General features: G+C 67.3%; 25 protein-coding genes (1 of these 25 running past the window's edge). 14 read left to right on the forward strand and 11 right to left on the reverse strand.

Annotated features, from left to right (window positions below; genetic code table 11):
• Positions 1–144: 144 nt before the first annotated feature.
• Positions 145–1,515, reverse strand: coding sequence for an amidase (locus tag VK98_RS15255; RefSeq protein ID WP_048414868.1), 1,371 nt, complete (start codon positions 1,513–1,515; stop codon positions 145–147).
• A 234-nt stretch (positions 1,516–1,749) separates the two neighbouring features.
• Positions 1,750–2,619, reverse strand: a complete 870-nt coding sequence (locus VK98_RS15265) for an MBL fold metallo-hydrolase (protein ID WP_048414870.1) — start codon at positions 2,617–2,619, stop codon at positions 1,750–1,752.
• A gap of 138 nt (positions 2,620–2,757) precedes the next feature.
• Between VK98_RS15265 and VK98_RS15270 the strand changes: the two genes are divergently transcribed.
• On the forward strand, positions 2,758–3,645 hold the full coding sequence (locus VK98_RS15270; RefSeq protein WP_048414871.1) for a LysR family transcriptional regulator: 888 nt from the start codon (positions 2,758–2,760) through the stop codon (positions 3,643–3,645).
• A gap of 10 nt (positions 3,646–3,655) precedes the next feature.
• Here VK98_RS15270 and VK98_RS15275 read toward each other — a convergent pair whose 3' ends face one another.
• The gene (locus tag VK98_RS15275) at positions 3,656–4,882 is read right to left on the reverse strand and encodes an NADH:flavin oxidoreductase/NADH oxidase family protein (RefSeq protein ID WP_048414872.1); all 1,227 of its coding nucleotides are present in this window, start codon (positions 4,880–4,882) and stop codon (positions 3,656–3,658) included.
• Positions 4,883–4,962: 80 nt separating this feature from the next.
• On the opposite strand from VK98_RS15275, the gene VK98_RS15280 reads away from it, so the two are divergent.
• Entirely contained in the window at positions 4,963–5,382 is a 420-nt protein-coding gene (locus tag VK98_RS15280; RefSeq protein WP_048414873.1) for a MerR family transcriptional regulator, read from the forward strand.
• Between the two features lie 175 nt (positions 5,383–5,557).
• Positions 5,558–6,247, forward strand: coding sequence for a type 1 glutamine amidotransferase domain-containing protein (locus VK98_RS15285; protein WP_048414874.1), 690 nt, complete (start codon positions 5,558–5,560; stop codon positions 6,245–6,247).
• Positions 6,248–6,274: 27 nt separating this feature from the next.
• Here VK98_RS15285 and VK98_RS15290 read toward each other — a convergent pair whose 3' ends face one another.
• The 7 genes from VK98_RS15290 to VK98_RS15320 form a co-directional block, all read right to left on the reverse strand.
• Positions 6,275–9,379, reverse strand: a complete 3,105-nt coding sequence (locus VK98_RS15290) for a non-ribosomal peptide synthetase (RefSeq protein WP_197083063.1) — start codon at positions 9,377–9,379, stop codon at positions 6,275–6,277.
• A gap of 79 nt (positions 9,380–9,458) precedes the next feature.
• The gene (locus VK98_RS15295; protein ID WP_048414876.1) at positions 9,459–12,173 is read right to left on the reverse strand and encodes a condensation domain-containing protein; all 2,715 of its coding nucleotides are present in this window, start codon (positions 12,171–12,173) and stop codon (positions 9,459–9,461) included.
• A gap of 272 nt (positions 12,174–12,445) precedes the next feature.
• Complete coding sequence (locus VK98_RS15300; RefSeq protein ID WP_048414877.1) at positions 12,446–14,050, reverse strand: MBL fold metallo-hydrolase; 1,605 nt, start codon at positions 14,048–14,050, stop codon at positions 12,446–12,448.
• Positions 14,047–20,670: a non-ribosomal peptide synthetase gene (locus VK98_RS15305; protein ID WP_053077412.1), complete on the reverse strand. Its 6,624-nt coding sequence runs from the start codon at positions 20,668–20,670 to the stop codon at positions 14,047–14,049. Before VK98_RS15305 ends, VK98_RS15300 begins: the two co-directional genes overlap by 4 nt.
• Positions 20,671–20,776: 106 nt before the next feature.
• The gene (locus tag VK98_RS15310; protein WP_053077413.1) at positions 20,777–30,334 is read right to left on the reverse strand and encodes a non-ribosomal peptide synthetase; all 9,558 of its coding nucleotides are present in this window, start codon (positions 30,332–30,334) and stop codon (positions 20,777–20,779) included.
• A 203-nt stretch (positions 30,335–30,537) separates the two neighbouring features.
• A complete protein-coding gene (locus VK98_RS15315) occupies positions 30,538–30,762 on the reverse strand; it encodes an MbtH family protein (RefSeq protein ID WP_048414878.1) in 225 nt (74 codons plus the stop codon).
• Between the two features lie 419 nt (positions 30,763–31,181).
• Positions 31,182–33,899: an MHYT domain-containing protein gene (locus tag VK98_RS15320; protein WP_053077414.1), complete on the reverse strand. Its 2,718-nt coding sequence runs from the start codon at positions 33,897–33,899 to the stop codon at positions 31,182–31,184.
• Between the two features lie 326 nt (positions 33,900–34,225).
• Here VK98_RS15320 and VK98_RS15325 point away from each other — a divergent pair, with 326 nt between their 5' ends.
• Genes VK98_RS15325 through VK98_RS15335 form a run of 3 tightly spaced genes read left to right on the forward strand, consistent with a single transcriptional unit; the run spans position 34,226 to position 48,289 of the window.
• Positions 34,226–41,398 (forward strand): hypothetical protein, encoded by a 7,173-nt coding sequence (locus VK98_RS15325; RefSeq protein ID WP_048414897.1) that lies wholly within the window; start codon positions 34,226–34,228, stop codon positions 41,396–41,398.
• 11 nt (positions 41,399–41,409) lie between these two features.
• Positions 41,410–45,180 carry a hypothetical protein gene (locus tag VK98_RS15330; RefSeq protein WP_053077415.1) on the forward strand — a complete coding sequence of 1,257 codons (3,771 nt, stop codon included), beginning with the start codon at positions 41,410–41,412 and terminating at the stop codon, positions 45,178–45,180.
• 10 nt (positions 45,181–45,190) lie between these two features.
• Positions 45,191–48,289 (forward strand): hypothetical protein, encoded by a 3,099-nt coding sequence (locus tag VK98_RS15335; protein WP_048414879.1) that lies wholly within the window; start codon positions 45,191–45,193, stop codon positions 48,287–48,289.
• Between the two features lie 39 nt (positions 48,290–48,328).
• Here the strand turns inward: VK98_RS15335 and VK98_RS15340 are convergent, their stop codons facing one another.
• The gene (locus VK98_RS15340; RefSeq protein ID WP_082159054.1) at positions 48,329–48,676 is read right to left on the reverse strand and encodes a carbohydrate porin; all 348 of its coding nucleotides are present in this window, start codon (positions 48,674–48,676) and stop codon (positions 48,329–48,331) included.
• Positions 48,677–49,059: 383 nt separating this feature from the next.
• Between VK98_RS15340 and VK98_RS15345 the strand changes: the two genes are divergently transcribed.
• The 8 genes from VK98_RS15345 to VK98_RS23795 form a co-directional block, all read left to right on the forward strand.
• Positions 49,060–52,413, forward strand: a complete 3,354-nt coding sequence (locus VK98_RS15345) for an EAL domain-containing protein (protein WP_231589295.1) — start codon at positions 49,060–49,062, stop codon at positions 52,411–52,413.
• A gap of 355 nt (positions 52,414–52,768) precedes the next feature.
• Complete coding sequence (locus VK98_RS23420; RefSeq protein WP_082159055.1) at positions 52,769–53,341, forward strand: PAAR domain-containing protein; 573 nt, start codon at positions 52,769–52,771, stop codon at positions 53,339–53,341.
• A gap of 3 nt (positions 53,342–53,344) precedes the next feature.
• Positions 53,345–54,193, forward strand: coding sequence for a hypothetical protein (locus tag VK98_RS23425; protein ID WP_197083064.1), 849 nt, complete (start codon positions 53,345–53,347; stop codon positions 54,191–54,193).
• The gene (locus VK98_RS23785) at positions 54,178–54,630 is read left to right on the forward strand and encodes a hypothetical protein (protein ID WP_156187892.1); all 453 of its coding nucleotides are present in this window, start codon (positions 54,178–54,180) and stop codon (positions 54,628–54,630) included. The genes VK98_RS23425 and VK98_RS23785 overlap by 16 nt, the downstream gene beginning before the upstream one ends.
• Before the next feature lie 136 nt (positions 54,631–54,766).
• On the forward strand, positions 54,767–55,231 hold the full coding sequence (locus VK98_RS15360) for a hypothetical protein (RefSeq protein ID WP_156187893.1): 465 nt from the start codon (positions 54,767–54,769) through the stop codon (positions 55,229–55,231).
• Positions 55,232–55,274: 43 nt separating this feature from the next.
• The gene (locus VK98_RS23790) at positions 55,275–55,646 is read left to right on the forward strand and encodes a hypothetical protein (RefSeq protein ID WP_197083065.1); all 372 of its coding nucleotides are present in this window, start codon (positions 55,275–55,277) and stop codon (positions 55,644–55,646) included.
• 79 nt (positions 55,647–55,725) lie between these two features.
• Positions 55,726–56,382, forward strand: a complete 657-nt coding sequence (locus tag VK98_RS15365; protein WP_156187895.1) for a hypothetical protein — start codon at positions 55,726–55,728, stop codon at positions 56,380–56,382.
• A 592-nt stretch (positions 56,383–56,974) separates the two neighbouring features.
• Positions 56,975–57,671, forward strand: the 5' portion of a protein-coding gene (locus VK98_RS23795; protein ID WP_156187896.1) for a peroxidase, FMP-type. Its footprint extends 545 nt past the window's final position; the window shows 697 of its 1,242 coding nt (coding positions 1–697); it begins with the start codon at positions 56,975–56,977; its stop codon lies off the right edge, out of view.

Consider the following 57,671-nt stretch of genomic DNA (forward strand, 5'->3'; position numbering starts at 1 on the left):
AGAGCCTGTTCAAAGTCTTGCGAGCAAGGGCGGGACAAGGCGAAAACTAGCGAAAAAGCGGAATGTACATGCGGTACATGAGCATTTTGAGCTGGTACTCACCGTGCAACGCTTCACGAAGCGCAGCGGACCTTGTACAGGTTCTTAAGCCCGCGGCCGGTCAAACCGGATTTGGCGGCTGCTTTCTATCAGCTGGCCGGCGTGCAACACCGTGCGCTCGTCGTAAGGCCGGCCTATCAGCTGCGCGCCAAACGGCAGCCCGGCCCGATCCAGCCCCACCGGCACCGTCAGCGCCGGCAGGCCCAGCACATTGGCGGGCGTGCTCAGGCGGATGTAGGCCGACGCCACGCTCTCCTCGCTTCCGTCCGGCCAGACGAAGCTGTCCTGCCCGTGCAGCGGCGCGGTGTGCGGCACCGTGGGGACCAGCAGCAGATCGATGTCGGCGAACATCCGCCGCCAGGCGGCCTGCAGCGCGACCCGGGCGCGCCGGGCCTGGGCGTAGTCGCTGTCCGGCACCAGCATGCAGGCTTCCAGCAGCGTGCGCACCTCCTCGCCGTACAGCTGCGGCGCGCGGAGCAGGTCGTCCCGGTGATAGGCGGCGGCCTCCGGCGCTATCAAGCCCCATTGGGTGGGCAGGATGAGATCGGCCAGCGGGATCTCGACTTCCACCAGCACCGCGCCGGCGGCGGCCAGCTCGGCCTGCTGCTCCCGCAGCGCGGCCAGGATCTCCGGCGCGACGCGCTCGTGGAAATAATTACCGGGCACGCCGACGCGCAGGCCGGCCACCCCCTGGTCCAGGCCCTGGCGGTAGCTCTCGGCCGGCGCGGCCGGCCGGGCGGCGATGGCGTCCAAGATCGCCGCGGCGTCCGCCACGGTGCGGGCGATGGGGCCGACATGGTCCAGCGAGCCGGACAGCGGCACCACGCCCTGGCGGGACACCAGATCGTAAGTGGGTTTGAGGCCCACCAGCCCGCACAGCGCCGCCGGCACCCGGATCGAGCCGCCGGTGTCGGTGCCCAGCGCCGCCAGCGCGCCGCCGTAGGCGACCGCGGCGGCGGAACCGCCGCTGGAGCCGCCCGGAGAGCGCTCCGGCGCCCAGGGATTGTTGCTTTGCGGCGTGGTCAGGCCAAACGCGAACTCATGGGTATGGGTTTTGCCGGTCAGTATCATGCCGGCCTGTCTGAGCCGGGCCGCCACCGCGCTGTCGGCGGCGGCGAGGTGATGCCGGCGCACCCGCGAACTGGCGGTGGTGGGCAGGCCGGCCGCGTCTATCAGGTCTTTCAGCGTGTAGGGGATGCCGTGCAAGACGCCGCGGTAGTCGCCGCGGCGTATTTCCGCCTCGGCCTGGCGCGCGTCGGCCATGGCCTGGTCCGCGGCGAGCGCGACATAGGCGGATATCCGGTCTTCCTGCTGCCGCGCCCGTTCCAGCACCGAGCGGGTCAGCTCCACCGGCGACAGTTGGCCGGCCTCAATCAGCCGGGCGGCGTCCAGGATGTTCAATTGATAAGCTTGCACGGCGTTTACCTCCAGTCCGGGTCGAAGTGTTGGGCAAGGCGGGCGTCGGCCAGGCAGGGCTGGTTCAGTCTAGCGGTTTCCGCGCGGATAGCGGCCAGGACGGCGGCAACCGCCGCCTGGCGTTCGGGGCCAAGGGTCAAGCCGGCGGCCCGGGCCAGGGCGGCGACTGTCCGAGGGGTAAGGGCCTGAGCGGTGAGAGCGGGAAGGGGCATGAGGGGCTCCTGGGCTTGGGAATCAAAGGAATTGCCAGTCGAAACCGCCGTCCCTGCGCGTCACCCGGCCGGCCGAGGTGTCGGAGAAGTGGGCGCTGAACACGGCGGCGCGGTTTTCCGCGGCGAAATCCAGCAGCCAGCGCCGCGACTCCCGCGCCGCGTCCTGCTCCCGACAGAACACCGAATTCCATTCCGGCCGGTACACCTGCATCGGCGTGTGCATCACATCGCCGCAGAACAGCGCCGTCTCGCCGCGCGAAGTCAGCGAAATCGACATATGGCCGGCGCAATGGCCGGGCGTGGGGTGGAAGCGGAAACCGTCCTGGTAGTCGCCGCCGTCCAGGCCGATGACAAGGGCCTGGCCGGCGGCGATCACCGGCGCCACGCTGTCGTCGAACACCATGCGCCGGCTGTCCGCCTCCGGCGTGGCGAAGAAGTCCAGATCGCCCTGCGGCAAGGCATAGCGGGCGCGGGGAAAGGTGGGCGTCCACCGGCCGTCGATCAGCCGCGTGTTCCAGCCCACGTGGTCCGCGTGCAAATGGGTCAGCAGCACGTGGTCGACGTCCGCCGGCTGGATGCCCAGCTCGGCCAGGCGCTGCAGAAAAGGGGTTTGCAGCCGGTGGAACAGCGGGTTGAACGCGCGCTCCTTGTCGTTGCCGATGCCGGTGTCGATCAGGAAGACCTGGCCGGCCCATTCCACCGCCCAGCTGTGCACGCTGAGGGTGAGGCTCTCGCCCGCGGCGTCCAGCAGGCCGCGCAAACCCGGTTGCCGCGTCAGCAAGGCGTCGTCCCAGTCGCGGTAGAGAAAGGAGGGCGCCAGGCCGCGCAACAGCGTGTCCGTCACGCGGGTGATCTTGGCGTCGCCAAGTTGATAAGTGTTGGTGGTGTTCATTTGGGTCTCTGCGGCTAGGGTGCGCGCCGGAGTCGCCGGCTGCCTGAGCGCCACTATCGCGGAAATCTGTCATGCTTTCCAATGCCGAATTATTAATTCGTGATAACTTTAAGGCATAGACAAGCCGAAAGACCCCGCATGGAATTGCGTCATCTCCGTTACTTCATCGCCGTGGCCGAGCACCAAAGCGTGCGCCTGGCCTCCGAACGCCTGCACATCACCCAGCCGGCGGTGTCGCGCCAGATCCAGGATCTGGAGCAAGAGTTGGGCCTGTCGCTGTTTGAGCGCTCGTCGCGCGGCCTCAGGCTGACCGCGGCCGGCGCAAGCTATCTGCGCGAAGTGCGCAAGGCGATGGCCGCGCTGGACGACGCGGCCGACGGCGCGCGGCGCGTGGCCGCCGGCCTTTTGGGCCGGCTGCGGCTGGGCTGCGTGGAGAACGCCGGCTGGGACGGACTGGTGCCCAAGGCGTTCAGCCGCTTTCAGGCGGACGCGCCGGAGGTGGCGCTGGAGCTGAGCGTGCTGAACACGCCGCAGCAGCTGAGCGCTTTGGCGGAGGGCGCGCTGGACGGCGGCTTCGTCTACCAATACGAGCCCTTGCCGGAAGGCGTCGCCGGCCTTCCTCTGCTGGAGCACGATGTGGTGCTGGCGCTGCCGCGCTGCTGGGACACCGGCCACGACGAGAGCCGCCCCGTCGCGCTGCGCAGCCTGGCGGACCGGCCCTTCGTGACCCTGCCGCGCGACGCCTATCCCGGCTATTACGACCGCCTGATCGGCGCCTGCCGACAACTGGGGGTGCAGCTCAAGGTGGCGCAGGAGGCCGGCACCGAGACGGCGATCTTGTCGCTGGTCTGCGCCGGCATCGGCGCCGCCATCGTCAACTCGGCCAATCTGGGGAGGCCGCCGGCCCAGGCGCGTTTCTTCCGGCTGCAGGATCTGTCCTTGCCGATGCCGCTGAGCTTCGTGAGCCGCCAGGACGCCGCCAATCCGGCGCTGACGCGCTTTCTGGCGGCGTTGCGGGACGTTTGAGGCGGCCGGTTCAGCGCTGCGCCGCCCAGCGCCGATAACGTCGGGCGCGGCAGGCGTCGGCCAGCTGCTGCTGGAGCAGCGCCCGCAGCGGCGACACTCGGGGATTGGTCGTTTTGCCCTGGCTGAGCTGGCGCAGCTGGAACTTCACCGCGGCCATATTGGCGAGCGACGCCAAGGGCTTGTTGCGCCAGCCGATGGGCGGCAGCGCCGGGGCGGTGTCCTTGCCCTGGCGCCAGTCGCTGGGCAGCGCGGGGGCGATGGCCAGCGCGGTGGCGATGCCCACCATGTCCACTCCGCCGGCCACCGCCTGCTCGGCCACCGGCCGGCGGCGGATGCCGCCGGTCACCATCACCGGCATGGCGGCCACGGTCCGGAGATCGCGGGCGAACTCCAGGAAATAGGCCTCGCGGGCCAGGGTGCGCCCGTCGCGGGCCTTGCCCTGCATCGCTGGCGCTTCGTAGCTGCCGCCGGACAGTTCGACCAAGTCCACCGCCAGCTCATTGAGCCAGACCACTACCCGGCGGGCGTCGTCGGCGCTGAAGCCGCCGCGCTGGAAGTCGGCGGAATTGAGCTTGACCGCCACGGCGAATCCCGGCGAGGTCTCCGCGCGCACCGCCTTGACGATCTCCAGCAGCAGCCGGGCCCGGTTTTCCAGCGGGCCGCCCCAGGCGTCCGTTCTGCGGTTGGACAGCGGGGACAGGAACTGACTCAGCAGATAACCGTGGGCCGCGTGGATCTCCACGCCGCTGAAGCCGGCCTGCTCGGCCAGGCGCGCGGTGCGGGCGAAACGCCGTATCACATCGGCGATCACCTCCGGCGTCATCGCCTGCGGCGGGTCGAAATGCTTGGACATCTTGCCCAGCGCCAGCGGCACCGCGGACGGCGCCCAGGTGGTCTGGCCCAGGCTGGCCGGCATCTGGCGGCCGGGATGGTTGATCTGCAGCCAGAACTGCGCGCCCCGGGAACGGCCGATCCGGGCCCAGCGCCGGAAGCGCTCCAGCTGGCGCTCGTCCTCCAGCACCACGCCGCCAGGTCCGGTCATCGCGCGGCCGTCCACCATCACGTTGCCGCTGATCAGCAGGCCGGCGCCGCCGTCCGCCCAGGCCTGGTAAAGCCGCATCAAGGCGTCGGACGGCGCCTGGTCCGCGTCCGCCATGTTTTCCTCCATCGCCGCCTTGGCGATGCGGTTGGGCAGGCTGGAGCCGTTGGGAAGGGTCAATGGGGTGAATAGCGTCATCAGCGAGCGCTCCGGTTTGATCTTGGCTCAAGCTTAGGTTTAAAGTTAACTTTAATGTCAAGCCACGATCGAGAGCGCGGATGAAAATTGGAGAATTGGCGAAGCGCTGCGGCATGACCGCCTCCCGCATTCGCTTTTACGAAGCCAGCGGCCTGATCCGCGCGGTGGCGCGCGGGGCCAACGGCTACCGCGATTACGGCCCGGAGACGCTGCGGCTGCTGGAAGTCATTTCCAGCGCCCAGAACGCCGGTTTTTCGCTGGACGAGATCCGCCGGCTGTTGCCGACGGCGCCCAACGCCTGGCGGCATGAGGAGCTGCTGGCCGGGCTGAAGCGGAAAGTGGACGAGATCGAACTGCTGCAACAGCGGCTGGAGCAGAACAAGGCCCAGCTGCGGCTGGTGATCGCCAGCATGGAAAACGGGCCGGAAGAGCTGGCTTGCGAGGAGCGCGCCCAATGGGTGTTGAACCGCCTGCGCGAAGACGACGACGCGGCGGGCTGAGCGCCGCGGACGGCTTCACGGCTTGGGCAAAAACGCCTTGACCCTCAACTTGACTTGAAACTTATGGTGAGACTGGGCCGCCGCCGGCAGCGGCCGAACCATGCCGGTTCACCCCCCCGCCGCGCGGCGTGAGCCGCTTCCGCGCCCTGCGGCGCTTCGACAAGGATAAGCCGTGATGAGCAAGCGCATTCTGCATGTGGTGAGCAATGTCGCGCACTACGCCGACCCGTCCGAAGCCACCGGTTTGTGGCTGTCGGAACTGAGCCATGCCTACGAGGTGTTCGCCGAGAAAGGCTGGGAGCAGCAATTGATCAGCCCGCTGGGCGGCGTTTCCCCATTGGAGCCGCGCTCGCTGAAATGGCCGAACGCCGACGCCTCCGCGCGGGCCTGGCTGGCCAGCGCCGACAAGCGGGCCTTGCTGGCGGAAACCGCCAGGCCGGACGAAGTCGACCCGACGAGCTTCGACGCGATCTACTTCACCGGCGGCCACGCGGTGATGTGGGATTTCCCCGACGACGCCGGACTGCAGCGGATCACCCGCGAGATCTACGAGCACGGCGGCGTGGTCTCCTCGGTGTGCCACGGCTATTGCGGCCTGCTGAACACCCGGCTGTCCGACGGCGCGCTGCTGGTGGCCGGACGCCGGCTCACCGGCTTTTCCTGGCGGGAGGAGGCGCTGGCCGGCGTGGCCGGCAAGGTGCCCTACAACGCCGAGGAGGAGATGAGGCGGCGCGGCGCGCTGTACGAGAAGGCCTGGCTGCCCTTCATCTCCAAAGTGGTGGTGGACGGCCGGCTGGTGACCGGGCAAAACCCGCAGTCGGCCAAGGCCACCGCCAGGCAAGTGGCCTCCTTGCTGTCGCGCTGAGGCCGGGAGCGCCGGCTAGGCGCTTCATCATGCGCCGATGTCGGCGAGCGCGCCGACGGCGAGGCCCAAAGCCTCCTCGAACGCCTGGAACAGCTCCTCCGCCGCGGCGTCGCCGCAATGGGCGGGATCGCCGCTCAGCCGGAATTCGGCGATTTCCGAGCCGTCGTCCAGATGGACGGCGATATTGACCGGGTAGTGGAATCTGTCCACGCCGTCCCAGTTGCGCAAGTCCGCGGCTTGCGCGTCCAGCGCCCGGAAGTTGGTGAAGTTGAAGGTGTGGGAAAACTCGCGGCCGGGGCTGCGCGCATCGAAAATCGCGCTGTGCGGGTAGAGCGCGTACTTCTCCTGTTGCAACAGGCGCTGGTGGATTTCGCCAGCCGTTTGCAGCGCGCATCCCGAGGCCTGAAACGACAAGGGTTGCAAGTTCCAGAACAGGCCCACCGCTTCCAGCGGATCGCTCAGTTCCGGCACCCTGCCGTTGACCACCACCCCCATCAATACCTGGGGGTCTTGGGTCGTTTGCGCGATCGCATGCCCGACGGCGGCCAAATACAAGGAGCGCGGCTGGATCCGCCGCTCACGCGCGCAGCGGCCTGCGCTGGCCACCAGCTGGGGGGCGATGCGCTTTTTGTGTTCCATCATCGCTGTCGGGGGCTCTCTCCATCGCTCAACCGTCTGTTTTCCGGCAAACGGAGCCTGCCGCCAGTATTCAATCGCCGCCGGGTCCCGGGCCATCTGTTGCTGGAGGGCCACGTATTCGGAAAACACGTCCGCGCAGGCCGGCGCCGCGACGGCGGCATGGCGTTGATAGCGCTGGAACGCCGCGTCGAAGAAGCGTTGCTGGCCCCAGCCGTCGTCGATGGCGTGGTGGATGCTGAGGAACACGACGCAGCGGCGGTCCGCGGTGTGGAAGAAGCGCAGCCGCACCATTTCGCCTGCCGCCTCGAAGGGGGTGAACGGCGCATGCAGGTCGGCGCGCGCGTAGTCGGCGATCAGCGCCTGCTGCCGCGGCGGGGCGTCGCGGCGGAGGTCGACGACGTCCAGGCGCACGCGCAGCGTTTCCGCGTCGACGCGGCGAATCGCATCGCCGTTGCGGACGAAGAGGGTGCGGAAGACGGGGTGCCGGGAAAACTCCAAGCGGAAAGCCTGCGTCAACCGCTCGATGTCGAGCGCCGCGTCTTCGCAGTCGAACCACTGTTGCACGTGATAGACGCCCAGGCCCGCCGGAGCCGCCTGGTACTGCTCCAGCATCAGGCCTTGCATATCGGACACAGCGTTTGCCCGTTTCGCCGGCGCCGGCGGCAAACCGGTTTCTCCCCGCTGGCTGCGGTCGTTCAGGTCGCGGACGTTAGGCGAGTGAAACACGTCCTCCACCGTTGCCGACCAGCCGGCGCGCTTCAGCGCCATGATCAGCTCCACCGCGCGGATCGAATCTCCGCCCAAGGCGAAGAAGTCGTCTTGCGGGCCAAGGCGGTCCACGCCGAGTATCCGGCTCCAGATCGCTGTCATGTCGGCTTCGTCGGCCGAGGCCGGCGCGTCCGGCGGGCGTTCGTCGCTCAGGGGGCGCGCCATGTGCGGCAGCTTGCTGCGATCGATCTTGCCGTGCGCGGTCAGCGGCAAGCTGTCGATGCAATGGAAATGGTGGGGCATCATGAAGCCCGGTATTTTTTCCGCCAGCGCCTGGCGCAGAGCCGGCAAGCTCATCGGCGCGGCGGCGAAGCGGAGATAGGCCGACATCAGGTCGCGGCCGTCCTCGGCCGCGGCCAGCACCACCGCGTTGGCGACGCCGTCCAGCTCGCACAGCGCGGATTCGATCTCGGCCAGCGAGACCCGGAAGCCGCGGATCTTCAGGTAGCCGCCCTTGCGCGACTCGTAAACCAGCTCGCCGTGCTGATCGATCTTCGCCAGATCCTTGGTCTTGTACATCCGCGCGCCTTCGTGGCCGGGGAAGGGGCAGGGGATGAAGGCCTCGGCGGTCAGGCCCGGCCGTCCCAGGTAGCCGCGCGCCAGCCCCGGGCCGGCGACGTAGAGCTCGCCGATTTCGCCGGCCGCCACCGGCCGCAAGGCGTCGTCGAGCAGGAACAGCGACAAGTCCGGCAAGGCCGCGCCGATGCCGGCTGACTTCCTGCGCTTGGACTCGTCGGCCTCGACCACATGCAAGGTGACGTGGACGGTGGTTTCGGTGATGCCGTACATATTGACCAGCACCGGGCCGTCGTCGCCCATGGTCTTGAACCAGGGCTTGAGCTGCGTCAGGTCCAGCCGCTCACCGCCAAACACCACGAAGGCCAGCGACGCCACGGCCTCGCGTTTTTCCGGATGTTCGTTCAGATACAGGGCGAGCTGATAGAAAAAGGACGGCGTTTGATTGAGCACCGTCACGCGGTGCCGCTGCAAATAAGCCAGCAGCGCCGAGGGATCTCGAATGGTGGCCAGCTCGGGGACCAGCAGCGTGCCGCCATGCAAGAGCGCGCCGAAAATTTCCCAAACCGAGAAATCGAAGGCGTAGGAGTGCAGCAGGGGCCAGACGTCCTCCGGTCCGAAGTCGTAGTAAGGCTGGGACTCGCTAAACAGACGCAGCACATTGCGGTGGGTGATCTGGCTGCCTTTGGGGCCGCCGGTGGAGCCCGAGGTATAGATGACATAGGCCAGGCCGTCTCGATTCGGCGAGTCGGCGGCGGCGGACATCGCGGCGGGGTCGCCGGACGTCGGCGCCAAGGCGTCAAGATCGAGCAGCGGGATGCCGTTGGCGGACGCCGCGCTTGCCGTCCGTTCCAGCGATTCCTGGTCCACGATGATCATCTTGGGCCGGGCGTCGCCGATGAGGTAGTTCAGCCGCTCGGCCGGATACTCCGGGTCCAGCGGCACATAGGCGCCGCCGGCCTTGAGGATGGCCAGCATGGCGACAATCAGATCGGACGATCTGCGTACGGACAAGCCCACCAGGGTTTCCGCGCCCACGCCCTGGGCGCGGAGCCGGCCGGCCAGGGCGTTCGCCCGTTGATCCAGTTGTCGGTAGCTGAGCGAAGCCGCCGCGCATCGCACGGCGACTCTATCGGGAAACATCTGGACCGAGCGGGAGAAGGCCTCGGCAAGCGTTCGGCAGGCGCCGAGTTCTGTTGGATGAGTCATTGGTTTTTCATGTCCTGTCGGCACAGGCTCTTCGAGCCTGTTCAAAGTCCGCTGCGCGTCGCGAGCGCTTGGCATCGGTTCAAGTCGCGTCCGCCGCGCAGCCGGCGTCCCCGGCGCTGGCCGGCTTCGGTTTCCTCAGCAGCTTGGGCGCGGCGCGCGGCACCTCCGCGGCTACCGGCGCGCCGGCCGCTTGCCGCAGCGGCGCATCGAAGCCCCGCACGCATTGGGACAGCAGGGCCGCTAGTTCCGCGCCCATGTCTGCAATCGACGCCGGATCGAACATATCGGTGGCGTACTCGATGCGGACGCAGCTGCGGGCCAGATTGAAGCCGAAGGCCAGATCGAACTTGGCGATGGGGTTGGTGCCCGGCAGCAAGGTCACGCTCAGGCCCCGTTCGGTCCAGCCCTTGAAGTCCTGATCCACGGTAACAACGACTTGGAAGATCGGGTGTTGGCCGGGAATGCGTTCCACGCCAAGGCGCTCGACGAGGGAGGAGAACGGCACCCGGTAGCCGGCGTAACTGGCCTGGGCGGTTTGGCGCGTTTTTTCGATGAGCTTGCGCGGGGTGTCGGCGGCCTCGATCCGCAGCGGCAAGGCCAGCAAATTGACGAAATTGCCTATCATTTCCTCGGTTGCGCCGTCGCCGCGCCCGCCATGGGGGAAGCCCATGCAGACGTCGGCCTGATGGCTACGCGCGGACAGATAGCCGGCGAGCAGGGCGGCGACGGCCATGAACGGCGAGGCGCCAAGCTGGGCGGCGCGCTGGATGTGTTCGCCCAGCAGCGCCTGGGGCAAGGCGCACTCCAGGAAGGCGCCGGCGTAGTCGCGCCGCATCGGACGCGGGCGGTCCGGTCTGAGATTGAGCGGGGTCGCGGTTCCGGTCAGGCGGCCGAGCCAGCGGTTCAGCTCAGTTTGATAATCGCGGCTGCGTTGCCAGGCCCGCTCTTCGGCGGCGGCTTCCCTCACTGTCGTCGCCGGGCCGGCCGCGGGTAAGGCGCCGTCCCGCAGCAGGGCGCGCAGATCGCGCAGCCATAGTTGGGCGGAATGGCCGTCAAACACCATGTGGTGAAACACCATCAACAAGGCCCAGTGCTCGCGGTCGCGGCGCACCAGGCAAAAGCGGCACAGCCGGCCGGCGGCGAGATCGAAGCTCGTTGAGCTGACATCCCGTTCCAGGCTGGCGAAGCCGGCGTCGCGGCTCTCCTGAGGCAGTTGGCTGAGGTCCGCTGTCTCGAGAACAAGGGTGGGCGGCGCGCCGATTTCCTGGCGCAGGCCGGACGGGGTTTCCACAAAGCGCGTGCATAAGGCTTGATGGCGGCTTAGCAACTGCTCCAGGGCCGCTTCCAGGCGGGCTGGGTCCAGCTGGCCGCGCATCTCCAGATGCAGCGGGACATTGTACAAGGCGCGGTCCGGGGCCAGTTTCTCGAAGAAGTACAGACTTTGCTGGTTGCTGGACAGTTGGCCGAGCCAGGCCTTGGCCTGGCTTAGGCCCGGCTCGGCGGCCTCGCCGCTGTCCCGCCATGGTCGGCTTAAGGTCAGGTCTAGCGGATCGGCCGCCGGCAATTCGTCAAGCCGGCGGGAAGGCTCGGCCAAGCATGGCGCGGCGAACTGGATCAGCCCGTGCAACAGCTGTTGGGCGCTGGCGGCGTCGAACACGGCGCTGGCGTACTCGAGCGCCAGCCACAGGCCGTCGTCGCGTTGGTCCAGGACAAAGCTCAAATCGCACTTCGCTGTTTCGGCATGCGCCGCGAGTTCGGCCAGCTGTAGTCCGGCGAGACGCCAGCGCGGTCTTTGCCGCACCCGCGCGGCGACTTGAAACCATGGCGTCGAGACGCCGGATGTTTCAAGCGCCATGTCCCTGTTCCCGAATCCTTGCATGGCCTGCGAGCGGACCTGGCCCAGCATCTCCCGCAGATTAGGCTTGGCGTCCAGCCTCAAGCGCAGCGGGAGCGGGTGTTCGAACAGGCCGATGATTTCATGGTCTTCCGCATGGCTCCGTCCCGGGACGAAGGCGTCGATCAGGGCCTCATCCCGGCCGCTTTGCGCGCCCAGGAAAAGACCGAGCAAGGACGAGAACACGGCCAACAAGGTCTCTCCCGTTTCCTGCTGGAGCCGGCGCAGCGCTTGTTCCAGCTCGGAAGGAAGCTTGAGCGCCAACTCGGCGCCGTCTGTCCGTATCTTGTCCGCGTTCGATGGCGGCCGTTGGTACGCGCCGGCGCGCGACGGCTCGCGCTGCCAATGAGCGAAATCCGCGTAATCGAGCGCATTCGGCGCGAGCTCGGCGTCGCCGCCGCTCAAGGCGGTGGCATAGGCCGTTTCGAGGTCCGCCGCCAGGATGCCGCTTGACCAGGCGTCGAAAACGGCCTGGTGGAACACCATGAGCAGACGCGCCTCCGTCTCCGCCTGCTGAAGGAGAACGAAGCGAAACAAGGGCCCGGTCGCCAGATCGAAGGGGCGGCGGACGATGTCCCGGACGGCCGCGTCCAGCTCGGCCTTGTTACCGCTGTCCGGCTCCAGGCGCGTCAGCTGGAGCAAGGGACCGGGCCAGGCATGCCGCGTCCAGCAACGCAGTTCGTCGCCGTCGCAGGCCAGCGTGCTGCGCAAGGCCTCATGTTTGGCCACGACCGCGGCCAGGGCCGTTTCCAATGCCGCGACATCCAGCGCGCCGCTGATCTGCAGCGCGATGGGAAACGAGCATGAGGGCGTGTCCGGCGTCAGTTGGTCAAGGCGGAACAGCCCTTGCTGCTGAAAGGACGCAAGCCAGCCGTAGCCGGCATCGAGTGAAAATTTCATAAGCGAATAACCTTGAAGCGGCGATGAGTCGACAAGAAAAAGCCTCCGCGCGGCTTGGGGCGCATCGGCTTCCCCGACGTCGGCGGAAACCGTGCGCGCCCGCTTGCCGGATGCCTTCCGTCATCCGGTCCGCCGCGCGGCGTGGCGATCATTCCGGCCTAGCGCAGCAGACATTGAACAGGCTCTTAGAGCGTGTTTACGATCTCGCGAGCTAAGGCGAGACAAGGCTTTAACGCCGTATCGCCGACGCACAGCAGATCGTAAACAGGTTCTTAGCAGCTGAAGCTGCTGCAGCCGTACAGCCGTTCCGCGCTCAGGCCCGCGGCGCGGCAGCGCTCGAGGAACTTGTTCGATTCGACGATCTGTTTGCTGTCGGCCGAATACTCCAGGCCGGTGACGAAGCGCATCCAGGGCTCTTGCCCCATCGCGTAGACGTAGATCTTCTTGCAGTCGAATTCCTCGACGATGCTCCAGGCGTGCTCGCAGTCGGAACCGGACAAGGTGCGGGATTCGTCGTCGCGCCGGCTGAGCGGGCTGCCGGTGTAGGGGCCGTACAGCCAGCTGAGCGGCGCGCCGTCGCATTCCATGCCGATGAACAGGGTGTCCGCCTTGCCCAGGCGCTCCACGATGCGGCGGTACAGCGCGCGGTCCTTGCAGTCCGAGTCCGCCAGGAACAGGAAGCGCCGGTTTTTCAGCCGCAGAAACATGCCGTGCTTGCTTTCAATGTCCAGGTCGGCGTGCTCGCCGTAAAACGGTAGGCTGACGATTTCGCCGTCGTCGAAGCGCACGCTTTCCATCGGCTCGAGTTCGGACACATTGCGGAAGCCGAGCGCGCGCAGCGTGAGTTTCATCGACGGATCGGCCAGGCTGCGGCTATTGTGGCGCGGAACCAGGATGCGGCCGATGCGGCCGCGCAGTTGCAGCAGCAATTCCGGGCTGAAATGGTCCTGGTGGTTGTGGGTGATGAACACGTAGTCGATATGGTCGGGCAGGTCGTCGAAAGTCAGCCGCTGCGGTTCGCCGTCCCGGTCCCAGGTGACGAAGGGATCGATCAGCACCGAGGTGGACGCCGTTTGCAGCAGGACGCAGGCATGGCCGAAATAACGGATGCGCACGTCGCCGCCGTGGTACTCCGGCTGCTCGCGCCGCGGCGCTTCGGCGTCGAAGAAGCCGCGGAAGCGGGCTTCCTGTTCCGCCGGCACCTTCAGCGCCTGCTTCAGTTCCGCGTAAGGGACGGCGCGTATCCGGCTGGCGGCGAGCGCTTCGTGATTGGGGTCGGCGAAGGGCAGCGGGAGCACCAGCCTGGCGTCTCCGTCCAGCCGGGGCGTGTTCAGGAAGAAATGGCGCTGTTCGTCGCGCTCGGTGCTGAAGGCCAGCGTCTGATGGTCCGCGCCCGCGGCGGCCGGGTAGCTCAGCAATTGGTCCAGCACGCGGAGGCCGGGATGGTGGTTGAGGTCGTAGCTGACTTCGACCAGGCCGGCCAGGGTGGGCGGCAATTCGGCGTAGACCGAGTCCAGGCTGTGGCCGTTGGCGGTTTGCTGCAGCTGGCGATTGAGCTTTTGCAGGTCTTCGGCGAAGCGGAGCAGCGGCTCCGCGTCCTTCAGCGTGTCTTGCAGCAGGCGGCGCACCGCGGGCAGGTCGCTGGCCGCCAGCTCCAGGAAGGGGCCGCCCAGCATCTGGGGGTTCTTGGACGCGGCGATGTGCACGCTGGGATTGGCGATGAAGGAACGCAGCAGCGGAATCTGGCGGAAGGCCAGATTGATCGCCTGCTGGACCGGCGACACCAGATGGCTCCAGGCGTACCAGCGGTGGAACAGGGGTTCCAGTTTGACGCCGCTTTTCAGATAGACGGCGTCGTCGGGACGAGGTGTGCTCATGCTTGCTCCAATGTCGGGGAAGAAGGGGTGGAAGGGGACGAAGCCGGCGCCGTCGCTTCGCTGAATCCTGCGCGCGACGAGGCGTAGGCCGCGTAGTCAGCGTATGGCCGCGGCAGCGGCGTCCAAGCGGGTTCGCCGCCGCCGGCGCGGGCGGCGTAGGCCTGGGCCAGTTCCTGCAGCAGCGGCGCGATCGGCGCGCCGGCATCGCTGTCGGCGGCCTGACGCAGCGCGGCGGGCAAGGCGGAGCCGCCGGCGGTTTCCAGCGCCGCGGCCGGCTCGGCCGGCGCGTTCAGCGCGGCGTGCCGGCGGCCCAGCTCGCGCAAGGCTTGCCGCAAGGCCGGCAAGTCCAGTTCCCCCTCGTAACGCAGCGAGACCGGCGCGCCGTCTTGGCGGCGGACGGCCAGCCGGAGTTGGCGCGGTTCATGCCGGCCAAGCGCCAACCGCCGCGCCAACTCGGCGACGCTGGGGGCGAGGAAGAGCTGTTCGATAGACAGCTTGACCCCCAGCTGGCCGCGGATGCGGGCGGCCAGCCGCATCGCCAGCAGCGAATCGCCGCCCAGCTCGAGGAAGCCGGCGTCCAGGTCCACCGCCGGCAGCCGCAGCGTCTCCGCGAACAGCTCGGCCAGCGCCTGCTCGGCCGGCGTGGCGGGCAAGCGCTGCGGCGCGGCCGAAAACGCCGGCGCCGGCAGCGCGCCGCGGTCCAGCTTGCCGTGGGTGTTCAGCGGCAGCGCGGGCAACACCATCACCGCGGCGGGCAACATGTAGTCGGGCAGGCTGGCGGCCAGCCCGGCGCGCAGCCGCGCGCCGTCCAGGCCGGCGCCCGCGCGCGGCACGGCGTAGGCGATCAGGCGCTTGCGGCCGTCGTCGTCGACAGGCAGAACCACGGCCTGGGCCACGCCGGCTTGCGCGAGCAGCGCGGCCTCGATCTCTCCGGGCTCGATGCGATAGCCGCGCAGCTTGATCTGCTGATCAAGGCGGCCGAGGAACTCCAGTTGGCCGTCGGCCAGGCGGCGCGCCTTGTCGCCGCTGCGGTAGAGCCGGCTGCCGGGCGCGCCGAAGGGGTTGGCGACGAAACGCTCGGCGCTGAGCGCGGGGCGGCCCAGATAGCCGCGCGCCAGGCCGGCGCCGGCCACGTAGAGCTCGCCGGCGATGCCGACGGGCACCGGCTGCAAGGCCTCGTCCAGCAGATAGACCTGGCTGTTGAGCACCGGCCGGCCGATGGGCGGCGAGCCGCCGGCCAGGCGGTCGCTCAAGGTGGCGCAGATGGTGGATTCGGTGGGGCCGTAGGCGTTGATCATCCGGCGGCCGGGCGCCCATTTGGCCACCACCTCGGCGGGGCAGGCGTCGGCGCCGACCAGCAGCGCGCCGGGCAGCAGATCCGGCGCCGGCTCCAGCAAGGCCAACAGCGCCGGCGGCAGCAGCGCGTGGCTGATGCGCGCGGCGCGCAGCGTGCCCAGCAGGCTGTCGGCGTCCAGCTGTCTGGCGTTGGCCGGCACCAGGCAGCCGCCGCCGGCGAAGGCCATCAGCATTTCCAGCACCGAGGCGTCGAAGCCCGGCGAGGAGAACTGCAGCACGCGTGCGGACGCGTCCAGCGCGCAGCGCTCCTTCAGGTCCTGCGCCAGGCTGGCCAGCCCGGCGTGGCTGACCGCGACGCCTTTTGGCCGGCCGGTGGAGCCGGAGGTGTAGATCACGTAGGCCAGATCGTCCGCCGTCAGCGGCCGCAGTCTTTCTTGCCGGCCGATGTCGCCGTCCGCGAAGCTATCGTCGGCCTCTGGCGCCAGCACCGGCCCGGCGGTTTGCGGCAGGCGGGCGGCGGAGCCGGCGTCGCTCAGCACCAGGGCGGGGCGGGCGTCGTCCAGCATCAGCGCCAGCCGCTCCGCCGGATAGTTCAGGTCCAGCGGCAGATAGGCGGCGCCGGCTTTCAGCACCGCCAGTTGCGCGACGAGCAGCGCCGCCGATTTGGGCAGCGCGACCGCCACCAGCCGGCCGGGGCCGACGCCGGCGGCGATCAGCCGCCGGCCCAGCCGGTTGGCGCGGCGGTTGAGTTCGGCGTAGCTCAAGGTTTCGCCGCCGCTGTCCAGCGCCGGCGCGTCCGGCGCGCGGCGGACCTGGCGCTCGAACAGCTCGCACAGCGGCAGCGGCGCGATGTCGCGGGCGCTGGCCCGGCCGTCCAGCAGCAGGCGGCGCTCGTCCTCGTCCAGCAGGTCTTGGCGGCGCACCGGGCCGTCGGGCTCTGCGGCCAGTTGCGCGAGCACGGCGGCGTAGCAGCCGGCGTAGCGCCGCAGCGCGTCGGCGTCGTGGGCGTCGCGGTGGGCGCTCAGGCTGCCGACGATGCGCGCGCCGTCGGGGCGGAAGTTGACTTGCAGCGCGAAGCTGTTGTCCATCGCGCTGTCTTGCTGGCGCCAGTCGGCCAGCGCTTCCAGCGCCTGAAAATGGGTGTAGTTGAAGATGGCTTCGCCGACGTCGCGCAGGCCGGCGTCGCGCAGCATGGTGGCCAGCGGATAGCGCCGGTGCGGCAGCAGCGCCCGTTCCGCGTCTATCACGCGGCCTATCAACCGGGTCCAGGATTCGCGCCGGATCTCCATGCGCAGCGGCACCGAGTTCAGGAACAGGCCCTCCATGTGCTCCGCGTCGGCGGTTTCCGGCCGGCCGTTGGTGACCAGCGCGGTGCAGGCGCCGCTCTTGCCCGTCAGCATGGCCAGCGCGGCCAGGTGGGCGGCCAGCAACACCGATTTCAGCGGCGCGTTCAAGCGGCGCGCCAGCGCGCTCAGCGCCGCCGAAACCGGGTCGGCTATGGCGATGTCGGCGTTGATCTGCAGCGGGCCGTCGGCCGCCGCGGCGGCGTTCTCTTCGCGGGCGAGCAGCGCGGGGGCGGCTTCGTAGCCGCGCAGCTGTTCCCGCCAGAAGTCCCGGCTGGCCGGCGAGGCCATCGCCTGGCGCTCCAGCGCGATGTAGTCGCGGTAGCGGCTGGACAGAGCCGGCAGCCGGCACGGCTGGCCGGCCAGCTCGGCCTGGTAGAGCTGGGCCAGTTCGACGATGAAGACCGAGTCGCTCCAGCCGTCGAGGATGGCGTGGTGGATGCGCAGCGTCAGGTGGAAGCGCCGCTCGCCCAAGCGGTGGGCGTGGGCGTGCAGCAGCGGCGCGGCGGCGGGATCGAAGGCTTGTTTGGACCAGGCGGCGATGAAGGCGGCCAGGCTTTCTTGCTGCGCGGCGGGCGGCAAGTGGCCGAGGTCGCCTTCGCCCAGCGGAATGGCGGCCGCGGCCAACACCAGTTGCAAGGGCTCCAGATAGCCGTCCAGCGCGAAGCGGGTGCGCAGCAACTCGTGCCGCCGGCACAGCGCGTCCAGCGCGCGGCGCAGCGCCGCCGCGTCGTAAGGCTGGGACACCGCCAGCCCGACGATATTGTGGTACAGCGTCGAGTCGTCGCGGAAGGCGCTGTGGAACAGCATGCCCTGCTGCAGCTGGCTGAGCGGGTAGGCGTCCACCGCGTCCGGCGGCAGCCGCCGGCGGTCGGCGGGGTCCAGCAGCGCGAACGGTTCGGCCGGCGCGGCGGCGGCGTCCGCGCCCGCCTGTTCGGCATGGGCGGCCAGCAGCGCCACGCTGTGGTGTTCGAACAGGCTGGCCAGCTCGAAGGAGATGCCGGCTTTGAGCGCCAGGCCCTTCAAGCGCAGCGCCAGCAGCGAATCGCCGCCGAGGTTGAAGAAGCTGTCGTCCAGGCCGACGCGCTCCAGTCCCAGGGTTTGGGCGAAGGCCTCGGCCAGCAGTTTCTCTTTCTCGGTGGCCGGTTCGCGGTGTTCGGCCAGCGTCAGCTCCGGCGCCGGCAGGGCGCGGCGGTCCAGCTTGCCGTTGGGGGTCAGCGGCAGCGCGTCCAGCGCCACCCAGGCGGCGGGCACCATATAGTCGGGCAGGCGGGCGGCCAGCGCGTCGCGCCAGCGGGCGACGTCGGCTTCGGCGCCGGCTGCGGGCACCGCGTAGGCGACCAGCCGGCGCTGTTCGGGCGCGTCCTCGCGGATCAGGACTACGGCCTGGGCGACGCCGGGCTGGTCCAGCAGCGCGGCTTCGATCTCGCCCAGCTCGATGCGCAGGCCGCGCAGCTTGACCTGGTGATCGAGGCGGCCCAGGTATTCCAGCGCGCCGTCGTCGCGGCGGACGACGCGGTCGCCGGTGCGGTACAGCCGCTGGCCGACGGCGAAGGGATGGGCGACGAAGCGCTCGGCGGTGAGTCCCGGACGGCGCAGATAGCCGCGGGCCAGGCCGACGCCGGCGAGGTAAAGCTCGCCGGGGATGCCGGGCGGCAGCGGCCGCAGCATGGAATCGAGCACGAAGAGCTGGGTGTTCCAGATCGGGTGGCCGATGGGCACCGAACGGCTGTCGCGGGCCGGGTCGCAGGTCCAGGCGGTGACGTCGACGGCGGCCTCGGTGGGGCCGTAGAGATTGTGCAGCGGACAGGGCAGCGTTTGGGCGGCGCGGGCCAGCAGCGGCGCGGACAGCGCTTCGCCGCTGCACAGCACGCGGCGCAGGCTGGCGCAGCCGGCGCTGGCGGGCTCCAGCAGGAAGGCGTCCAGCATGGACGGCACGAAATGCAGGGTGGTGACGCCGCGGCGGCGGATCAACTCGGCCAGATAGGCGGGATCGCGATGGCCGTCGGGGCGGGCCAGCAGCAGCGAGGCGCCGGCGAGCAGCGGCCAGAAGAATTCCCATACCGAGACGTCGAAGCTGGACGGGGTTTTTTGCAGCACCACGTCGTCGTCGGCCAGCGGGTAGGCGTGCTGCATCCACAGCAGGCGGTTGACGATGGCGCGGTGGCTGTTGACGGCGCCTTTGGGGCGGCCGGTGGAGCCGGAGGTGTAGATGACGTAGGCCGGATGCCTATCGTCGCCGGCGAGTTCCAGCGGCGCGTCGGACAGCGCGTCGTCCAGCTGATCCAGACACAAGGCGCGTTCGATTGGCAGGCCGGCCAGCAGCTCGGAGCGGGACAGGACCACGGCGGGCTGGGCGTCGTCCAGCATGAAGGCGATGCGCTCGGCCGGATAGTCGAGATCGAGCGGCAGATAAGAGCCGCCGGCCTTGAGCACGGCGAGCAGGGCCACCACCAGGTCGATGGAGCGGGGCAGCGCGACGGCGACCAGGGTCTCGGGTCCGACGCCGTCAGCGCGTAGGCGGCGGGCGAGGCGGTTGGCGCGCTGATGCAGCTGGCGGTAGCTGAGGGCGATGTCGTCGAAGCGCAGCGCCTCGGCGTCGGGGCTGAGTTCAGCCTGGTCTTCCAGCAACTGGGTCAGGGTGGCGGCGGGTAGCGGGGCGTCGGTGCGGTTCCAGGCGGCCAGCGCGTCTTGCTGGGCCGGGGTGGTTGGCGCGATGCGGGCGAGCGGCAGCTCGGGCTGTTCGGCGATCAGGCGCAGCAGTTCCAGCAGTTGCCGGGCGATGCCGTCGACGGCGTCGGCGGAGAAGAGATCGGGCCGGTAGCCGAAGCGCAGTTCGAGCTCGGGCCCGGGAACGGCGCACAGGCTGAGCGGATAGTGCGAGGTGTCGGCGCCGTCGCCGCCGAGCGGTATCAACTCCAGGCCGTCGGCCACCTTGCCGTCGGCCGCGCCGGGCAGCGCCGGATAGCTTTCGAAAACCAGCAGGGTGTCGAACAGATCCGATCTTCCCGCCGCCTGCTGAATCTCGGCGAGGCTCAGGTGTTGATGCTCGATCAGCGCGGCCTGCTGGGCCTGCAGGCGTTGCAGCAGGGCGGCGAGCGTTTCCTCGGGGCGCAGGCGCAGGCGCAGCGGAACGGTGTTGATCAGCAGGCCGACCATGCGTTCGACGCCGGGCAGTTCCGGCGGGCGTCCGGAGACGGTGACGCCGAAGACGACGTCGTCGGCGGCGCTGAGGCGGGCGAGCAGGATGGCCCAGGCCGCTTGCAGCAAGGTGTTGAGGGTGACGCCCAGCTGGCGCGCCCGCGCCTGCAGCGGGGCGGTTTCGGTCTGCCGGGACAGGATCCGTTGGCGTTCCCCCGCGACGGCGCCCAGTTTGGCCGGCTCGTCCAGCGCGTCCAGGCTGGCGGCCCAGGCGCGGGCGGCGGCTGCCTTGTCCTGTTGTTGCAGCCAGGCCAGATAATCGCGGTAGGGCGGCGCAGGCGGCAGCGCGGCCGATTCTCCCTGGCGGTAGAGCGCGAACAACTCGTCCATCAGGATGGGCATGGACCAGCCGTCGAACAGCAGGTGGTGGAAGCTCCACAGCAGTTGGTGGCGCTCGGCGTCCAGCTTGACCAGGATGAAGCGCAGCAGCGGCGGCTTGCCCGGATCGAAGCGGCGGCGCAGGTCCGCCTCCAGCAGCGCGTCCAGCGCGACGGCGTCCCGGCCGGACAGGTCTTCCTCGCGCCAATCCAGTTCAAACTCGCGGGGCACCACCTGACGCGGCTGCGCCAGCCCCTTGTAGACGAAGGCGGAGCGCAGATTGGGGTGGCGACGCAGCAGCGCCTCGGCCGCGCGCCTGAGCCGGCCGGCGTCCAGAACGCCGCGCAGTTCGAAGCGGTTGCGGACATGGTAGGCGTCCGCCTCGCGTTCGTCGTACAGCGCGTGAAACAGCAATCCTTGCTGCAATGGCGACAGCGGCAGGATTTCGGCGATCTTCGACATCGTGAACCTCGCAATGGGCGGTCGCCGTTGGCGGCCGCCCGGAAAGTATTTGGAACCGGTTCTTAAGAGCGTATTTACGATCTCGCGAGCAAGAGCGAGACAAGTCTTAGAGGCCGGCTTCGATCAGGTCTATCTCCTCCTGCGACAACCCGCCGGCCAGAGGATGGTCGGACGGCGTGCTGCCGCCGATGTCCGGCGCGTGGCCCAACTTGGCCAAGGCGCGCAGCGCGTCGAACCAGTCCTCCGCCAGCCTTGCTATCTCCTGCCGGTCGAACAGGCGGCCGGCCCACAGCCAGGTGGCCACCAGTTCCGGGCCGTCCGGGCCGTCGTGGGTGGCGGCGTTGAGCTCGATGGCGTGGGACTGCGGCGCCGAAGGATCGCTGTTCCCGTCCAGTCCGGCGGCTTCCGGCGCCGGCATCCAGTCGCCGCGCGCCGGCGTGGCGAAGCGTCCCAGGTAGTTGAAGCCGAGCTGCGCCGGCGCGGCGCCGCTCAGCCGGGCGGCGGTCTCCGGATTGAGGTAGCGCAGCAGGCCGTATCCCAGGCCCCGGTCCGGCAGCGCGCGCAACTGCTCCTTGACCCGCTTCAGCGCGTCGCCGAGCACGGCGGCGTCGTCCAGGGCCGCGGCGGCGGAGACGCCGGGATCGAGGCGGACCGGGAACAGGCTGGTGAACCAGCCCACGGTGCGGGAGAGGTCGCAATGTTCGCCCAGCTCCTCGCGGCCATGGCCTTCCAGCTCCAGGCGCACCGCCGCGCCGCCGTCGCGTCCCTGGTCTTGCCGCCAGCGCGCCACCGCCAGCGCGAAGCCGGTGAGCAGCACGTCGTTGATGCCGGCGTGGAACAGCGCCGGCACCCGGGTCAGCAGCTCGGTGGTGACGGAGGCGGGCAGCGCGACGCTCAGGCGCCGGCTGGCACCGGCCGTGTCCAGTGCCGGGTCCAGCGGGCAGGGCGACAACAGCGGATCGGGCTGGCTCTGGATGTTCGCCCACATCGGCGCTTCGGCCGCGCGGGCGGCGCGGACGGCGTCCTCGTTCAGCAGCAGCGCCCAGCGGCGGAAGGAGGTGGCCACCGGATCGAGCTGGATGGGCCGGCCGGCCTGGACGTCGCGCCAGGCGGAGGCCAGGTCCGGCAGCAGAATGCGCCAGGAGACGCCGTCCACCGCCAGGTGATGGATGCCGAGCCACAGCCGGCCCGGCGCGTCCGGGCCGGCGTCCAGCCACAGCGCCCGCAGCATGGCGCCGGCGGCGGGGTCCAACTGCCGCGCCGCGGCGGCGATGTCGGCCGACGGGATCTCCAGATGCGCGTCCGCCGCGATGCGGCGCAGGCAATCTTGCGCCGATGTCGAGCCGACCGGAGGCACGCTCAGGCCGCCGTCGGCGTCCAGCCGCATCCGCAGCGCGTCGTGTTTATCCAGCAAGGCTTGCAGCGCCTGCGCCAGATGGGCTTGTTCCAGTCCGGCGGGGGTTTGCAGCAGCATGGATTGGTAAAAGCCGCTTTGCGGGCCGCCGCGCTCCAGCCACCAGCGGATGATGGGCGTCGCCGGCAGCGGGCCTTCCGCGGCGTCCTCGGTCGCGACGGAGGCGACCGGCCGGGCGACGGCGGCCAGCGCCTCCACCCGGGGATGGAGGAAAACCTCGCGCGGGCTCAGCAGCAAGCCTTGCCGCCGCGCGCGGCTGACCAGCAGGATGGAGGCGATGCTGTCGCCGCCGAGATCGAAGAAGCCGTCGTCCAGGCCGACTTCGTCCAGGCCCAGCAGCTCGGCGTACAGCCCGGCCAGGATGCGTTCGGCGTCGCTGCGGGGCGGCCGCCGATCGCCGCCGGCCTGGAGCTCGGGAGCCGGCAGCGCGCGGTGGTCCAGCTTGCCGTTGGGGGTCAGCGGCAGCGCGTCCAGCGCGACGACGGCGGCCGGCACCATATAGTCGGGCAGTTGCGCCGCCAGGACTTGTCTGAGCGCGGAGGGCGAGACATCGGCGCCGGGATGGAGCGCGACATAGGCGAGCAGCTGGCGCGGCGCGCCGTCCGTTTCGCGCAGCACCGCCCGCGCCTGGGACACGGCCGGGTGTTCGCGCAGCCTGGCCTCGATTTCGCCTAGTTCGATGCGGAAGCCGCGCAGTTTGATCTGTTGATCGGCGCGGCCGAGGAATTCCAGCTGGCCGTCGGCGCGCCAGCGCGCCCGGTCGCCGCTGCGGTAGAGCCGGCTGCCGGCGGGGCCGAAGGGGTTGGCCACGAAGCGCTCGGCGCTGAGCGCCGGCTGATCCAGATAGCCGCGCGCCAGACCGCTGCCGGCCAGGTAGAGTTCGCCGGGCGCGCCGGCGGGCAGCGGGCGCAGCGCGGCATCGAGCACATAGGCGCGGGTATTGTCCATCGGCGCGCCTATCGGCAGCGGCGCAGCCAGCGCCTGGTCGCGCGGCAGCGGATGGCAGGTGGCGAAGGTGGTGGTCTCGGTGGGGCCGTAGACGTGGACCAGTTCCAGTTGCGGATGGCGTTCCCGCACTCGCTGGAAGGCGCGCAGCGAGGCGGCTTCGCCGCCGGTCCACAGCGTGCGCAGGCTGGCGAAGCAGTCCGGCCGCTCCTCGGCCAGCAGGTTGAACAGCGCGGTGGTCAGGAAGGCCGCGCTGACGTTTTCCCGCTGCAGGGTGTCCGCCAGCGAGTCGATGTCGTTGTCTCCCGGCGGCGCCAGCGTCGCCTGGCCGCCGTGAAGCAAGGGCGCCCATAGCTCGTAGGTGGCGGCGTCGAAGGCATGCGGAGAGTGCAGCAGCACCTTGCTCTGGGACGCGCCCTCCCAACGGCGGTCCAGCGCCAGATCCCGGACGTTGGCGTGGCTGACGGCGATGCCCTTGGGCACGCCGGTGGAGCCGGAGGTGTACATCACATGGGCCAGCGCGTCGGGCGACAGGGCCAGGCGCGGCGGGTGCTCGGCGCTGTCCGACCAATCGTCTATCCGCAGCACCGGCAAGCCCGGCGGCAGCATCGCCGGCGCCGGGGCCTCGTCGGCCAGCAGCAGCGCGGCGCGCGACTGGGCCAGGGTCCAGGCTCGCCGTTCTTCCGGCTGGGCGGTGTGCAGCGGGACATAGCAGCCGCCGGCCTTGAGCACGCCCAGGATGGCCACCGGCAGCAGCGGGCCGCGTTGCAGCCACAGCGCCACCGGCGTTTCCGCGGCCACGCCGGCCGCGCGCAGCCGGTGGGCCAGCGCGTTGGACTGCAGATCCAGCTGGCGGTAGCTCAGGCGAACGTCGCCGGCGCAGACCGCGACGGCGTCCGGCGTCAGCTCGGCCTGTCGGCGGAACAACTCGGGTAGCGTCGCCGATGGCGTGGCGTGCGCGGTGGCGTTCCAGCCGTCCAACTGGCGGCTCTCGGCCTCGTCCAGCCAGCATAGGCGGGACAGCGGCAGGTCGAGGTCGCCGGCCAAGGCCTGGAACAGGCGCGACAGGCTGGCGAGGAGGCGCTCGGCCGCCGCCGGCGGGAAGGCGTCGGCGCGGCAGCCCAGCCGGAGTTCCAGCCTTTCCCCCGGCACCACGCACAGGCCCAGCGGGTAATGCGACACGTCGCCGCCCAAGCCGTCGACGGGGCGCACGCTCAGGCCGTCGCCGGCGCGGCTTTGGCGCAGCGCGTCGAGTTGCGGATAGTTTTCGAACACCATCAGGGTGTCGAACAATTCCTCCATGTCCGTCAGCTGTTGGATGTCGCCGAGTCCGAGATGCTGGTGCTCCATCATCGCCGCCTGGCGCGCTTGCAGATCGTCCAGGCAGTCGGCCAAGGTGGCCGACGGCTCCAGCTTCAGGCGCAGCGGCACGGTATTGATCAGCAGGCCCGGCAGCCGCGCGATGTCTTCCAGCGGCGCGGTCCGCCCGGACACGGTGATGCCGAACACCAGATCGTCGCGGCCGGTCAGGCCGGCCAGCAGCAGGCCCCATGCGGCCTGGGCCAGGGTATTGAGGGTCAGCCCGCGACGCCGAGCCTGGGCGGCCAGCGCGGCGCTGAGCTCCGGCGTCAGCGCGGCGGTGTGCAGATCCGGCCGCCGCTCGGCGGCGGGGAGGCCCGGCGCCACCAGGGTGGGCTCGTCCACGCCGCGCAGGTATTCGCTCCAGGCCTGGCGGGCGGCGTCCCGGTCGCGGCCGGATAGCCAGCGCAGATAATCGCGGTAGGCCGGCGCGGGCGGCAGCGCGGCCGCTTCTCCCTGGCGATAGAGCGCGAACAACTCGTCCAGCAGCACGGGAAGGGACCAGCCGTCTAGCAGCAGGTGGTGGAAAGTCCAGAGCAGCAGGTGGCGCTCCGGCGCCAGCCGGATCAGGGTGAAGCGCAGCAGCGGCCCGCGGTCCGGCGGCATGCTCTCTCCATGATCGGCCGTCTGCATGTCTTCCAGCCGCGCGCGCGCGTCGTCGCCGCTCAGCGCCGACAGATCGGCTTCCCGCCATGGCGCGGCGGAGTCCCGGCTCAGCGCCTGCATCGGCTGCAAGGTGTCGTGGTGAATGAAGGAGGCCAGCAGGTGCGGGTGGCGGCGCAGCAGGCCTTCGCCGGCGCGGCGCAAGGCGGCGGCGTCCAGAGTGCCGTCCAGCTCGATGCGCATCTGCACCACATAGGGGTTGGCGGCGGAGTGGTCGTAGAGCGCGTGGAACAGCAGGCCTTGCTGCAGCGGCGTCAGCGGCAGCAGTTCGGCGAGTCCGGGGTGACGGCGGCTCAGGCGCTCGATTTCGGCGGGATCCAGCCGCAGCAGCGGCGCGTCGGCGTGCGCGTTGGCACCCAGGGCCGGGGCCTCGGTTGCGATCTGGGCGAGGCCGCGGACGCTGCGCTGCTCGAACACTTGGCGCGGCGTCAGGCTCAGCCCCCGCTTGCGGGCCAGGCTCACCAGTTGGATGGAACTGATGCTGTCGCCGCCGAGGTTGAAGAAGCTGTCGTCCAGGCCGACGCGTTCCAGGCCCAGGGTTTGGGCGAAGGCTTCGGCCAGCAGTTTCTCTTTCTCGGTGGCCGGTTCGCGGTGCTCGGCCAGCGTCAGCTCCGGCGCCGGCAGGGCGCGGCGGTCCAGCTTGCCGTTGGGCGTCAGCGGCAGCGCGTCCAGCGCCACCCAGGCGGCGGGCACCATATAGTCGGGCAGGCGGGCGGCCAGCGCGTCGCGCCAGCGCGCGACGTCGGCTTCGGCGCCGGCTGCGGGCACCGCGTAGGCGACCAGCCGGCGCTGCCCGGGCGCGTCCTCGCGGATCAGCGCCACGGCCTGGGCGATGCCGGGCTGGTCCAACAGCGCGGCTTCGATTTCGCCCAGCTCGATGCGCAGGCCGCGCAGCTTGACCTGGTGGTCGAGGCGGCCCAGGTATTCCAGCGCGCCGTCGTCGCGGCGGACGACGCGGTCGCCGGTGCGGTACAGCCGCTGGCCGACGGCGAAGGGATGGGCGACGAAGCGCTCGGCGGTGAGTCCCGGACGGCGCAGATAGCCGCGCGCCAGGCCGACGCCGCCCAGATACAGCTCGCCGGGGATGCCGGGCGGCAGCGGCCGCAGCATGGAATCGAGCACGAAGAGCTGGGTGTTCCAGATCGGGTGGCCGATGGGCACCGAGCGGCTGTCGCTTGCCGGGTCGCAGGTCCAGGCGGTGACGTCGACGGCGGCCTCGGTGGGGCCGTAGAGATTGTGCAGCGGACAGGGCAGAGTCTGGGCGGCGCGGGCCAGTAGCGGCGCGGACAGCGCTTCGCCGCTGCACAGCACGCGGCGCAGGCTGGCGCAGCCGGCGCTGGCGGGCTCCAGCAGGAAGGCGTCCAGCATGGACGGCACGAAATGCAGGGTGGTGACGCCGCGGCGGCGGATCAACTCGGCCAGATAGGCGGGATCGCGATGGCCGTCGGGCCGGGCCAGCAGCAGCGAGGCGCCGGCGAGCAGCGGCCAGAAGAACTCCCACACCGAGACGTCGAAGCTGGACGGCGTCTTCTGCAGCACCACGTCGTCGGCGGTCAGCGGGTAGGCGTGCTGCATCCACTGCAGGCGGTTGACGATGGCGCGGTGGCTGTTGACGGCGCCTTTGGGGCGGCCGGTGGAGCCGGAGGTGTAGATGACGTAGGCGGGGTGCCTATCGTCGTCGGCGAGTTCCAGCGGCGCGTCGGACAGCGTCTCGAGCGCGGCGTCTATCTGGTCCAGGCACAGCGCGCGTTCGACCGGCAGGCCGGCCAGCAGCTCGGAGCGGGACAGGACCACGGCGGGCTGGGCGTCGTCCAGCATGAAGGCGATGCGCTCGGCCGGATAGTCGAGATCGAGCGGCAGATAAGCGCCGCCGGCCTTGAGCACGGCGAGCAGGGCCACCACCAGATCGATGGAACGGGGCAGCGCGACGGCGACCAGGGTTTCGGGTCCGACGCCGTCGGCGCGCAGGCGGCGGGCGAGGCGGTTGGCGCGTTGATGCAGCTGGCGGTAGCTGAGGGCGATGTCGTCGAAGCGCAGCGCCTCGGCGTCGGGGCTGAGTTCAGCCTGGCGTTCCAGCAACTGGGTCAGGGTGGCGGCGGGCAGCGGGGCGTCGGTGCGGTTCCAGGCGGCCAGCGCGTCTTGTTGGGCCGGGGTGGTTGGCGCGATGCGGGCGAGCGGCAGCTCGGGCTGTTCGGCGATCAGGCGCAGCAGTTCCAGCAGTTGCCGGGCGATGCCGTCGACGGCGTCGGCGGAGAAGAGATCGGGCCGGTAGCCGAAGCGTAGTTCGAGTTCGGGGCCGGGAACGGCGCACAGGCTGAGCGGGTAGTGCGAGGTGTCCACGCCCTGGCCGCCCAGGTAGCCGATGGACAGCGCGTCGTCGACGCGGCGATCGTCGTCGGCGATCGGGTAGTTTTCAAATACCAGCAGGGTGTCGAACAAATCGCCCAGGCCGGCCGCCTGCTGGATCTCGGCGAGGCTGAGGTGTTGGTGCTCGATCAGCGCGGCCTGCTGGGCCTGCAAGCGCTGCAGCAGGGCGGTCAGGGTTTCCTCGGGGCGCAGGCGCAGGCGCAGCGGAACGGTGTTGATCAGCAGGCCGACCATGCGTTCGACGCCGGGCAGTTCCGGCGGGCGTCCGGAGACGGTGACGCCGAAGACGACGTCGTCGACGGCGCTGAGGCGGGCGAGCAGGATGGCCCAAGCCGCTTGCAGCAGGGTGTTGAGGGTGAGGCCCTGCCGGCGGGCCAGCCGCTCCAGCATGGCGTAGACCGCCGGGTCCGCCGTCACATTGTGGTTGCGCGGCAACTGCCGGCTTTTTTGTCCGCCGGGCGCCAGGCGCGCCGGCTGTTCCAGGTCCGCCAGATGGTTGACCCATTGGCGCTTGGCGGCGTTGCGGTCGCGGACGTGCAGCCAGGCCAGGTAGTCGCGGTAGGGAATAGCGGGCGGCAGCTCGTCGCCGCGGTAGAGGGCGAACAGTTCGCGCAGCAGCACCGGCACCGACCAGCCGTCGAACAGCAGGTGGTGGAAGCTCCACAGTAGTTGGTGGCGCTCCGAGTCCAGCTTGACCAGGGTAAAGCGCAGCAGCGGCGCGCGCGCCGGATCCACGCCGGCGGCGTAGTCGTCCTCGCGCAGCCGTTCCAGGGCGCGCTGCTGCTCATCGGCCCGGTGCGCAGACAGGTCCAGCTCGCGCCACGGCGTTTCCACGCGCTCCAGCACGATTTGCGCCGGCTGTTCCAGGCCGTCCGCGGCGAAGGCCGCGCGCAGGTGCTGATGGCGTTGCAGCAAGCCTTCGGCGGCGGCGCGCAGCCTGGCCGCGTCCAGCGGGCCGTCCAGCTGGAAGCCCATCTGTATCAGGTAGACGTCGCTTTGACCTTCGTCGTACAGCAGGTGGAACAGCAGGCCCCGCTGCAGCGGCGACAGCGGCAGCACCGCGCTGACCGCCGGATAGCGGGCGCGGATGCTTTCCAGATCCGCGGCGCTGGGCGGCGGCAATTCGCCGGCCGCCGCGTCGGCTTCCAGCGGGCGGACCCGGAGCGCCAGGCGCTCGATGCTGGGCTGATCGAAAACGTCCTGCGGGCTGAACTGCAGGCCGTGGGCGCGGGCGCGGCTGACCAGCAGAATGGCGCTGATGCTGTCGCCGCCGAGGTCGAAGAAGCCCTGGCCCAGGCCCACCCTGGGCAGGCCCAGCACTTCCGCGTACAACTTGGCCAGCGTTTTCTCCAGCCAGTCCCGCGCTTCGCCGGCGTCGGCGTCGCCGAAGTCCGGCGCGGGCAGCGCCTGTTTGTCCACCTTGCCGTTGGGCGTCAGCGGCAGACGCTCCAGCGGCACCACCGCCGCCGGCACCATGTAGTCGGGCAGTTGCTCGGCCAGCGCCGCGCGCAAGGCCGCGCCGTCGGCTTGCAGGCCGGCGCGGGAAACGACGTAGGCGACCAGTTGCTTGATGCCGGGCAGGTCTTCGCGCAGGCGGACCACGGCCTGGCTTACGCCGGCCTGCTGCGTCAGCAGGTGTTCGATTTCGCCGGGTTCTATGCGGTAGCCGCGCAGCTTGAGCTGTTCGTCGGCTCGCCCCAGATAATCCAGCGCGCCGTCGGCGCGCAGCCGCGCCAGGTCACCGCTGCGGTAGAGGCGGCTGCCGGCGGGGCCGAAGGGGTTGGCGACGAAGCGCTCGGCGCTCAGCGCCGGCCGGCCCAGATAGCCGCGAGCCAGCCCGTCGCCGGCAAGATACAACTCGCCTTCCACGCCCGGCGGTAGCGGCCGCAGGGCGTCGTCCAGCACGTAAGCCTGGACGCCGGGCAGAGGCGCGCCGATGTCGGCGGGCGCCTCGTCCCGCATCCGGCCGCTCATCGTCGCGCAGACGGTGGCTTCGGTGGGGCCGTAGGCGTTGAGCATGGTTCGGCCGGCGGACCAGCGCCGCACCTGGGCCGCCGGGCAGGCCTCGCCGGCGACGATCAGGCCGCAGTCTTGCGGGATGCCGCCGTCCGGCATGAGGGCCAGCGCGCTGGGCGGCAGCGTCAGGTGGCTGATCTGCTGGCGGGCGAGCAAGTCCGCCAGCGCCGCGCCCGGCGTCACTTCCGCCGCCGGCGCGGTGACCAGGCAGGCGCCGGAGAGCAGGGTCATGGCGATTTCGGAGAAGGCCGCGTCGAAACTGGAGGAGGCGAACTGCAGCACGCGGGCGCCGGGGGAGATGCCGAAGCGCTGGCTCTGAGCGCGCGCCAGCGCGCCGATGCCGCGGTGGGTGACCGCCACGCCCTTGGGCTGGCCGGTGGAGCCCGAGGTGTAGATCACATAGGCCAGCTGGTCCGGCGAGTCATGCCGCAGAGGCGGGTGGTCCGGTTGCGCCTGCCAGGCCGCTTGCTCGGTATCCAGTTCCACCACCCGCGCCCAGTGGGCCGGCAGCTGCTCGGTCAGCGCGGCGCGCGTCAGCAAGGCGGCCGGCATGGCGTCGTTGAGGATGTAGGCCAGTCTCTCGCGCGGATAATCGGGGTCCAGCGGCAGATAGACGCCGCCGGCCTTGAAGACGGCCAGCATGGCGATGATCTGCTCGGGCGAGCGGTCCAGGCACAGTCCCACCGGCGTTTCGCGATCTATGCCCAGCTCGCGCAGATAATGGGCCAGGCGGTTGGCCTGGCTGTCCAGTTCGCGGTAGCTGAGCGCGCGCGCGCCGTGCCGCAGCGCAATGGCGTCCGGGTGGTCCGCCGCGCTGCGGGCGAACAGGGCGGCGAAGGTTTCGGCCGACGCGGCCTGGGTATGCGGATCGCGGGAGGGAGAAACGGCGTTGTCGTTCATGTCGCACCTAAAGATGGCTTGCTGCAGGACGTGAAGCCGCAAGCTGTCGCGCATGCGCGGCAGGCCGGCGTTTTTTCGATGTGGAGCGGGACGGCGAAAGGGGGACCGCGGCGAACGCGTCGCAGCGGAATGGGAAGAAAGGCGCCGCGCTTTGTCTTGAAAGCGGACGCAACCCGGCTTCGCCCCTTGAGCCGGGGCGGGGGTCAGCCGGTGGAGAGCATCTCGTCTTGAGCGCGGGCCAGGCTGGCGGGCCGCATGTCTATCCAGTTTTGCTCGATGTGATCGAGACAGGACTGGCGGTCGGAGGGGCCGAAACGGGTTTGCCAGCCCTCGGGAACGGGCGCGAATTCGGGCCACAGCGAGTACTGGCCTTCATCATTGATCAGGGCGAAAAAAACGCCTTCCTTGTTGTCGAACGGGTTCGCCATGACACTTCTCCCTGTGACTCTCATGAATTTTGCCTGCGCAAAAACGCAGGATTATTTGTACAGCATAACAATGAAAGATGAATATGTCATTAAATAAATATGGCTATATCGCAGTGAATGAGCTATGGGGAGGCGCTGGCAAAATCCAAGAGCCTGTTCAAAGTCTCGCGAGCAAGGGCGAGACAAGGCGAAAACTGGCGAAAAAGCGGAATGTGCGAGGGGTGCACGAGCATTTTGAGCTGGTTTTTAACGCTGTATCGCCGACGCGTAGCAGATCGTAAACAGGTTCTAAGGGAGCTCCGTCTGTTTCATCCGCTTGAGCTCCGGCGAACCGCGCAGCCTTGGATGGTTGCAAGGCGGGGGAAAAGCCCAGCCCGCCCGGGAGGGCATGGCCCGGCTGCGGCTCTCGCCCTCGCCGGCTAGCCCGCCAAGCGCTTCATCACGCGTTCGATCTCATCCTGCAGCCGGCCGATGTCTATGGGCTTGGTCATGAAGCCGTCCATGCCGGCGGCCATGGCCGCCTCGCGGTCCTCCTGGAACGCGCCGGCGGTCAAGGCGATGATGGGCGTCGCGCGCTTGTCGCTGTCGGGGTCCACCTGACGGATGAATTTGCAGGCGGTGATGCCGTCCATCACCGGCATCTGAATGTCCATCAGGATGAGGTCGATGTCGTGGTGCTGCCACGCGTTGATCACCTCTTTGCCGTTGGCCGCGGTATAGATCCGGTGCCCGTATTTCTTGAGCAGGATGGAGACGATGTCCAGATTGATCTCGTCGTCGTCAGCCACCAGGATGTTCAAGGGGGACGGCGGTTTGGGCGCGAGCTCCGCGTCGGGCGGCTCCAGGCAGGGCAGGGCGTCCGGCGGCGCCGGGCGCAAGGGCAGGTAAACCTGAAAGACGGAGCCCTTGTTGAGCGCGCTTTGCACCTCGATCCGGCCGCCCATCTTCTGCGCCAGCTGCAAGGCGATGGTGGTGCCGAGGCCGGTGCCGCCAAAGCGGCGGGTGGTCGAGGCGTCCGCCTGGGAGAAGGGCTCGAACAGTTTGGCCAGGGTTTCCTGGCTCATGCCTATGCCGCTGTCCCGGATGATGACGACCACGTTTTCCCGCGCAGACAGCACCGTCAGCCAGACCCCGCCCTGAGCGGTGAACTTGATCGCGTTGCCCACCAGATTCATCAGAATCTGCCGCACCCGGAAGGCGTCGCCGATAAAGGCCTGCTGAATAATGGCCGGGTATTTCAACTGCAGGGTGATGCCCTTTTTGCTGGCGCTCAGCCGCAGGATGTCGATCACATGCTCCGCCACCTCGCGCAAAGAGAAGGGCGCTTCCTCCAGCTCCAGCGCGTTCTGCTCCAGCTTTGCCGTGTCGAGAACGTCGTTGAGCAGGCCCAGCAAGCTTTTGGCCGAGTGGTTGACGGTTTTGAGCATGCCTTTCTGCCTGTCGTCCAGCTCGGTGTCCTGCAGCACATCGGTATAGCCGATGATCGCGTTCATCGGCGTCCTGATTTCATGGCTCATATTGGCCAGGAAGGCGCTTTTGGATTTGACCGCCGACAGCGCGCGGTTCTTGGCCTCGATCAGGGCGAACTCCGCCGCCTTCTTCTCCGAAATGTCCAGGATCACCCCGTCGATCAACAGCGGCGCGCCGTCCTCGTCGTAGACGCCGCGGGCGCTCTCCAATACCCAGCATTCCTGCTGGTTCAGGCAGAGCAGGCGGTACTCGACGACATAGAGCTGCCGCTGTTCCAAGGCGTGGCGGATGGTTCCGCGCACTCTCTCCTTGTCCTCCGGGTGAATGACGTCCAGCAGCTGAATGCGGCCGTCCAGAAAGGATTTTGCGGGCCAGCCGCAGAGCTTCTCGATGTCCTCGCTGATGAAGATGGTCTTCCAGGGCTCCAGGCAGTGGCTGCGAAAGGCGACGCCGGGAATGTTGTCGATCAAGGTGCGGAACTGGCTCTCGCGCTCTTCCAGCTCCCGCTGGATGCGGTGGCGTTCGCTGATGTCGCCGATGAAGCCGACGTAAATCACCTGCTCGGGCAGCTGCACCTTGCCTATAGACAAGCGGATGGGGAACTGGGCGCCGTCCTTTTTGAGCGCCATCTCCTCGCGTTCCCGGCCTATCAGCTTCGCGATCTGGGTCTCCTTGTAGTCGGAAAGGAAACGATCGTGTTTGGAATGGTGGGGCTCCGGCATCAGCAGATTGATGTTCTTGCCCAGCAACTCGTCCACCTTCCAGCCAAACAGCCGCTCCACCGCGGGGTTGGCGCTTAAGATGCAGCCCTTTTCGTCAATGGTGATGATGCCGTCCAGCGAGGTGTTGAAGGCGGCTTGCAGCTTCAGCTCATTGCTCAGCGTTCTTTGATACAAAGGTCGGTAACGCAGCAACACATTGCCGACGAAGACGATGTTGCCGAGCACCAGCACGGTGACGGCGATGGCGACGGCCAGATTCGCGTTGTCGGCAAAGGCGTTGCGGAAGGCCGGGTCCGGCGTGCCGATGAAACGGGCGGCCTCCATGCCGAAATAATGCATGCCGGCAATGGCGACCCCCATGACCGCGCCGCTGAGCAAGGTCATCTTTCCCTTGCCGATTTTCTTATTGTCCAGCCCAAAGCGGATCCAGAGCGACAGAGTGCTCAGCAAGACGGCGAGCAAGATAGAGACGGCGAACCACGCGGGGTCGTAGCGCAGCAGCGGCGTCATGCGCATCGCCGCCATGCCGGAGTAGTGCATGGTGCCGATGCCGCCGCCCACCAGCGCGCCGCTGATCAGCAACTGCTTGCCGTCAACCTTGGCTTGAGACAGCAAGTGCAAGGCGATCAGGGAGGCGGCGACGGCGGGCAGCATGGACAGGAGGGTGGGCAGCAGCGCGTATTCGACCGTGCTGCAAACGCTGAAGGCCAGCATGCCGACGAAATGCATCGCCCAGATGCCGCCGCCCATCGCGCAAGAGCCGGTGGCGAGGGCGACCCGGCGCAGCCAGCGGTCGCTGGCCTCGCGGGCCAGGCCGGCGATCTGCAGCGCCAGACAAGAGGTGAAAACGGCCACCAGCAGGGACAGCGCCACCAGCCACAGATTGTATTGGGTCGGTAGAAATAAATAGGACTGGTAAGCGTCAATGAAAAACGAACTGAGCATGGACTCCCCATTTTCAATGGCTTCTTAAGGCTGCGCCAACTTAAGCGCGGGCGCTCACCCTTGGTATAGACAATGGCGGCGCCGGCGACGGGATCGGGCCGGCTTCCCGGCTTCTTCGCGCGTTTTGTGCGTGAAGCCCTGTCCCGCCAGCGGCGCCCCGCAAGGCCTGGCTGACCGCTTTCAAGCGGCTTCAGGGCTTGCCATTGCGCATATCCTATTGAATTCACAAACTTAATGGAATATGTGCTGCCGGTGGTCTATGCTCTTCTGATCAGTCTCTAGCGCCCAACCGACGCGTTAACTCCTTTCCAAGAAAGGAAGTTATGATGGTTACCGAACTTGCGCTCGTGGATTTGTTCCGCCCCTATCTGCTCAAGGGCGAGAACACGGATTGGCATGCCGTGCTGTCGGTGCTCTATGTGGAGAGCTTCGAGACGGCGTTTGGCTCCGAAGGCACGGTCATCCGCGGCGTGGCGCGGTTCTCCGGCGATGTGGAGATCAGCTTCGATCCGTCCAGCGGCACCTTGCGCGCGGCGGCGTCCAACACCGAGGGGCATCCCCGCTCCCAGCCCGGCCGGCGCGATCCCTGGTTCGACATCACCGACACCCACGTGGACTTCGCCCTGTCCGCGCCGCGGGCGGCGGGCGCCATCATCGCCAACGGCGTGGGCGGCATTCCCGGCGGCGACGCCGCTTTCGCGCCGGTGCGCGCGGTGCTCAACGCCTGGGACCCGATTCCCGGCGACGCGCCGCCGTCGGATTATCCCGGCACCGGCTTCACGCTGGACCTGGTGCTGGCCGGCATCGTGCTGCGGCCGCCTTTCCTCAAGCCGGCCAAGATGGAGAGCGACGGCCTGCTGGTGCCGGACACCTCGCGCAGCGACGTCTTCTTCACCCTGCCCAAGATCAAGCTGCGCCTGGCGCAGGGCAGCGACGCCGCCACCGTGCTGGACGTGTCCATCGCCTCGCTGGGCGTCACCGGCATCGACGATCCCGGCGACATCGGCGCCGCGCAGCTGATCACGATGACCCCGCCTTACGCCTTCGTCGGCGACGGGCAGGTGGTGGGCTTCGGCTTCCGCTCCGCCACCCTGGACCTGGCCGACGGCTACACGCCGCCGGAGGTGCTGGACCAGTTCGGCTTCGACGAGAGCTGGACCGGGCTCTATCTGCCGGAAATCCGCCTGTTCGTGGCTCCCAACGGCATGCAGGACTTCGCCGTGGACGCCGGGGTGCGCAATTTCCTGATCGGTTTCGGCCAATCCAGCGGCGTGACCGGCGATTTCGAGCTGATGGTGATCAACCAGGGCGCCGGCCAGCTCAATGTGTCGGCGCGCTTCTTCACGCCGGACGGCGCGGCCATCGGCATCCGCCGCACCGGCGAGCACACCGCCGAGGCGTCCTTGCCGGCGCGCACGCGCATGGTGATAGACATCACCGGAGGGCGCGCGCCCTATGTCGGGCAGGCGAGTTTCGGCGGCGGCGCGCATAACGGCCTGGTGCACGACATCGACCTGTCCGGCGTCGCCGACATGAGCATAGGCGTCACCGCCACCGACGCGTCCAGCCCGCAGAAAAACGCCACCCTCACCATCACCGCGCGGCGCGAACAGGTAGCGCAGAGCCTGCCCGCACCCGGCGCAGCGCCCGGCCAGCCTGCCACGGTGCGCACCACCTCCATCACGCTGGAAGGGCAGCCGCAGACCACGCCCGAGCTGCTGCTCGTGCGGCAGGACGCAAGCTCCGTCACCGTCAGCCTCAACCCGGCCAACCCGGCCACGGCCTGGACCGTGGACGGCGCGGCGCAGAGCCCCGGCGCCACGGTGACGATTCCGGTGGCCGCCGGCCAAACCAAGACGATACGCGCGGAACTGAGCAGCGGCACCGTGACCGGCATTACCTGCTACTACCGCTTCGATCATCCCAAGGACAGCGACCCGGCCGACTACGCGCTGATTCCCGACAACACCAATAGCTCGCCGGCGGTGGACCCCAGCGGCAGCGCCGCATGGACGCCGCCGGCGACGCCTTTCCTGCAGCAGTACCGCGCGGCGCTCAAGCGCATTTCCGCCGCCACGCTCACGCTGACCGGCGCCGCCAGTTATGAGGGCGACGTCGCCAAGGCCAAGTACAACTACCTGCTCTCGCGCCGCCGCGCGCGGGCGCTGCAGCAGATACTGAGCGCGGAGGCGGCCAATCCGGACGCCAATCTGCGCATCCCCAGCTTCACGCTGACGCTGGAGCCGCCCGACATCGGCGCGGCGCCTCCGCCGCCGGCCTGGACCGCGGACTGGCAGACGCACTCCGGCGCGCGCAACCTGTGGTGGAAGGCCAGCATCGGCGGCTTCGGGCCCATCTCCTTGCCGGGCACCGTCACCCAGGGCGACACCACGCGGCCGGCGGCTCCGCCGCCGCCGCCGCCCACCATTCCCACGCGAGATCCCGCGCCCGCCACGCCGCCGCCGCCGGACTGGTTCCGTTCCGCCGCGCTCAAGGTGCGCATCGTGCGCGACCAGTTCGTCGCCATCGAGCTGAGCGGTTCCATAGACTTCGAGACCGCGGCCGAGCAGCGGCTGCGCAACGGCGGCGTCGCCCAGGGCGACATCCCCACCTTTCAGGGCCTGGGCAGCCAGAACCCGTCGGACGGCATCGTCAACTACCAGATCCTCTACCAGCGCGATCCGGCCAGCCAGACCGATGAGGTCAAGCTCTACCTCGGCGCGGATCCCAACGACCGCGACGGCCTGGTGATGACGGGACAACTGGCCGGCCAGCCGCTGCAAGCTCCCAGCACCGGCCGCAACGTGCTGGGCATGACCACGGTGTTCACGCCGCTGCTGGCCGCCACCGCGCCGGCCAATCCGGCCGACGGCGACGTCGGCGCCCTGGTGCTGACCGGGGCCGCGCTCGCGCTGCCCGTCGCGCTGGCGGAGCTGGGCTTGTTCAATGTGGAGCGCGTGGTGCTGTACGGCGGCGAGTTGCACGTGACGACGCGCGCTGGGCAGTGGGTCTCCACGCTGCTGTTCGACGTGGAGACGGCGCTGTCGGCCAATGTGTCCATCGGCGGCTTCCAGCTGCTGGAGATTCCGCGCAACAAGCCGCTGGCGGTGCGCTACAAGGCGATAGGCCTGCAGATGGGCTATCCGCCGGGCTCGGCCAACCGCTTCCAGCTGCGGCCGATGTTCGATTCGTCCAAGGGCTATTCCATCGACCTGTCGGGGCCGGGCGCGGTGCGCGTGCCGGACCCGCTGGGCCAGATCATCCAGGTGCTGGGCGCGCGCATCGCGCGGACCAATCCGCTGACCTTCGAAGCCGACCTGGGCTTCGCGGTCAATCTGGGCGTGATCACCATAGAACGGGCGCGAGTGCGTCTTCCGGTGGACCCCTTGGGCCCGCCGGAACTGACGGCCTTCGCCGCCAGCCTGAAGGTGCCGGGCACCATCGAGGGGCGCGGCTATATGGAGATCAACGCCAACCCGTTCGAGATCAAGGGGCAGATCGACGTCTCGCTGGTGCCGATCAAGCTGCGGCTGGCGGCCGGCATCGCGGTGTCCGACATCCCGGCGGCCTCGGGCGGGCCGGCCACGGCGGTGGCGATCGCGCTGGAGCTGGAGCTGCCGGTGGCGATACCGCTGGCGCAGTCCGGCTTCGGCATCTACGGCTTCCTCGGCCTGTTCGCCATGCACTACACCCGCAATGAGGACGGCATCGCCTCGCTGACGCCGGCGCTCACCTGGCTCAAGGACCGCGCCCAGGGCAACCCGACCAATCTGCAGGCGTGGAAGCCGCAGATAGACCACTGGGCCTTCGGCGTCGGCGCCATCCTGGGCACGATGGAGGGCGGCATCATCTTCAACGTCAAGGGGATGGTTCTGCTGGAACTGCCGGGGCCGCGCCTGCTGCTGGTGGTCAAGGCCAATCTGCTGGCCAAGCTGCCGGACCTCAAGAACAAGAACGCCGAAGGCACCTTTCTGTGCGTGATCGATCTCGACTTCGGCCGCGGCACGCTGACCATAGGGCTGTCCATCGATTTCAAGATTACCCCCATCGTGCAGATCACCATCCCGATCGAGGCGTATTTCAACCTCAATCACGGCGGCGACTGGCACGTCTACCTGGGCACCTTCCCGGGCAGCGACACTCTGGGCCGGCCGCTGCCGGGCCCCATCCACGCCAACATCCTCAAAGTGTTCGACGGCCAGGGCTATGTGATGGTGTCCGGGCACGGCATCCCCGCGTACAAGGGCTTGTCGGCGGTATCGGGCGTGGGCTTGGCGGTGGGGCTGGAGGTGTCCATCACCTGGGGCAACACCTCGATCAACCTCTACCTGCGCGCCACCGCCGGCTTCAACGCGGTGCTCGGCTTCGACCCGTTCTACGTGGGCGGCCTGCTCTACGTCCGCGGCGACCTGCACCTGTTCATCATCAGCATCAGCGCGTCGGCGGATCTGACGGTGCAGATAGGCACCAAGTCCGACGGCTCGCAGATCTCGCGCATAGACGGCGAGATCTGCGGCGAGATCGACCTGTTCTTCTTCAGCATCAAGGGTTGCGTCGATTTCCACATCGGCGAGCAGAACCCCATCATTCCGGCCGCGCCCGAGCTGATCCGGGCGGTGAGCCTGGTCAGCCGCTCGCCGGCGCTGGTGGTGGGCACCGGCGTGGACCGCGGCATCGATTCGAAAATAGGCGACGCGGTGCGCCAGGGCGCGCAGCCGGCCGCCAACGACCCGGCCCTGCCGGTGGTGCCGATAGACGCCATTCCGGTGATCACGATGTCGGCCACCCCGGTGGACGACGCGCTGACGATATTGGGCCAGACGCCGGGCGGGTCGCCGGGCGCGCCGGCTGACGGCTTCGTCAAGCGCGGCGACTACGCCTACCGCTACGACGTGACCGCCGTGGAGCTGACGCGCGCCGACGGCGGCGTCGTGGTCGGCCCGGGGCCGACGCCGTCGACCTGGTGGACGCTGAACGACCCCACCGAAGGCAACCTCGTCGCCAATCTGTCCCTGCTGAACTGGGTGCCCAACCCCACGCCCAAGGCGCTGGAGCGCAGCCAGTTCCTGGAAGAAAACATCACCGAGCGCTGGGGCACCGTCTGCCACGACGCCGCGCCCGCCGCCGCCGTGCTGTGGACCTTCGAGCACGAGCCCACCGGCCCGTCGGAAACCGGCTGGCAGGTGGACGGCGTCGCCTGGCCGGACCCGGACAAGACCAAGCGCTCGGAAGCGCCGGATCTGGAGCTGGACGTGAGTGAACGCTGGCGCACCGGCAAGCGCCAGCTGGACCGCCAGCGCGGCATCGTGCCGGCCGTCATCGTGGGCGCGCAAGTGCCGTGCCGCCAGAAGCCCGGGTTGCCGCCGGTCACCGCGCCCGCTGGCGCGGCCGCGACGCTCAATCTGTCGGGGTTCGCCAGCCGTCTCGCCGCCGGGCGCGCGGTGCTGGAAGCCGCCACTGCGCCGTCCATCGCGCTGCGCCGGACCGACCGCATCGACGTCGCCCCGGTCGCGTTCGCCGACACCGTGCGCCAACTGGCGAGCAGCACCGTCATCAACCGCGCGGCGCTGACGCAGATCAGCGCCGGCCTGGCCACGCTGGGGCCGACCGCCGCCGCGCCCGGCGCCTCCACCGTGCCGCCGCGCCGCTGCGATAGCCGCCTGCTGGCGTCCCCGCTGTACGACATCGGCCTGCCGGTGGTGTTTGGCGACAAGCGCCGCGCGGGCGAGGTGGCCGCGCAGCTGGAGCAGGCCGGCTTCAAGCAAGGCCCGCTGGACGACGTGATCGTGGTTCACAGCGGCGCCATCGTCGATGGCCGCATCCTGCTGCTGGCCCGGCGCGAACTGCCGCCCAATCCCACGCCGGCGCGCGGCCTGGTGCTGCGCCTGCTGGACGTGAACGGCGCCGAGATCGGCCGCCGGGTGGTGAGCAACGCCGACGCGCTCGGCCTGGTCGGCCTGCCGCCGCGCTGGACCGACGCCAACGGACCCTGGGTCGACCCGGTGTCGCACGTGGTGCTGCAGGCCCAACTGATGCAGGCGCAGGGCTATCTGCCGTATCTGATCAAGCTGGACAAGGCGGAGAAGCTGGACCGCATCGAGATAGGCGTGCCGCACGCCAAGGACCCGGCCGCCGCCAAGAAGCGCGAGGTGAGCGGGCGTCCGTACTACGTGGCCGCGCTGGAATTCACCCGCTGGGGCGAAGTCGTGCGCGAAGACTGGGATCAACGCCAGACCCAGCGCAACCGCGGCGTGCTTGAGCAATTGCTGGGCGGCGCCAGCGGCGACGTGGCCTTGCTCGCGCCGGACGAGCTGTACCACCTGAGAACCACGGTTCATATCCGCGCCCGCGACAAAGCCGGCAATGAAACCGACGGCGGCGCGCAGACGCAGGACTTCTGGTTCCGCACCGACGCCCACAGTCCCAAATCGCTGGAACCGTGGATGCTGTGCACGCTGCCGGCCGCCGACGAAGCGCATTACTTTGGCGAGGAACACGTGCGCCTGGTGTTCGGGACCAACGATGTCGACAAATTGTGGGGCGCCTACGGCAAGGAATTGCGCGTGCGCCTGAAGGCGGCCTCGTTCGCCCAGGTTAACGTGCCGGGCATCGAGCATCCCGTGCCCATCGTGCATCCGGCGGGCGACGAGGGCGGCATCCAGCCCAAGCTGGGCGATGTGAAGGCGAGCGTGATGTCGCCGTTCGAAGGCGCGCTGGTGGACAAACTGGCCGAGTTCGGGCCGTGCATCCCGGTCAATGTCGACCGCTCGCGCCACAGCGAGCTGACCCTGCCTATCCCGCTCGACCCCTACACCGACTACGTGCTGGACATCGAAGCCGTGCCCATCGGCGCGCCCAAGAACGCCGTGGGCGAGCGCGTGCTGCGCCGGCATTTCTCCACCGGCGCCTTCGGCACCTTCGACGCTTTCGCCGCCGCCTTCCAGGGCGTGCTGACCGAGCACCGCTACGCGCCGGTGGGCGCGATGCAGGGCGTCTTCGCCACCGCCGCCTTCGCCAGCCGAGACCCGCAGGGGCCTGAGCTGGACCAAGCGATGATGGCCGCCGGGCTGGAGCCGATGCCGGTGCCCAAGGACCCGCGCATCGTCGTGTTCTGGGAGCAGGCGAATCCCGCGGCCACGCCGCAGCCGGTGGCGGTGATGATAGACGCCCCCGAGCCCATGCACCGCACCCGCCCGCTGCCCAGCGAGGAGTCCAGCGACGATACCCCGCCCAGCAAGCGCTGGAAGATGACCGAGCAGGCCTGGCTGGATTTGACGCCGGCGGACGACAACGCGGCCAGCGTGACCAAGACGCTGTGGGCCCCGGGCGATCAGCGCGCGCTGATCCGGTTGGGCGCCGGCGCGCGCGGCCAGCGGCTGCGCCTGGCGCTGGTGCGCAATGTCTTCAAGGCGGCTTATCTCGATGGGGCGGGCGCCGCGCCCGTCAAATTCGTGATCGTCGACGAACCGCTGGCGCACGCGCCGTGGGAAGAGTTCTGAGGAGCCCCGCGATGGCCACCCGTATCTACGACCCAGCGATCCTGAACGCGCAAGGCGCCCTGGTGGATTTCAGCCTACTCCTGCGCCAGCGCGGCGGGCCCAATCCCAATATCGGCGCGTCGACCATGGTGCCGCCCAAACGGCGCGCCTTGCTGCTGCGCTGGCAGACCAGCCCCGCGGCCGGGCTGCCCAGCGAACCGTTCAAGGTTTGGCGCCGCCCGGCCACGCCGCTGGGCCAGCCGCATCCGGTGGGCTACGAAGAGCTGGCCTTGCCGCCGCTGTTCCGCATCATTCAGTTCGACGCGCCGCTGGCTTCGGCGCGGCTGACCGTGCACTCGAGCGCCGGCGGCATGGTCAGCGTGGCCGTGCTGGCCGGCCCGCCGGTGCTGGAGGCCATCGTGGCCGTGCAGTCCCGCACCCTGGCCGCCGGCGGCGGCGACACGCTGGAGTTTCAGGCGCCGCTGATCACCGGGCTGATGCTGGTCAACGTCTCCAGCTACGATCCGCCCACCGGGCTCAACGCCGACGAACTGGAGAAAGTGGAAGGCTGGCAGCTGGTGGAAACCGTGGGGCTGCCGGTGACGGAGGCGGACTGGGCGGGCCTGGGCCAGCGCCACGGCGTCAAACAGGGCAGGGTGGGGGCGGAAATGCCGGCGCAGGACGCCGCGGTGGACCGCTATCAGCGCGGCGTCAATCCGCTGGGCTGGTGGCCGGCGTTTCCGGACGCCGCGCCGGCGCCGATGTGGCAATTGCCGGACCCGGCCAAACTGGTGGACGAAAGCGCCATCGAACTGCTGCCCATGCTGCATGACGTGGCCTCGCTGCCGCCCAACCAGCAGGCGGCCAAGCGCTTCACCTTCACCATCGATCCGCCGCAGAACCCGGCCGGCGAAACCATGCCCGCCACCGACCCGGGCAAGGCCGATCTCTCGCCGGTGGGCTTGCTGGCGATGGCGGCGTCTACCGATCCGCTGCTGGCCGTGACGCTGGGCTACGGCACCGGCTACGCGGACGAGGACATTCCGCCCATCAATTTCGCCAGCAGCCAGCTGTTCGGCGACTCCAGCCGCAGCGACTGGGACTGGCTGATCACCGGCCTGTGGGACAAGGGGCTGGACGGGGCCTCGGCGCCGGTGGAGTTCGCCGCGCTGGTGCCGCGTCCGGGCATGGTCTTGCCCGCGCCCACGCCGGCGGATTTCGCGGTGGACTTCCAGGCCAATCTGCGGCCGTCGCTGGCGGACCGGGACTGGCTGGCGTCTATCCGGGCAAGCTGGGAGCGCTTCCCGCTGAACCAGCTGAGCGCGGTGGCCAGCTACGCCGCGGCGCGGCGGCGCAACGGCGCGCCCGGCGCGGCCGAGGCTTTGCTGCAGAAACACGCGCAGGCCGGCGGCCATCGCCCCATCGGCAGCGCGCGCAACGACCGCGACCCGGAGCCGACGCGGCAGAGCGCCACCGACGGCGCGCTCGCCGTTCCCAACGACCCGGGCAGCGTGGCCATGACGTATGCGGCGGCCACCCAGAACATCTTCGGCGTCTGGAGCCCGTGGGCGGCGGCGGCCATCACCGTGGGCCAGCCGGAGCTGTCGCCGGTGCAGTTCCTGTCCGCCGATCTGCGCGCGACGGATCCGGGCAGCGGCAGCGTCTGCGCGGCCACCCTGGTGTGCGACATCTCGGTGGACTGGCGCGTGCGCACCCCGTCGCGGATAGATTTGCGCGGCCGCCTGTTCGCGGCGGCCACGCGCAGCAGCGCTCCGCCGGCCGCGCCCGCGCCGGCGGGGCTGCAAAAATCGCTGGGCGGCGCGGCGGCGGCCATGCAGCTGACCTTCGCCGGCGACGCGCCCGCGCTGGCCGGCGGCACGGTGGCCGCGCTGGACGCGGAGGGCACGGCGGTGGTGACGCCCGGCCACGCCGCGCAGGGCAGCAGCCGGCGCTACCGGCTGACGATTCCGGGCTTTTCGCTGGACTTCGGCGCCACGCCGCATATCGGCCTGCTGCTGGAGGCGCGCGCGGTGGAGGCCATCGCGCCGCACCGCAGCGGTCCGTGGTCGCCAACGCCGCGCCTGGCCTACGCCTCGGACCCGCGCGCGCGGCCCACCGCCGTCGACATCGTCCAGCTCGCCAGCCTGCCGGACGCCGCCGGCGAATGCCACGCGCAGCTGAGCTGGGCGGCGGTGGCCGGCGCCGTGGGCTACGCGGTGTACGAAAGCACCGAGACCCGCATCCTGAGCAGCCATCCCGGGCAGCCGGAGCCAACGCCGGAGCGCACGCTCAGCCAGCGGCTGAGCACGATCAAGCAGGCGTTCAAGACCAATCCCATCCGCCGCGACTTCATCCGCCGCAACGCCGAACTGATCACCGTCACCGCCACCGACGTGACGATGCCGCGCGGCTCGCGCGACATCCACGTCTACGTCGTGCTGCCGATGATGGCGGGCGGCCACGAGGCGCCCTGGCCCAGCGGCCCCAACGCGGATCAGGCGCTCATCGCCTATGCCGCGCCGCGCGTGGCCGAGCCCGCGCCGCCGACGATAGAAGTGCAGATGGTGTTCGACAAGCCGCCCGCCGCGCCGGACTACCGGGCGCGCATCCGGGTGGGCACGCGCGGCGAGTCCGGCGCGCGGCCCAAGCGCATAGACCTGTACCGCGTGCGCGTGGACGACGCGGCGCGCGCGCTGGACAGCATGGGCCCGCCGATCGCCAGCGTCACGGCCAGCGGCGGCGGCTGGACGGTGAGCGCGCCGGACGGCGGCGGCGACTGGATCGCTCGCCTGGCCGGCGAGGACCGCCCAAGCGGCTCATGGCGCAATGTCTGGTATCGCGCCGTGGCCTGGAGCGACGACGACGCGCTGCGCGGCGTGCTCAAGGGCCGCTCGCGGCCGTCGCCCGCGGTGTCGGTGCTGATCCCGCCCGCCGGGCCGCCGGATCTGTCCCCGCTGACGATGAGCTGGCCAGGCGGCGACCCCGCCGTGGTGCTGCTGCAGTTCAGCTCCAGCGCGCCGGTGGCGGCCACGCCGGCCGGGCCGCACCTGCTGTCGGTGGAGGCCTCCTTGGCTGGCGGCGCGGCGCTGTTGCGGCGGCAATCCGCGCTGGACAAGCTGGGCCTGGCGCCGCCCGTCACCGGCACGGACGTCTGGCGCATAGACGGCGCTCCCACCCAATACCGGCTGCTGGTGCGCCGCGCCGCCATCGGCGACGCGGTGTCGGTGACGGTGCGGATGACGGATCCGCTGGGGCGCGCCAGCGAGCGCACGCTGGCCATTCCGTCCGGCTCCGTCGTCCCGCTGCCGCTGCTGTCGCCCATCGCCGGCGCGGCGCTGTCGCCGTCCGGCAAGGCCTACACCTTCACCAGCAACGCGCCGGACAGCGACGCGGGCGGGGTTTACCGCCTGCGCATCGAACTGACGCCCGAACCAGCGCTTCCTCCGATCACGCCGATACCGCCGATCCGGCCCTTGCCGCCCATTCCGCCTATCTCGCCGCGGCTGCCGCCCGGGCTGGGCGGCATAGGCGGCATAGGGATACCGCCCATCGTCATCGGCCCGCGCCCGTTGCCGTCCCAGTTCAAGCTGATCAACGGGGTCTATGTGTTCGAGGCGGAGCTGGCCTCGGTGCCCACGGTGTCCGGTAGGCCCGCCCTAGGGGCGTCCGGGCCGGCGGTGGCGCGCCAGGCCGCGCCGGCGCGCGACCATTTCGCCATCGTCACGGCGCTGGCCTTGCGCGGCGTTCTGGTTCGCATCATCACGCCCGACGGCCGCACGGTCGAACAACGGGCTCACGGTTAAGGAGCGCGCCATGGCCACGGTTTTCACGCTGACTCCCACCAGCGCCGCGCAGGCGCTCAAGGACCACGGGCTCGACGCGCTGGGGCTGACCGCGCTGCGGCTGGGGCCCAGCTGGGGCGGGGCCAACCCCGCGTTTGACGGCGCGGCGCTCACGCTCACTTTTGCCGGCGCGCCCAAAGCGCCGTGGCGCGGCATTCTTGAATACCTGGACAGCCTGTCCGCGTTCCGCGCGGCGGACGGCGCGCCCTTGACCGGGGCCGGCGCGGCGCTGCGGCTGCATCCGCAGGCGGCGGCACGGCTGGAGGGTCTGGCCGCTGGCCGCTACGCCGCGCCCGGACAGCCCCAGGTGCGCGCCGTGCCGCATGTGATGGTGATCCGCGGCCTGACGGGCAACGTCTCGCCGCACAGCTACGATCCGGGCGACGCGCTGCCGGCCGGCGCGGCGGGCGCTGCGCTGAGCTTTCACGATGCGCGCGGCCTCATCGTCGACCCGGTCGCGGTGGCCGCGATGCTGGACGATCTGCAAACGGCGTTTCCCGCGCTGGATATCAGCGCCGGCGGGGCATCGCCCGCGGCGGCGGGCGGCGTGCGCAGCATTGCCGGGCTGGCCGGCGGCGTGCTCGCCCAGGTGGTCACGCTGCACGGCCGCGCGTTTGCCGCGGCGGGCGGCGGCCCGGGGGTGGAAAGACAGGCGTCCGGCGGCGGCTCGTCCACGGCCTTGGGCGCCGGAGGGCTGGTGGCCATCAGCGCCGGCCAGCAACTGGCGGGAACCGGCGCCAGCGCGGCGGCCAGGCTGCGCCTGGGCTGGGCCGGCGGCGGCACGATGTCGGCCGGGCCGCTCACCGTGCCCAATCTGCCGGCGGGGGTGACGCTGGCGCGCCAGTTCGTCCGCGCCTTCGCGGTGGATCTGGATTGGCATTTGCGCGGCAACCGCGGCGCAGCCGAGATCAATGGCATCCCCGCGGACGACCAGCGGATACCGGCGGACCTGCAGCCTCAGGTGCGCGACGGCGTGCGCATCGACTACCTGGCGGACGGCCCGGACATGCTGGCCGCGGCGTCGCAAGTGGCGGGGCGCATGATGGGGGCCGGCGCCGGCGCGCTGATGTTCGCGGTGTCGCCCACCTTTGAATCCGGCGTGGGCACCGCCGCCGCGCCGGGCGCGGGCGCGCACTGGCCGGCCTTTCCCGGCCCCAACACCAATGCCGGCTTTGGCGCGGGCATGGCCCCGCCGGCCGGCGTCACCGCCACCTGGTCCGGGAGCAACGACGTGGTGGTGGCGATCCCGGCCGATTTCGCGCCCAGCGGCGCCACCGTGCGCGTCTTCGCGCAGCGCTTCCAGCTGATCCAGGCCATAGGCGAGGAGCAATCCTTCCTGCGCGCCGACGGCGGCGCGGCGATCGCCGCGGCGGGCAGCCCGGTGTCGGTGCTGGTGCGCAACCCGTTTGGCCTGAAGCCTGGCGACCCGCTGCCCAGCCCCGGCACCCTGGTCTACGACCTGGTGATCGTGCCGCGCGCCGGGCGGCGGCGCATGTGGGCGGCGCAGCGCGCGGCGATCGCGGCCGGGCCGGCGGCCGCGCCGGCCGACCCGTTCGCCGCCGGCGACCCGCTGGCGGCCTGGCCGGACAACATCAAATCCATCTGCCAGGTGCCGCTCTTCGGCCTGCCGCGCACCGTCACGCCGCCGGGAGGCTCGCCGGCCACCGCGGCGGACCTGGCGCGCGCGCTGCTGTCCGAGACCCAGCCGCGCCAAGGGCCGCGCATGCCCACCATGGCCCGCTTCGACGCCATGGTGGTCACCGGCATCCCCAGCGCCAACGTCTCGGCCGGGCTGGACTGGGACGCGGTGCTCAGCGGCGGCCGCTGGGCGCGCGAAAGCCGGTCCGCGGACCACGCCAACGCCAATCCCGGCAACCCCGCCGGCCCGGACACCCATGCGCCGGGCGTGCGCGTCACCGGCGCGCTGGCCTACGACCTGGCCCAGCACGCGCTGCGCCGCGCCCAGCCCATTTTCCCGCTGCCGGGGGGCACCACGCCGGGCTGGATCGCCATGTCCGGCGGCAACAACTTCAACCCGCCGACGGCGGCGCCGGCCGCCGTGCCCGGCACCTCTTCCGGCGTGGCGCTGGAAACGGTGTGCGCGGTATGCGAGACGCCGGAACTGTCCTTGCTGCCCGACGGCAATCCGCTGGGGTCTTCCTCGCCCATCACTTTCCAGAACCTGCTCAACCAACTGGCCACCGCCCTGGGGCTGGGCAGCGCGCCGTCCATCACCGTCTCCAACGAAGACCGGCTGATCAACGCGGTGCGGCGCGAGTTCTTCGTCTCCAAGCACGGCAACCGCGATTCGCTCTGGGCGCTGACCCGCGCCATCGGCGAGGCCGACGAGCTGATCTACATTGAAACCGCCGGCTTCGCCCGCACCGCGCGCCCCAGCGGCTCGCCCGCCGCCTACGAGATAGACCTTGCGCAGAAGATTGCGGACCGGATGGCGGCCAACCCCAATCTGAAAGTGATTGTCTGCCTGCCGCGCGAGACGGACTTCGCGCCCGCGTACGCGCCCTTTGTGCGCCGGGCGATCGCCCAGCGCAAGGACGCGGTGGACATCCTGCAAAGCGCCGGCGCGGCGCGCGTGGCGGTGTTCCACCCGCGCGGCTTCCCCGGCCGCTGGGCGCAACTGCGCACCACCACCGTCATCGTCGACGACGTCTGGTGCCTGAGCGGCGCCACCCATTTCCGGCGCCGCGGCATGACTTTTGACGGCAGCATGGCGGTGGCCTCGTTCGATCGCGACATCGCCGGCGGCTACAGCCGCAAGGTGAGCGCCTTTCGCCGGCAACTGATGGCGGCCAAGCTGCAGGTCAGCCCAACGGACGCGGCGGGGCTGCCGGCCTCGGAATGGCTGCGCCTGCAATCGCCGGCCGCGGCCTTTGACCTGATCTCGGATTTACTGATGCAAGGCGGCCTCAACCGGCTGGCCCCGCTGTGGCTGGGCCCGACGGACGCCTCGGTCATCCCGCAGAGCGACGATGTCGCCGACCCGGACGGCGCCGCGGGCGCGTCCGGGCTGCTGACCCTGGCGGGTTTGCTGAGCGAGAGCAGCACCTGAGGCCGGGCGGGGCAGAGCGGAGAGGCTCTGCGGGCTAGACTAGGCCGCGGCAATGCGGAGGGAGTCTGAGCGTTGCGCAGGTTCTGGTTCAAGCGCCTTGGCGCCGGGGCCGCCGGACTGACCCAGATAGAGGTCGGTTTGCTTGGCATTGGTGTACAGCAGACCCAGACTGTAAATGCCTGGCTGTCCGAAGCGCCGGGTGCGCCACTCGGCTTCCAGCGGCAGCAGAATGCCCAGGCTGCCGTCGGTGGACACGCTCCAGGCATGGCTGCGCGACGGCGCTTGCGGGTTTTGCTCCAGCAAGCCGGTCAAGAGGGTCAGTTCCGGGGTGAGCCGATACTGCAGGTTTATGAGTTGTTGGTTCGGGAGGGTGGCTGGATAAGCTATTCATTGAGTGGGCTAAAATATAGGTCGTGCTTTGATTTTATAAAGCCAAAAGTATCTTGAACTACGAGAGATAAATTAGAACGTCTTATACGGTTTTAAATGTGGGCTCATTCTCCATGGTTAATTTTTTGTGTATGACTCACGGATTTGACTGAGGACATTGTCCGAGGCGGGGCTGACGGTTTAGTGGAGGAGCTAGTAGCAAAACGCTAGGTTTGACTGTTGGCGAAAGCCGGGGCGGGCTCCTGTAGAAGAATAAAGTACTGAGGCCAACACAGGCCCGAGTGGGGATGAGATGACTTGTATCGGCTGATCAAAGCCTTGTTCTACCGCGGCAGACTTTACTATCTATAGTGGATATCGATAGGTAAGAGCATGCCGGAGTGGCCATCTTGCAAGTCCGATTTGAATCCAAGCTACGAGCAGCCATTACCGTTGCCATGGTGTTCGTAGCGATCTTGTCGCTTTCCATCTGGAAGATTGTCGAAAGTGCCAGCCAAGCGGCAGACTGGCTGGCGAACAGCGTCATGGTGGCGGATCAGTTGGCGCACATCCGCGGCTATACCATGAATGTGGAAATGAGTACCCAAAACTATCGCCTGACAGGCGATGAAGCCAATCTGAAGGAACGCGACAGGGCAATTGAGGCGCGCGAACGATTGCTGGCGCAAGTGCGTACACGAATCGGCGACAACCCCGGTCAGCTTGACCGCTGGACGGCCCTGCGCGGGGTGGTCAATCAGCGTCTGGCGATCTCTCGTGAAGTGGAGCGCTTGTATCGTCAGTATGGCAGCGCGGCGGCCAGCGCTTACGCGGCGCAAGCGCCGCTACGCGCCTCCCGCGCGCAGGTTTATCGCTTGCTGGACGAGATGGACCAGGAAGAGCACCACGTGCTGGAGCGGAGGCAGGTTGATTATGAGCGCTCGCAGCAGCGGCTGCTATGGTGGAACGGCCTGAGCGGCATCACGCTATATCTGTTGCTGGGCGGGACTTATTTCATGGTGCGGCGGCAATGGCGGGCGCTCAGCGCCAGCCGCGCGGCATTGGCGTCCAGCGAGGAAAACCTGGCCGCCACGCTGCACTCCATTGGGGACGCGGTAGTCTCCGTCAATGCCGCTGGGTTGGTTACCCGTTGCAACCGGATCGCAGAACTTCTCACAGGCTGGCCGGCTGCCGAGGCCGTCGGCTTGCCCCTGTCACAGATATTGACCGTGCGACGGGATAAAGACGACCGGGCTATCGATTTATTGGCGTGTGGCACAAGAATGGTGACTCAGTCCCTGCACATGCCGGAGTCCTGGCATGGGGAGCTGGTGGCGCGCGACGGCCGGCAGTGCCCGATCAGCTACACCGTGGCCCCGATTATCGCCAGCGGTGGCCTATTGAACGGCGTGGTGGTCGTATTCCGCGACAGCACGGCCGAGAGGGATGCCCGGCAGACCATTCTTGCGCAGAACACCCTGTTGACCGAGCGCGTGCAGGATCAGACATCACGCTGGCGGGAAAGCGAGGCGCATCTGCACGCCATTCTCAGCTCAGTGCCGGTGTTGATCGCCTATGTCAATGCAGACCGCCTCTATGTCTATGTCAACGAGCAGTATCGGCTACGTTTTGCGCCCGAGCGTGCAAGCATCACCGGCTGCGCCGTGAGCGAGATACTGGGGGCGGAGCGCTATGCGGTTGCCTGCCCGTACATTGACCAAGCGCTGTCCGGCGAGCCGCTGAGCTATGACTGGCAGCCTTTCCCGGGGATTTGGCAGAACATCCGCTATGTGCCCAAGCGCAATGAACAGGCGGAAGTCATCGGCTATTACGTGCTGGGCATCGACGTCACCGAGCGCAAGGCGGCGGAAGAGCATATCCAGTTGCTCAACAGCGAGCTGTTGCAGCAGGTGAGCGAGTTGGAGCATGTTTCCCGCGCCCTACGTACTCTCAGCGCCGGAAATCGCGCCATGTTGCGCGCCAGGGACGAGCCGCAATTGCTGGACAGCAGCTGCCGGGCCATCGTCGAGGCCGGCGGCTATAGCATGGCTGTGATCTGGTATGGCGATGGGGATGCGCAAACGCTACGGCCGATGGCTCAATGCGGCTTTGCCGGCGGGCTGGACGAACTGAAAAGCATTGTTCTGGGCAGGGCCGACGCCGCTGGCGGCATCAGCATCACGCCAACCGCCGTGCGTACCGGCAAGGTGCAACTGGCGCGCGACATGCAGAACGACAGCCGGTACGAGGCCTTGCGGGCCTTGCTGCATGGCGCGGCATTCGGCCTGGCCTGCCCGTTGCAGGTGGATGGCCGAGTCATCGGCGCGCTGACCATTTACGACAGGCAGGCGGATACCTTCGACGACGACGAGATCGACTTGCTGATCGAGGCCAGCGCCGATCTGGCATTCGGCATTGGCACCCTGCGGGCGCAGCGGGAACGGGAACAGGCCCGGGTCGCCATGCAACAAATGTTGCGTCACGATCAACTGACGGGTCTGCCCAATATGTTGCAGTTTGAAGAGGCGTTGACGTTGGCGATTGTGCACGCTAGCCAGGAGGGCCGCGTGCTGGCCGTGCTGCAGTTCAATATCGAACGACTAGGGGAAATCAATGAGGTGCTCGGCTTTGCGCAGGGTGACCAAGTGTTGTGCGAGTTTGGCGCTCGCCTGAAGGATTGCTTGCCGGCCGCCGCCCTGGCCGCACGGGTGCGCGGCGACGAATTTGCGGTGTTGCTGCCCGATGCCGATGCACAAGAGGCATTGGTGCTGGTCACTGCGGTCACCTGGACGATGGCCGGCGCTTTTGAAGTGGCGGGGTTGACCCTGGATGTTGCGGCAAGGGTGGGAATAGCGTTGTTCCCTCAACATGGGGGAAACGTGCACGACTTGTTGCGCCACATGGGCAAGGCGGCGCAGCAGGCCAAGCAGCGAGGGGTGGCTTATTACGTGTACGAGCCAGGCAAGGGCGAAACGCAGGCCGAGCGGCTGATGCTGGCCAGAGAACTGCGCCGTGCCATAGGGCAGGGCGAACTGCGTTTGTATCTACAGCCCAAGGTCTGCCTGGCGGATGCTCAGGTCTGCGGCGCCGAGGCCTTGGTGCGCTGGCAGCATCCACAGCATGGCTTGCTGGCTCCCGGCGCCTTCATCGATATCGCCGAACGGTCCGGGCTGATTCATCCGTTGACCGAGTGGGTCATTACCGCAACGCTGGAGCTGCTGCAAGCCTGGCAGAGGCAGCAATTGATGCTGCCCATCGCGGTCAACCTGTCCGCGCGCAATTTGCAGGATGACGCCTTGCCGGACAAGCTGAGGCTCTGGCAGGAGCAGCGTTCGATTCCCACCGGCTTGCTGGAGCTGGAAATCACGGAAAGCTCGGTGATGTTGGACCCGGAGTCGGCGCTGGCCTTGTTGCACGAACTGCGATGCGCCGGTGTCGCACTGTACGTGGATGATTTTGGCACCGGCTACTCGTCGCTGAGCTATCTGCAGAAACTGCCGGTGGATTACATAAAGATTGATCAGTCCTTTGTGATGAATATGTCGCAGGACAAAGACTCCGCCATGATCGTCAAGTCCACCATTGAACTGGTGCACCACCTGGGGCGGCAGGTGGTAGCGGAGGGAGTGGAATCCGCCGCGGATTGGCAGAGCCTGCGCGAGTTGGGATGCGACTACGCGCAGGGGTATTTCATTGCCGCGCCGATGCCGGCGGAGCAGTTCGCCGCCTGGACCGCCACTTTCCGGGCGCCATAGCGTGGGAAAGCCTCCTGTGCCGCAAGCCGCTTTGCTTGGACGGCAAGCTGTTTTGCTCCTGTCGCGTGAGCAAGCGCTGGCTGAGGCCCCGCAATACTTTAGATAGCTGGCGGCCCGGCATATCCCATGGACGAGGCATACGCAGCGGAGTGCGGAGGGGAAGGCGTTATTGCGGCCTCCTGGTCAACTTTGGCGCCAGCCGGGAGAGGCTTGACCAGGCGCGCGACAAGGTTGCAAGGCCGCGATCTATGGACAAATCGGAACAGGGGACTTTGTTTAGTTGATATCTTAAGAATAATTGTCGAGAATGGCCGTGGCGTGCCGGAAGCTAGTTTCTTGAATGGAAAGGAAAACTATGGCTGCGCGCGCAATCGTCCGGGAGGGCGATACCACTTCACATGGCGGCACCGTGCTGGAGTCATTCCCCAACTTCAATATCTATGGCAAGAACGCATCCGGTATCGGCCACCGTGGCTACTGTCCGCAGTGCAGGACAGAGTTCGTCATCGTGGCCGGGGCGCAGAACTTCATCTTCATGGGCAAGAATGTGGCGGTGGAAGGGATGCTCACTTCCTGCGGCGCAGTCCTGATTGCCTCCCAATCTCAAGCCACGGTGGATACCGACCCTGGCGCAGCCAAGAGGGTGCCGGGGCCGCTGAGCGCGATGATTGCGGCAGGGTCGGCCTTGCCGGCTCAAGGCCCGAATTGGATCGAGTTTGCTCTGCCTGAGCAGGAGAACTACCAGGGCTTGACCTGCACCATCAACTTCAACGACGGCAGTTCGAAGGAGATGACATTTGACCAGGCCAGCTGTTTGCGGATCGACTCCATCGCGGAGATCGCGGGCATCCATGTTGAAATTCCGGAAAATGAAGTCGTTAGCGACGAAAACCTCTCCAGCAAAATCCTTAATCTGATCGAGGGTTGAGACATGAGCGATACCGTAACTTATGGCAGAAGCCGCAGCGCCGGCACATCCACCACCAGCGGGGCCAGCGGTCCCGAGTATAAGATCGAGTACCGGGGCTACTACCAGGTGAACCAGAGGCATGAGCTGGAGTCCCCGCTCAAGAAAAGCTTGGATATGCTGGAGGCCGCAGCGGCAAGGTTTGCAACGGATGTGATTAAAGACGCGAATGTTAGAATATCTTATCAAGAAAACATCAAACGGATGGCCCAAACTGTTCTTGATGAAGTCAATGCAGGGAGAGTGAGTGCGAAAGACGGAATGGAGTTCTCATATGCGATGCGTAATAAAATAATGGCAGAGCATAGAGTTGTAACTTCTGCACAGGGCCTCGCGATAGCGGAACGCCACAAATTGGAACCCCCAACTATAAAGGAGCTGTTAGATAAAAAAGCGAAATCTCTTTTTGGGAGACAGTTTGATTTATTAACTCCAGCTGAAAAAAATAAAGTGTATTATGCCATTATTGAGTCATCGGCAAAGCCCAATCAAGATTTTAATGTAAAAGCAAAAAAATTGGGTGTTATTGGTAAGGTTGGGTGGGTCGTGACTGCTGCATTGGCAAGCTATGCAGTGACGTCATCAGAAAATAAGACCAAAGAAACCATTAAACAGGGGGCTGTCATTGGGGGAGGTCTGGCTGGCGGTGTTTTTGCTGGTTTAGCCGTGTCGACGTTGTGTGGGCCTGGTGCTCCTGTTTGTGCTGTTGCTGTAGTTTTGGCAGGGAGTGTAGTTGGTGGAGCGTTGGCAGAAAGTGTCGTAGACAATTACGATGAGGAACTGGAGGAATTCACGAAGTGGCGCATCCAATAGATTTGTTTGGCTTGCAAGAGGTGAAACCCTCAAAGGGCGTAGACGAATGCTTTGACTTGATGTTTGATGGTCATGCTACAAGAGTTAGGGTGGATTATGAAACTGTTTTTGCTCAATATAAGATAGACCATTTCTTTCTTGTTGTTCTTGAGAATGATTTTTGGGAGGGGACAAACTATTTGTTCTATCTGCTTGATGAGGATTTTCACGTTGTCGATCGAATAAATTTGAGCGCAACGCCTGAGGATAATGGGTTTATTCAAGAGCGCCGCCTTAAAGGAAATAGTTTGATTTTTGAAAAATATAAGAGTGGAAAAAGATATGAGTTATCAGTTCGGGTGGGTGGTCGGGTGAGTTATTTATTGAATGAGCTAAAATATAGGTCGTGCTTTGATTTTATGAAGCCCAAAAAATATCTTGAACTACGAGAGATATAATGTGATTTTTTGCGTGATTGTAATTGATGGCTGATTGCTTGTGGCTGATTTTATGTGTGCTGCTGTATAAATATGGGTGACTGTATTTGTCGAGGAGGGGGTTGATGGTCTAGGTGAAGAGTTGGAGGGGCTCTAGATGGTAAATGCAATAAAAGACTTTGATGTGGTGGAAAGTCCAAGAAAGCCAGGGGTTGTAATCTTTTATTTTGATCTTTTGTTTTGTGGGAAAAAGACAGGCGTAAAAGTTATGAGCGAGTCGGTCTTTGCTCAGTATTGGATGGAAGATTCTGAACGTTATTTTTTGGTGTTTCAGAATGCCCCCTGGGAGGAAACTAATTATGAATTTTATCTTTTAACAAAAGATTTTCTGGTTTTGGATCGCGTGCATCTATTTTCGCCTGATGACCGTGATGATGAATTGGTTGATAGTTACGAGCTGAAGGGCGGTGTCTTTTCCTTTAGAAAATACGAGAATGGAAATAGGTATAAAGTATTGATTAAAAAAGAGGGGGAAATGCGATATTCCTTGGATGATTTGAAGTATAGGTTAATTCTTGGGGCGCTAAAGCCGGTCAAGTATCTACAGTTAACCCCCTTGTGAGTCATTGGAAGGGGAGTGTTTTGGGTTGTGACAGGGAGGTGGTATGGGGTTTTTGTCTCGATTGTTTAAGTGGAAGTCAAGACGGGCAGTGGAGAAGGTTGTGTTTGATGAGAGTAAAATTATCCATAGCCCTTTGAGGGGGGAGGATATTGAGTTCCATTGGGCTGATCTGGGCGAGGTAAGCATTGAAACCACGGATCAAGGGCCGTTTGTAGATGATGTGTTTTGGGTACTTGCTGGAGGTGGTCAGTTTTGTCGCATTTCAAGCAATGCGGAAGGCATGGAGGAACTCTTGGAGAAATTGGGTGAGTTGCCTGGGTTTAATCATGAGGCGGTTATCGTTGCGATGAGCGTAGCAACAAACGCAAGATTTGAATGTTGGAAAAAACATGGTGCTGCTCCTATTGAAGGGTAAAGTGCCGAGTTCTGAAGCCTATGCAGGATAGAGCGGCGATAAAATGGCTTGTTTCTGCTGACCTTGCAATGATATGCGCATGAATCATTTCGCGGTTTTACTGTTTCTGCCAACAGGGGCCCTAGCTGCTGAGCTGTTTGATGGGTATGAGACCTATTACAGCAGCCTGCCAAATCGCTTATTCCAGTCTTCGGGTGTCGAGCTAGAACCTTTCAGCCTGGAGGGGGAACAAGACATCCGATATGTTTGGCAGGGCATGGCAGCGGGTGGCCGTCATAAGGTAGAGCTGAAAGAGGGCAAGGTCATCCTGGATGGCAGGACATGGTTGGCCAAGTCGATCAAGGCTTTCCCTGGCGAGGTGGTTAATGCAGGGGATTTGGGGAGAGGGGCTGTGGCGTATTTCGCCGCCGGCTGGGCATGCGTGGAAAATACGCCTGCATCGGCCTCGGGTACGGCGGTGAGACATAAGTCGGTCTACCTGTTGCGCTTGGGCAGATCCAAGCCTCAAGGATGGAAGCTACCCAGCCTGTTTGCATCCTGTCAGGGCCTTAGGTTTTTGAACGGCCAAGTACGGTTCGACAGGCTGGAGTATCGCTATCAGGGTGACAAGGATGAGCCGGCTGGGGTGGTGTTCAATGAGTACGCGATTAAGTCCGGCCGATTTGTGCCCTTGGCGGGCAAGCATTTCGCTTCCTTTGTGGAGGAGGGGAATGTGTATAGGTTTTTGCTTGATTGATTGCTGTGGAAGAGCCTGCACCAATCAGTTCCGCGCCCCGTTTTCTATCACACCGATGCGCGCCGGCCCTAGCATAAGGCGTGCTCATCGCTCCAGCAGCATCCTCCCCGTTTCTAGTCTTCGCAAGCGCTCGCCATAAGTTAAGGAGTGGCTTGCGGGCTGGTGTAGTTTGGCGCAAGCGAAGTGCGGATGGAAGGCGGCGGCTGTACCGCAATCGCCTGGGAGGGCGATATCACCTCCATTGTGCTTGGGTTTCGGTTCTACCGTCCCCATGACCGCATTCTCTCCAAAGATGGTTTCTCAGAAAATTTCGCCTAGCTTAGATGTTCTCTATTCATAATAAAATAATCAATAGAATTTGTCTTGACATTGTCATGTCCAGTGCTAGGATTTTTGTATGGCGGAATTTACTTAATTTCGTGGCTGAAGATTTGCAGAATATTTCAGTCATGCAAATACAAATTTTGCTAGAAAACCAGTCTTTTGTTGACGTGTTTTTATTTGTACAGCAATTCCCGTAAAGCTGACACGGCTTTTATCGTCTTTTCGCTGCACCGCCCTTTATCAAAATGAATGATCATGCGAGGTGTGTATGCCTGAAAACAATGTGGTTCAAACGCCAGCTCCGCCTTATCCGGAATATTCGGATAAAGTACTGGATCAGCCGGCTGATTATGGTGTGCTGAAGCAGCTGGAAGGCACATGGGTTAACTACAATCCGGACAAGACGAATCTGGGATGGGGCTTGCATACCACCTGTATGCCGTCTCCAGGGACGAATTCTGAAACGATTTTCGGCATATTCCACTTTCTCTGTGAAAACTATACCGAAGAACTCACGTTCTCCCTGGTTGATGGCGGGGTGCGAAATCGCGGTGGGACCAACGAGCAGTTCGCGGGCGCGGTGAAATACAATCAAAGCATCAAACGCGCCAGCGATGAGGTAAGCATTCACGAAGAAGATGGCATGTATTTGTGGATGAACCCGATGTACAACCATGCGGCTACAGAAGAATCCGTTATTTCAGATAACGGCTTCCCTGGGATTTCCATTGGCGCCGGCGCCAATGGGCCAAACTATGTGCCGCCATATTCCATTGCGCGTAGCGGAACCATACCCCATGGCAGTGCAATCATGATTACCGGCGGATTTCAGGCGGATATTCCTGGAAAGCCGGAATATCCTACCGGCACCGACTGTTGGACTCAGCCTTTTACCAACTCGTGGCCAACGACTCCGACACCGCAAGACCAGACTGTGCCCGCTGCCGTTGCGGCAAACCCCGTGC

The sequence above is a fragment of the Chromobacterium sp. LK11 genome (genome assembly GCF_001043705.1).
Lineage (GTDB): Bacteria > Pseudomonadota > Gammaproteobacteria > Burkholderiales > Chromobacteriaceae > Chromobacterium > Chromobacterium alkanivorans.

What these genes read in the sequence shown, in the direction of transcription:
- VK98_RS15315 (WP_048414878.1), bottom strand. Translation starts at nt 30,762, where the DNA reads ATGGCGAACCCGTTCGACAACAAGGAAGGCGTTTTTTTCGCCCTGATC.
- VK98_RS15330 (WP_053077415.1), top strand. Translation starts at nt 41,410, where the DNA reads ATGGCCACCCGTATCTACGACCCAGCGATCCTGAACGCGCAAGGCGCC.
- VK98_RS15365 (WP_156187895.1), top strand. Translation starts at nt 55,726, where the DNA reads ATGAATCATTTCGCGGTTTTACTGTTTCTGCCAACAGGGGCCCTAGCT.
- VK98_RS23790 (WP_197083065.1), top strand. Translation starts at nt 55,275, where the DNA reads ATGGGGTTTTTGTCTCGATTGTTTAAGTGGAAGTCAAGACGGGCAGTG.
- VK98_RS15305 (WP_053077412.1), bottom strand. Translation starts at nt 20,670, where the DNA reads ATGTCGAAGATCGCCGAAATCCTGCCGCTGTCGCCATTGCAGCAAGGA.
- VK98_RS15360 (WP_156187893.1), top strand. Translation starts at nt 54,767, where the DNA reads ATGGTAAATGCAATAAAAGACTTTGATGTGGTGGAAAGTCCAAGAAAG.
- VK98_RS15285 (WP_048414874.1), top strand. Translation starts at nt 5,558, where the DNA reads ATGAGCAAGCGCATTCTGCATGTGGTGAGCAATGTCGCGCACTACGCC.
- VK98_RS15270 (WP_048414871.1), top strand. Translation starts at nt 2,758, where the DNA reads ATGGAATTGCGTCATCTCCGTTACTTCATCGCCGTGGCCGAGCACCAA.
- VK98_RS15290 (WP_197083063.1), bottom strand. Translation starts at nt 9,379, where the DNA reads ATGACTCATCCAACAGAACTCGGCGCCTGCCGAACGCTTGCCGAGGCC.
- VK98_RS15280 (WP_048414873.1), top strand. Translation starts at nt 4,963, where the DNA reads ATGAAAATTGGAGAATTGGCGAAGCGCTGCGGCATGACCGCCTCCCGC.
- VK98_RS15265 (WP_048414870.1), bottom strand. Translation starts at nt 2,619, where the DNA reads ATGAACACCACCAACACTTATCAACTTGGCGACGCCAAGATCACCCGC.
- VK98_RS15325 (WP_048414897.1), top strand. Translation starts at nt 34,226, where the DNA reads ATGGTTACCGAACTTGCGCTCGTGGATTTGTTCCGCCCCTATCTGCTC.
- VK98_RS15320 (WP_053077414.1), bottom strand. Translation starts at nt 33,899, where the DNA reads ATGCTCAGTTCGTTTTTCATTGACGCTTACCAGTCCTATTTATTTCTA.
- VK98_RS15295 (WP_048414876.1), bottom strand. Translation starts at nt 12,173, where the DNA reads ATGAAATTTTCACTCGATGCCGGCTACGGCTGGCTTGCGTCCTTTCAG.
- VK98_RS23420 (WP_082159055.1), top strand. Translation starts at nt 52,769, where the DNA reads ATGGCTGCGCGCGCAATCGTCCGGGAGGGCGATACCACTTCACATGGC.
- VK98_RS15335 (WP_048414879.1), top strand. Translation starts at nt 45,191, where the DNA reads ATGGCCACGGTTTTCACGCTGACTCCCACCAGCGCCGCGCAGGCGCTC.
- VK98_RS15310 (WP_053077413.1), bottom strand. Translation starts at nt 30,334, where the DNA reads ATGAACGACAACGCCGTTTCTCCCTCCCGCGATCCGCATACCCAGGCC.
- VK98_RS15300 (WP_048414877.1), bottom strand. Translation starts at nt 14,050, where the DNA reads ATGAGCACACCTCGTCCCGACGACGCCGTCTATCTGAAAAGCGGCGTC.
- VK98_RS23425 (WP_197083064.1), top strand. Translation starts at nt 53,345, where the DNA reads ATGAGCGATACCGTAACTTATGGCAGAAGCCGCAGCGCCGGCACATCC.
- VK98_RS15275 (WP_048414872.1), bottom strand. Translation starts at nt 4,882, where the DNA reads ATGACGCTATTCACCCCATTGACCCTTCCCAACGGCTCCAGCCTGCCC.